Origin of the sequence: Chryseobacterium caseinilyticum (assembly GCF_014837145.1) — a bacterium.
Taxonomy (GTDB): domain Bacteria; phylum Bacteroidota; class Bacteroidia; order Flavobacteriales; family Weeksellaceae; genus Chryseobacterium; species Chryseobacterium caseinilyticum.
In genome coordinates, this window is record NZ_JACYFS010000002.1 from 283024 (window position 1) to 340530 (window position 57507).

General features: G+C 37.2%; 58 protein-coding genes and 1 other RNA gene (1 of these 59 only partly in view). 28 read left to right on the plus strand and 31 right to left on the minus strand.

The window, feature by feature from the left end; genetic code table 11:
* Positions 1-203 precede the first annotated feature (203 nt).
* From IC610_RS09365 to rimM, 3 genes are all read left to right on the plus strand, one after another.
* Positions 204-716, plus strand: coding sequence for a nitroreductase family protein (locus tag IC610_RS09365; protein ID WP_191736828.1), 513 nt, complete (start codon positions 204-206; stop codon positions 714-716).
* 374 nt (positions 717-1090) lie between these two features.
* Positions 1091-1654, plus strand: a complete 564-nt coding sequence (locus IC610_RS09370; RefSeq protein ID WP_056076991.1) for a 30S ribosomal protein S16 — start codon at positions 1091-1093, stop codon at positions 1652-1654.
* Between the two features lie 106 nt (positions 1655-1760).
* On the plus strand, positions 1761-2303 hold the full coding sequence (rimM, locus tag IC610_RS09375) for a ribosome maturation factor RimM (RefSeq protein WP_191736621.1): 543 nt from the start codon (positions 1761-1763) through the stop codon (positions 2301-2303).
* A 64-nt stretch (positions 2304-2367) separates the two neighbouring features.
* Here rimM and IC610_RS09380 read toward each other — a convergent pair whose 3' ends face one another.
* Together IC610_RS09380 and IC610_RS09385 are read right to left on the minus strand one after the other, a co-directional pair.
* Positions 2368-2769, minus strand: coding sequence for a GlcG/HbpS family heme-binding protein (locus tag IC610_RS09380; protein WP_191736622.1), 402 nt, complete (start codon positions 2767-2769; stop codon positions 2368-2370).
* Between the two features lie 81 nt (positions 2770-2850).
* Positions 2851-3783 carry a helix-turn-helix domain-containing protein gene (locus IC610_RS09385; protein WP_191736623.1) on the minus strand — a complete coding sequence of 311 codons (933 nt, stop codon included), beginning with the start codon at positions 3781-3783 and terminating at the stop codon, positions 2851-2853.
* A 105-nt stretch (positions 3784-3888) separates the two neighbouring features.
* On the opposite strand from IC610_RS09385, the gene IC610_RS09390 reads away from it, so the two are divergent.
* From IC610_RS09390 to asnS, 4 genes are all read left to right on the plus strand, one after another.
* On the plus strand, positions 3889-4443 hold the full coding sequence (locus IC610_RS09390) for a hypothetical protein (protein WP_191736624.1): 555 nt from the start codon (positions 3889-3891) through the stop codon (positions 4441-4443).
* The gene (locus IC610_RS09395; RefSeq protein WP_191736625.1) at positions 4440-4907 is read left to right on the plus strand and encodes a hypothetical protein; all 468 of its coding nucleotides are present in this window, start codon (positions 4440-4442) and stop codon (positions 4905-4907) included. Before IC610_RS09390 ends, IC610_RS09395 begins: the two co-directional genes overlap by 4 nt.
* 16 nt (positions 4908-4923) lie before the next feature.
* Positions 4924-5523, plus strand: coding sequence for a CDP-alcohol phosphatidyltransferase family protein (locus IC610_RS09400; protein ID WP_191736626.1), 600 nt, complete (start codon positions 4924-4926; stop codon positions 5521-5523).
* A 122-nt stretch (positions 5524-5645) separates the two neighbouring features.
* Positions 5646-7094 (plus strand): asparagine--tRNA ligase, encoded by a 1449-nt coding sequence (gene asnS, locus IC610_RS09405; RefSeq protein WP_191736627.1) that lies wholly within the window; start codon positions 5646-5648, stop codon positions 7092-7094.
* A gap of 54 nt (positions 7095-7148) precedes the next feature.
* Here asnS and IC610_RS09410 read toward each other — a convergent pair whose 3' ends face one another.
* Complete coding sequence (locus tag IC610_RS09410) at positions 7149-7499, minus strand: hypothetical protein (RefSeq protein WP_191736628.1); 351 nt, start codon at positions 7497-7499, stop codon at positions 7149-7151.
* A gap of 236 nt (positions 7500-7735) precedes the next feature.
* On the opposite strand from IC610_RS09410, the gene rpoN reads away from it, so the two are divergent.
* Positions 7736-9199, plus strand: a complete 1464-nt coding sequence (rpoN, locus tag IC610_RS09415; RefSeq protein ID WP_056077011.1) for an RNA polymerase factor sigma-54 — start codon at positions 7736-7738, stop codon at positions 9197-9199.
* A gap of 63 nt (positions 9200-9262) precedes the next feature.
* On the opposite strand, the gene IC610_RS09420 is transcribed toward rpoN, so the two are convergent.
* Together IC610_RS09420 and IC610_RS09425 are read right to left on the minus strand one after the other, a co-directional pair.
* Entirely contained in the window at positions 9263-9937 is a 675-nt protein-coding gene (locus tag IC610_RS09420) for a hypothetical protein (protein ID WP_056077013.1), read from the minus strand.
* Positions 9930-10421 carry an RNA polymerase sigma factor gene (locus IC610_RS09425; protein ID WP_056077017.1) on the minus strand — a complete coding sequence of 164 codons (492 nt, stop codon included), beginning with the start codon at positions 10419-10421 and terminating at the stop codon, positions 9930-9932. The genes IC610_RS09420 and IC610_RS09425 overlap by 8 nt, the downstream gene beginning before the upstream one ends.
* A gap of 361 nt (positions 10422-10782) precedes the next feature.
* Here IC610_RS09425 and rnpB point away from each other — a divergent pair.
* Positions 10783-11110: RNase P RNA component class A (gene rnpB, locus IC610_RS09430), an RNA gene on the plus strand.
* Between the two features lie 162 nt (positions 11111-11272).
* Here rnpB and IC610_RS09435 read toward each other — a convergent pair.
* The gene (locus IC610_RS09435) at positions 11273-12142 is read right to left on the minus strand and encodes a PPK2 family polyphosphate kinase (RefSeq protein ID WP_056077019.1); all 870 of its coding nucleotides are present in this window, start codon (positions 12140-12142) and stop codon (positions 11273-11275) included.
* A gap of 79 nt (positions 12143-12221) precedes the next feature.
* Complete coding sequence (locus IC610_RS09440) at positions 12222-12758, minus strand: DUF1573 domain-containing protein (protein WP_191736629.1); 537 nt, start codon at positions 12756-12758, stop codon at positions 12222-12224.
* Positions 12759-12884: 126 nt separating this feature from the next.
* Between IC610_RS09440 and IC610_RS09445 the strand changes: the two genes are divergently transcribed.
* The 6 genes from IC610_RS09445 to IC610_RS09470 all read left to right on the plus strand — a co-directional run bounded on the left by IC610_RS09445 (position 12885) and on the right by IC610_RS09470 (position 19539).
* Entirely contained in the window at positions 12885-15587 is a 2703-nt protein-coding gene (locus IC610_RS09445) for a valine--tRNA ligase (RefSeq protein ID WP_191736630.1), read from the plus strand.
* Positions 15588-15659: 72 nt separating this feature from the next.
* The gene (locus tag IC610_RS09450) at positions 15660-16295 is read left to right on the plus strand and encodes a DUF4241 domain-containing protein (protein WP_191736631.1); all 636 of its coding nucleotides are present in this window, start codon (positions 15660-15662) and stop codon (positions 16293-16295) included.
* A gap of 45 nt (positions 16296-16340) precedes the next feature.
* The gene (locus IC610_RS09455) at positions 16341-17228 is read left to right on the plus strand and encodes a PfkB family carbohydrate kinase (RefSeq protein ID WP_191736632.1); all 888 of its coding nucleotides are present in this window, start codon (positions 16341-16343) and stop codon (positions 17226-17228) included.
* Positions 17229-17312: 84 nt separating this feature from the next.
* On the plus strand, positions 17313-18158 hold the full coding sequence (locus tag IC610_RS09460; RefSeq protein WP_191736633.1) for an alpha/beta hydrolase family protein: 846 nt from the start codon (positions 17313-17315) through the stop codon (positions 18156-18158).
* Positions 18159-18263: 105 nt separating this feature from the next.
* Positions 18264-18908: an HD domain-containing protein gene (locus tag IC610_RS09465; RefSeq protein WP_191736634.1), complete on the plus strand. Its 645-nt coding sequence runs from the start codon at positions 18264-18266 to the stop codon at positions 18906-18908.
* Positions 18909-18945: 37 nt separating this feature from the next.
* On the plus strand, positions 18946-19539 hold the full coding sequence (locus IC610_RS09470) for a hypothetical protein (protein WP_191736635.1): 594 nt from the start codon (positions 18946-18948) through the stop codon (positions 19537-19539).
* On the opposite strand, the gene IC610_RS09475 is transcribed toward IC610_RS09470, so the two are convergent.
* From IC610_RS09475 to IC610_RS09515, 9 genes are all read right to left on the minus strand, one after another.
* The gene (locus tag IC610_RS09475) at positions 19536-20426 is read right to left on the minus strand and encodes a DUF72 domain-containing protein (protein WP_191736636.1); all 891 of its coding nucleotides are present in this window, start codon (positions 20424-20426) and stop codon (positions 19536-19538) included. The two genes, IC610_RS09470 and IC610_RS09475, sit on opposite strands and share 4 nt — an antisense overlap.
* A 184-nt stretch (positions 20427-20610) precedes the next feature.
* A complete protein-coding gene (locus IC610_RS09480) occupies positions 20611-20973 on the minus strand; it encodes a DUF2147 domain-containing protein (protein WP_191736637.1) in 363 nt (120 codons plus the stop codon).
* The gene (locus IC610_RS09485; protein WP_191736638.1) at positions 20970-21896 is read right to left on the minus strand and encodes a sterol desaturase family protein; all 927 of its coding nucleotides are present in this window, start codon (positions 21894-21896) and stop codon (positions 20970-20972) included. The genes IC610_RS09480 and IC610_RS09485 overlap by 4 nt, the downstream gene beginning before the upstream one ends.
* A 143-nt stretch (positions 21897-22039) precedes the next feature.
* A complete protein-coding gene (locus tag IC610_RS09490; RefSeq protein WP_191736639.1) occupies positions 22040-22240 on the minus strand; it encodes a helix-turn-helix transcriptional regulator in 201 nt (66 codons plus the stop codon).
* Positions 22237-22686 (minus strand): hypothetical protein, encoded by a 450-nt coding sequence (locus tag IC610_RS09495; RefSeq protein WP_191736640.1) that lies wholly within the window; start codon positions 22684-22686, stop codon positions 22237-22239. The genes IC610_RS09490 and IC610_RS09495 overlap by 4 nt, the downstream gene beginning before the upstream one ends.
* Before the next feature lie 355 nt (positions 22687-23041).
* Positions 23042-24700 (minus strand): ribonucleoside-diphosphate reductase subunit alpha, encoded by a 1659-nt coding sequence (locus IC610_RS09500; RefSeq protein ID WP_191736641.1) that lies wholly within the window; start codon positions 24698-24700, stop codon positions 23042-23044.
* 327 nt (positions 24701-25027) lie between these two features.
* Positions 25028-25315 carry a hypothetical protein gene (locus IC610_RS09505; RefSeq protein WP_191736642.1) on the minus strand — a complete coding sequence of 96 codons (288 nt, stop codon included), beginning with the start codon at positions 25313-25315 and terminating at the stop codon, positions 25028-25030.
* A gap of 200 nt (positions 25316-25515) precedes the next feature.
* A complete protein-coding gene (locus tag IC610_RS09510; protein WP_191736643.1) occupies positions 25516-25890 on the minus strand; it encodes a hypothetical protein in 375 nt (124 codons plus the stop codon).
* Between the two features lie 11 nt (positions 25891-25901).
* Positions 25902-26876: a ribonucleotide-diphosphate reductase subunit beta gene (locus IC610_RS09515; RefSeq protein ID WP_056077054.1), complete on the minus strand. Its 975-nt coding sequence runs from the start codon at positions 26874-26876 to the stop codon at positions 25902-25904.
* A 432-nt stretch (positions 26877-27308) separates the two neighbouring features.
* Here IC610_RS09515 and IC610_RS09520 point away from each other — a divergent pair, with 432 nt between their 5' ends.
* The 4 genes from IC610_RS09520 to IC610_RS09535 all read left to right on the plus strand — a co-directional run bounded on the left by IC610_RS09520 (position 27309) and on the right by IC610_RS09535 (position 32318).
* Complete coding sequence (locus tag IC610_RS09520; RefSeq protein WP_191736644.1) at positions 27309-27998, plus strand: ABC transporter ATP-binding protein; 690 nt, start codon at positions 27309-27311, stop codon at positions 27996-27998.
* Between the two features lie 179 nt (positions 27999-28177).
* Positions 28178-29407 (plus strand): ABC transporter permease, encoded by a 1230-nt coding sequence (locus IC610_RS09525; protein WP_056077059.1) that lies wholly within the window; start codon positions 28178-28180, stop codon positions 29405-29407.
* Between the two features lie 148 nt (positions 29408-29555).
* Positions 29556-30824: an ABC transporter permease gene (locus IC610_RS09530; RefSeq protein ID WP_191736645.1), complete on the plus strand. Its 1269-nt coding sequence runs from the start codon at positions 29556-29558 to the stop codon at positions 30822-30824.
* Positions 30825-31121: 297 nt separating this feature from the next.
* Entirely contained in the window at positions 31122-32318 is a 1197-nt protein-coding gene (locus tag IC610_RS09535) for an efflux RND transporter periplasmic adaptor subunit (protein WP_191736646.1), read from the plus strand.
* Positions 32319-32410: 92 nt separating this feature from the next.
* Here the strand turns inward: IC610_RS09535 and IC610_RS09540 are convergent, their stop codons facing one another.
* A complete protein-coding gene (locus IC610_RS09540; RefSeq protein ID WP_056077064.1) occupies positions 32411-32704 on the minus strand; it encodes a hypothetical protein in 294 nt (97 codons plus the stop codon).
* Between the two features lie 411 nt (positions 32705-33115).
* Between IC610_RS09540 and msrB the strand changes: the two genes are divergently transcribed.
* The gene (gene msrB / locus IC610_RS09545) at positions 33116-34213 is read left to right on the plus strand and encodes a peptide-methionine (R)-S-oxide reductase MsrB (protein WP_191736647.1); all 1098 of its coding nucleotides are present in this window, start codon (positions 33116-33118) and stop codon (positions 34211-34213) included.
* Positions 34214-34302: 89 nt separating this feature from the next.
* On the opposite strand, the gene IC610_RS09550 is transcribed toward msrB, so the two are convergent.
* The 4 genes from IC610_RS09550 to IC610_RS09565 form a co-directional block, all read right to left on the minus strand.
* A complete protein-coding gene (locus IC610_RS09550; protein ID WP_191736648.1) occupies positions 34303-34935 on the minus strand; it encodes a murein L,D-transpeptidase catalytic domain-containing protein in 633 nt (210 codons plus the stop codon).
* Between the two features lie 39 nt (positions 34936-34974).
* Positions 34975-35613, minus strand: a complete 639-nt coding sequence (locus IC610_RS09555; RefSeq protein ID WP_191736649.1) for a hypothetical protein — start codon at positions 35611-35613, stop codon at positions 34975-34977.
* A 129-nt stretch (positions 35614-35742) separates the two neighbouring features.
* The gene (locus IC610_RS09560; RefSeq protein WP_191736650.1) at positions 35743-36588 is read right to left on the minus strand and encodes an ABC transporter permease; all 846 of its coding nucleotides are present in this window, start codon (positions 36586-36588) and stop codon (positions 35743-35745) included.
* A 2-nt stretch (positions 36589-36590) separates the two neighbouring features.
* On the minus strand, positions 36591-37493 hold the full coding sequence (locus tag IC610_RS09565) for an ABC transporter ATP-binding protein (RefSeq protein ID WP_056077072.1): 903 nt from the start codon (positions 37491-37493) through the stop codon (positions 36591-36593).
* A 313-nt stretch (positions 37494-37806) separates the two neighbouring features.
* On the opposite strand from IC610_RS09565, the gene IC610_RS09570 reads away from it, so the two are divergent.
* The 4 genes from IC610_RS09570 to IC610_RS09585 all read left to right on the plus strand — a co-directional run bounded on the left by IC610_RS09570 (position 37807) and on the right by IC610_RS09585 (position 42761).
* Positions 37807-39162 (plus strand): AAA family ATPase, encoded by a 1356-nt coding sequence (locus IC610_RS09570; protein WP_191736651.1) that lies wholly within the window; start codon positions 37807-37809, stop codon positions 39160-39162.
* Positions 39163-39732: 570 nt separating this feature from the next.
* Positions 39733-40692, plus strand: a complete 960-nt coding sequence (locus IC610_RS09575; protein WP_191736652.1) for a T9SS type A sorting domain-containing protein — start codon at positions 39733-39735, stop codon at positions 40690-40692.
* A 137-nt stretch (positions 40693-40829) separates the two neighbouring features.
* Positions 40830-41942, plus strand: a complete 1113-nt coding sequence (gene prfB / locus IC610_RS09580; protein WP_056077080.1) for a peptide chain release factor 2 — start codon at positions 40830-40832, stop codon at positions 41940-41942.
* 87 nt (positions 41943-42029) lie between these two features.
* Entirely contained in the window at positions 42030-42761 is a 732-nt protein-coding gene (locus IC610_RS09585; RefSeq protein WP_191736653.1) for a DedA family protein, read from the plus strand.
* A gap of 186 nt (positions 42762-42947) precedes the next feature.
* On the opposite strand, the gene IC610_RS09590 is transcribed toward IC610_RS09585, so the two are convergent.
* Positions 42948-43808, minus strand: coding sequence for an alpha/beta hydrolase (locus tag IC610_RS09590; RefSeq protein WP_191736654.1), 861 nt, complete (start codon positions 43806-43808; stop codon positions 42948-42950).
* A 285-nt stretch (positions 43809-44093) separates the two neighbouring features.
* Between IC610_RS09590 and IC610_RS09595 the strand changes: the two genes are divergently transcribed.
* Positions 44094-44978: a DUF808 domain-containing protein gene (locus IC610_RS09595; RefSeq protein ID WP_191736655.1), complete on the plus strand. Its 885-nt coding sequence runs from the start codon at positions 44094-44096 to the stop codon at positions 44976-44978.
* A gap of 74 nt (positions 44979-45052) precedes the next feature.
* The gene (locus tag IC610_RS09600; protein ID WP_191736656.1) at positions 45053-45979 is read left to right on the plus strand and encodes an acyltransferase family protein; all 927 of its coding nucleotides are present in this window, start codon (positions 45053-45055) and stop codon (positions 45977-45979) included.
* A 2-nt stretch (positions 45980-45981) separates the two neighbouring features.
* Here the strand turns inward: IC610_RS09600 and IC610_RS09605 are convergent, their stop codons facing one another.
* The 9 genes from IC610_RS09605 to proS form a co-directional block, all read right to left on the minus strand.
* On the minus strand, positions 45982-46986 hold the full coding sequence (locus IC610_RS09605; RefSeq protein ID WP_191736657.1) for a YncE family protein: 1005 nt from the start codon (positions 46984-46986) through the stop codon (positions 45982-45984).
* Positions 46987-47064: 78 nt separating this feature from the next.
* A complete protein-coding gene (locus tag IC610_RS09610; RefSeq protein WP_191736658.1) occupies positions 47065-48078 on the minus strand; it encodes a glycoside hydrolase family 43 protein in 1014 nt (337 codons plus the stop codon).
* A 16-nt stretch (positions 48079-48094) separates the two neighbouring features.
* Positions 48095-48775, minus strand: a complete 681-nt coding sequence (locus tag IC610_RS09615) for a hypothetical protein (RefSeq protein ID WP_191736659.1) — start codon at positions 48773-48775, stop codon at positions 48095-48097.
* Between the two features lie 89 nt (positions 48776-48864).
* Positions 48865-49986: a molecular chaperone DnaJ gene (gene dnaJ, locus IC610_RS09620; RefSeq protein ID WP_056077097.1), complete on the minus strand. Its 1122-nt coding sequence runs from the start codon at positions 49984-49986 to the stop codon at positions 48865-48867.
* A 98-nt stretch (positions 49987-50084) separates the two neighbouring features.
* Positions 50085-50621, minus strand: a complete 537-nt coding sequence (locus IC610_RS09625) for a nucleotide exchange factor GrpE (protein ID WP_191736660.1) — start codon at positions 50619-50621, stop codon at positions 50085-50087.
* A gap of 495 nt (positions 50622-51116) precedes the next feature.
* Positions 51117-52448, minus strand: a complete 1332-nt coding sequence (locus IC610_RS09630; RefSeq protein ID WP_191736661.1) for an Nramp family divalent metal transporter — start codon at positions 52446-52448, stop codon at positions 51117-51119.
* Positions 52449-52562: 114 nt separating this feature from the next.
* Complete coding sequence (locus IC610_RS09635; protein WP_191736662.1) at positions 52563-53861, minus strand: OmpA family protein; 1299 nt, start codon at positions 53859-53861, stop codon at positions 52563-52565.
* A 266-nt stretch (positions 53862-54127) separates the two neighbouring features.
* Positions 54128-54505 (minus strand): DoxX family protein, encoded by a 378-nt coding sequence (locus IC610_RS09640; protein WP_191736663.1) that lies wholly within the window; start codon positions 54503-54505, stop codon positions 54128-54130.
* A gap of 112 nt (positions 54506-54617) precedes the next feature.
* On the minus strand, positions 54618-56093 hold the full coding sequence (proS, locus tag IC610_RS09645) for a proline--tRNA ligase (protein ID WP_191736664.1): 1476 nt from the start codon (positions 56091-56093) through the stop codon (positions 54618-54620).
* Between the two features lie 144 nt (positions 56094-56237).
* On the opposite strand from proS, the gene IC610_RS09650 reads away from it, so the two are divergent.
* Positions 56238-57362 (plus strand): prolyl-tRNA synthetase, encoded by a 1125-nt coding sequence (locus tag IC610_RS09650; RefSeq protein WP_191736665.1) that lies wholly within the window; start codon positions 56238-56240, stop codon positions 57360-57362.
* A gap of 56 nt (positions 57363-57418) precedes the next feature.
* On the plus strand, positions 57419-57507 hold the beginning of the coding sequence (locus tag IC610_RS09655; protein ID WP_228462896.1) for an OmpP1/FadL family transporter. It continues 1303 nt past the right edge of the window; 89 of the gene's 1392 nt are visible here — the first part of the coding sequence; it begins with the start codon at positions 57419-57421; its stop codon lies off the right edge, out of view.

Genomic DNA, 57507 nt, shown 5'->3' on the forward strand with positions numbered 1-57507 from the left:
CCGCATCCCGCATCCCGCATCCCGCATCCCGCATCCCGCATCCCGCATCCCGCATCCCGCATCCCGCATCCCGCATCCCGCATCCCGCATCCCGCATCCCGCATCCCGCATCCCGCATCCCGCATCCCGCATCCTGCATCCCGCATCACGAAAACATTCGTCACCCGCTTCTATCTTCCCGCTTTTTCCGTAAATTTGTCTTCATGAATAAAGCAGAAGTTTTAAAAGAAATCATAGAGCAGAGAAAAAGCATTTTTCCTAAAGATTATGCTGAAACAGAAATCTCACAGGAAATTATTGAAGAAATTCTAAATTCGGGGACGTTTGCTCCCAATCACAAGCGCACAAAACCGTGGCGTTTTAAAATTTTTCAGAGTGAAGAAAAAGCAAAGCTGGCTTTGGAAATGCAGGAAATTTATAAGTCCACGCAGGCTCCGCAGACTTTTCTCGAAAAAAAATATCAGGATATAGGTTTTAAAATCAATAAAGCAGACGCTGTGGTTTCCATCGTTGTCAATTTCAGCGGAATGGTTCCTGAATGGGAAGAAATCGCTGCGGTTTCTATGGCTGTACAGAATATGTATCTTACCTGCACGGCGAATGGAGTAGGCTGCTACTGGAGTTCACCGAAAATTGTTGATCATTTGAAAGAGTCTTTGACCATTGAGGAAAACCAGAAATGTTTAGGGCTTTTTTATATGGGCAATTTGGATTAATTTAACAGTGTAGCAATGTAACAATGTAACAGTGTAGCAATAAATAAGGGCGGAAATTTAGCGGTTTACCAATTTAACAGATTGGGAAATTTTGTGTAGAAGTAAATACTTTTGAATTTAAGCGGGGTAGTGTCATAGCCCTGATGGCAGCGACATCCTTTTGTGTGGCGGACGGAACGGAGAGGAGACCGCCATACAAAAGATACAGCGGACAGCAGGTTCCCGGCTCCTGATGATTTGAAATGGACGATCTGAAATTTGAGATTATATATGTTTTATTATTTTGAATATTAAATCCTGAATATTGAACTTTTTTCCTATCTTTGCACACTTAAATATTTAATCGGGACGAGTTCCCATAAAATTCAAACATTATGTCAGTAAAAATCAGATTACAAAGACACGGATCTAAAGGGAAACCTTTCTTTCACATCGTAGTTGCAGATTCAAGATCAAGAAGAGATGGTAGATTCATCGAAAAGATCGGAACTTACAACCCAATTACTAACCCTGCTACCATTGATTTGAACGTTGATTCTGCTGTAAAGTGGTTAAACAACGGTGCTCAGCCAACTGATACGGCAAGAGCAATCCTTTCTTACAAAGGTGCACTTTACAAAAAACACTTACAAGGTGGTGTTGCTAAAGGAGCTTTTGACGAGGCTGAAGCTGAGAAGAGATTCAATGCTTGGTTGTCTGAAAAAGATGCTAAAGTACAGGGGAAAGTAGAAGGTTTATCTACAGCTAAAGCTGATGCTAAGAAAGCTGCTTTGGAAGCTGAGCAAAAAGTAAACGATGCAAGAGTAGCTGCTGCTGCACAGGCTGAGGCTGATGCCAAAGCTGCTGAAGAGGCTGCAAACGCTCCTGCAGAAGAAGTTACTGAAGCTACTGAAGAACCAACTGCTGAGGCAGAAGGAACTGAAGAAACTCAGGCTTAAGTCTTTTAAAAGATACAAACTAAAGGCACGATTTTTTCGTGTCTTTTTTTTTAAATTTAAACCGTCATGGTTTTTTAAAACTTTGAAGGTTTCTTATATTTGCACTATGAAAAAAGAAGATTGTTACTTACTAGGAAAGATCACACGCAGACACGGTCTTGCCGGAAATGTAATTCTTAAATTAGATACAGACCAGCCTGAACTTTACAAAAAACTGGATTCTATTTTTGTGGAAATCAACGGTTTGCTGGTTCCTTTTTTTGTGGAAAAAACTTCATTCAGTAAGCTTGATGCACTGAATATTGCTTTTAAAAATTCTTCTGAAGCCTTAGTGGATCAGTCTTTAGGAAAGAATGTTTATCTTCCTCTGACGACTTTGCCGAAGCTTACCGGAAAACAGTTTTACTACCACGAAATTATCGGCTACGAAATTTTTGATGAGCATGATAAAAGCTGTGGTATCATCCGTTCTGTGAATGATCAGACGGCGCAAAATTATTTTGTGACCAATCTTGAGGGTAAAGAAGTGGTGATTCCATTAATCAAAGACTGGATTCTTGAGGTTGACCGTGAGGAAAGAACGATCAAAATGCAGCTTCCTGAGGGATTGATTGATGTGTTTTTGGTGCCTTCGAAAAAGGATGAGTAGTTTATCTCATAAAAATTTATACAGAAAAAGTTGGCCTTGGTGCCAACTTTTCTAATTTTATTTTCTAAGAAACAGCTTCTGCTCCTGCAGTTGCAACCTCGTGATCATCATCCACTGTGCTTCCGCTTACACCGATGGCTCCGATGATTTTTCCTGATGCGTCTTTGATTAAAACTCCGCCGGGAAAACTGATCAATCCGTTATTCGAATGTTCGATGTTGTACAGAGGCTGTCCGGGTTGAGATAATTTTCCGATTTCACCGCTGTTCATATTAAAATATCTTGCGGTTTTGGCTTTCTTTTGCGCAATATCGATGGAGCCTAGCCACGCATCATCCATTTTTGCGAATGCTACAAGATTTACACCGCTGTCTACGACGGCGATATTCATTTTTACTCCTAATTCTTTCGATTTTTCAAGGGCGGCTTCAATGGCTTTTTGAGCCTGTTCTAATGTAATGTTCATATAATTTGGATTTGATAGTTTTGTAAATCTACACAAAATCGTGCCGATTAATGAGAATATTATCAATTACTATATTAAATTTCAGATTTTTAGTTTTTCAACCAAATCATCAATCTGCTGATACATTTTATTAAAGAATATTTTACGGTCACGGTTTCCGGAAGTGCTCAGGGATTTTGAGTTTTTGATCTGATGCTCAAAATAATTGTACGTTTCACTGCAGGTTTTTATGTCATTAATCAGAATATATCCGAAAGTATTTAAAGGCATTGCGAGAAGTGAGTTTTTAGGATGGCAGAAAAAAATATCGTTGGAAAGCTGCATCAGTTCATTTTCGTAAATCTGATATTTTGGGTTGGTATCGGTTTTCTTTTCAATGTATTCAATGACTTCCTTTACTTCATTCAGGATAATTCCGGCTTCATTTTTAAGTAAAAGTCTCGTGTCGAAGTAAAAAGAAATTTGCTGAAGGATGCTGGAAATCGTCGTGTCATTCCAAATCTCAATGACGTTTTGCTCTTCGTATTTTCTGCGAAGTTCTTTTGTATTTAAATTAAAGTTGGGTGGCGAAAATTCTAAGAAGGGAACGAAAAACTGTTTTGCATTCAAAAGATTCATCCATACATAAATTTTAAATCTTGAAAGTAAAGTATCTGAAAGCGTGTAGAAAAACGGAATATCTTTCGCCGAATAGTAAATTTTCATCTCATCTGAAAGCGGAAGCCTGTCAAAAACATTCAGATTATTTTGGAAAAATGACTGTAAATCATCTGTTGAAATGACAGGAGTCGTTTTTTGCACCACTAGTTGATTTTCTGAATTGAGAAATTCATTAAGTGAAATCTGATAGTATTTTGCCAGTTCCAAAGCTTCTTCAAAACTGAATTTTGCTTTGAGCGAAGTTCTTCTATGCGCCGCATCGTAGCTGATGTTGAGGATATTGGCAATTTCATCATTCAGAGATTTGTCCCCGATTTTCTTTCTGATCTGTGTCAGCAAAACTTCCTGATGCATATTTTTGCGATTTTCACAAATGTAGAGATTTATTTTAATTTTTTTTCGCATTCGGGTGAGATTGTTCTGTGGGTAGCTTTGAATTATAATTTTAAAAGAACAGTCATGAAAAATCTAATTTTTTATTTAAGCTTATCGCTCCTGTCAGTGAGCTGTGCAGGTTTTAAAAATATTCATCCTGCGGAATCTGTTATCGGAAAAAATGTTGTTGATAACATTGATGGAACGTATCGAAATCTGCCTTCTTCAGGAAATGGTTTTTACGTACAAGCGCTCACTGATGTTTTTGACCGGAATACTAATATGTTCAGTTGGAAAGAGAAATATGTAGGAGAACACACAAAAGTTAAACTGCAAATGATAAATAATAAAAGACTTAATGTTATGATTTTTCAGGATGAAAAAATATTATTCAATAAAAATCTGAGGGTAAAGTTGAAAAACGACGGATACTTGCATTTAAAAGAAAAAAGATTAATGATTGACGGAATTCCTCTGGTTTTGGGAGGTTGGAATATTCAAAAATCCAGATTAAGAATTGATGAGAGTAACAATTTGATTGTGGAAAGTAAATATTTCTTTTGCAACGGTTTTGCGGTTGTAATGAGCGATTGGAAAACACTTCATTATACTTTAACTTTTGAAAAGCAGAAACCATGAAAAGTCTGATAGTATGCATTGCTGTTTTCTTTTCAATATCACTCAAATCCCAGTTGGGAAATGAAAAAGACTGGAAGATCATAGGAATAATTATGTGCACAAGACTGGAGGCTACCTCAATTGATAACAAAGCTTTTTTATCGTTTGGTCCTAAAATCCCGATTAATGAGAATAATTATGTGAGTTTGCGGGGGCATTTTAATTGGTGGGATGTTCCCGGAAAGAAATTCATAGTAATTCCCGAACTGGACTATTTCCGGAAAATAGGTTCGTTTTCGGACGATTCAATCACAAACTTGTACCTGGGTGCAGGGATTACTCCAAATGCAGTGTCTCCAAAAGTCGGCATTAATTTCATCCATCTTTTTTCAGCTGAATTCGGTTACAATTTCGAATACAACACATATAAACATTTTGCTAGCGCAGGTTTTAGATTTTCAATCGGAATCAATCTCGTGCTTTAATTTTTAAAATTTTATTATGAAAACAATACCTTATTTACTAATCGCCACACGGTTTCTATTCTCTCCAATTATTTTTAGTTTGGCTTATTTTAACGGAGAAAAATCCCAATTTGTAATTTTAGCTTTGATGTTTATAGGATTACTGACAGACATTTTCGACGGAATCATTGCCAGAAAAGTTGGTGTTTCATCAGAAAAATTAAGACGGCTCGACAGTCAGGTAGATTTAGTATTCTGGCTTTCCATAGGTTTTGCAGCGTATTATCTAAATTCTGATTTAATTAAATCTGAATGGAAAAGTGTTTTGCTTATTCTGATTATGGAAACACTTTGCTATATCGTCAGCTGGATCAAATTTGGAAAGGAAACCTGCACGCACGCCTGGCTCTCAAAATTGTGGGGACTGAGTTTACTGCTGGCTTTCACTTATCTCATCGGTTTTCAGAAGGCAGGTTGGGCATTTGATCTGACGGTAATTCTCGGTTTTATTTCTCATCTGGATGTTATTCTGATTATTTTTATCCTTCCAAAATGGCAGTACGATATTCCGAGTTCATTCCATGCCTGGAGAATCCGTAAGGGAAAACAACGCAAAAAATCAGTATTTTTAAACTGAATCTGATTTAAATTTAAATAATTGATATTCTTTTTAAATAAACGGCGTAAACTTTAATTTGCGCTGTTTTTTTGTAACTTTGCAAACATTAAATTTTCAGACAAAAATTTTATCATCAACAAATGAAAAAGCAAACGATTAAAGAAGTCCTACAAGACTACAAAAAAGTATTACATCATGACATTACAGTTTACGGTTGGGTAAGAGCCTTCCGTTCAAACCGCTTCATTGCACTTAATGATGGTTCTACGATTAATAATTTGCAAATTGTTGTTGATTTCGAAAATTTTGACGAAGAGATCATTAATAAAATCAGCACTGCTTCTTCACTAAAAGTTGTGGGAGAGGTGGTTGAAAGCCAGGGAGCCGGACAGACCGTGGAAATCATTGCTAAAAAGATTATTATTCTTGGAGATAACTTTACTGAGGAGAGAGATAAAACAATCCTGCAGCCGAAGAAACATTCACTTGAAGTGTTGAGAGAGCAGGCTCATTTGAGATTCAGAACTAATCTCTTTGGGGCGGTTTTCAGAGTTCGTCACGCCGTGAGTTTTGCAATTCACTCATTTTTCAATAAAAACCAGTTTTTCTACATCAATACGCCGATCGTTACCGGAGCTGATGCAGAGGGAGCTGGCGAAATGTTCGGCGTAACCAACTTTGATTTAAATAACATTCCGAGAGACGAGCAGGGTGATATCGATTTTGCACAGGATTTCTTTGGGAAGAAAACCAACTTAACGGTTTCTGGACAACTTGAAGGCGAAACTGCAGCAATGGGATTGGGAAGAATTTATACGTTCGGACCGACTTTCCGTGCAGAAAATTCAAATACAACCCGTCACTTAGCAGAATTCTGGATGATTGAGCCGGAAGTTGCTTTCAATAATCTCGAAGACAACATTGACCTGGCAGAAGATTTCCTGAAATATGTGATTCAGTATGTTTTAGATAACTGCAAAGACGATCTTGAATTCTTAGACAAGCGTTTTGAAGAAGAGCAAAAAACAAAACCTGAAAAAGAAAGAGCTAAAGAAGGTCTTATCGAAAAGCTGGAAAATGTAATCGCAAAACGTTTCAAAAGAGTTTCTTACACCGAAGCGATTGAGATTTTATTAAACTCAAAAGAAAATAAAAAAGGAAAATTTGCATTCCCAATCGAAGAGTGGGGTGCAGATCTGCAGTCTGAGCACGAAAGATTCTTGGTAGAAAAACATTTTGAATGTCCGGTAGTATTGTTTGATTATCCGAAAGAAATCAAGGCATTTTACATGAAACTGAATGATGACAACAAAACCGTAGCTGCAATGGATGTACTTTTCCCTGGAATCGGCGAAATTATTGGTGGTTCTGAAAGAGAAGCGAGATTAGACGTTCTAAAAACCAAAATGGCAGATATGCACGTAGACGAGCACGAACTTTGGTGGTACTTGGATACCAGAAGATTCGGGTCTGTTCCGCACGCAGGTTTCGGTCTTGGACTGGAAAGGCTGGTGCTTTTCGTGACAGGAATGACCAACATCAGAGACGTAATTCCTTTCCCGAGAACTCCGAAGAATGCAGAGTTTTAAATTCAAATAAAATTATATTTAGAACCGCTGAAGATCATTGATTTTCGGCGGTTTTTAATTTTCTCCCAAATTTTCAATTTCAGAATTTTTAAACTGATGAGTATGTTGAAATTTAATTTTCAGATATCTGTAGTAAATAAATGCTGATGAAAACCCCGCAAAAAATGACGCAATATGGATGATGAAAATGTTTTCTATAATGATTTCTCTTGGATCAAATGAATCGCTGAAATTCATTGTGAGATATGAAATTAAGAAAGTTGCCAAAAATTTCAGACCGAAAAAAAGCAGCAACGCAATAAAGATAGGAAGTCCTCTTTTTTCCTGATACCGGTCGCAGAGATTTCCGAAAACTACAAAGATTATAATAAAAGGTATGAGATAAAAAATGCCCAATAGTAACATAATATTTTTTATTAAATATAAATAAATTATTTCCGCAAAATTTATTTTACCGACTTAAACTCAAAAATACAATGAATTTTTTACAGAAAAAAGCCCTAACGACGTATCGTTAAAGCTTTTAAAGTTCCTAATAGTTTATTATGCTGTCTTTACATCAAAAATCGTGCTAAAATTATTTTTTGTCGAATTTTTTTTATAAATTCGTAGAATAACATTTACATACACCAGATAATAATATGCTAAAACAACATTTACAACTTAGACTTGGTCAGAAACTGGCTCCACAACAAATTCAGTTGATGAAGTTGATTCAGCTCCACACTCTGGAATTTGAAGAAGAACTGGAGCGTGAGCTTGAAGAAAATCCTGCTCTCGAAATTGCCAAGGAAGATAATACAGAAGATGAATATTCGGCTCCTGATGAAACGTACGAAAGTGAAGGCAGCGAGAGCATAGAAACCGATTTTGATGTTGATCAGTACTTATACGATGATGAGCCGGGATATAAAACTGCCTCAAGCAACTATTCTGCAGACGATGAAGATTTTGACAACGAAAGTCTGCTTACAGAAGGGCAGTCTCTGTATGATTATCTTAATGAGCAGGTGCATTTGAGCAATATTGCTGAAGACGATCTTAAAATAGCAGAATACATTATTGGAAATTTAGATACCGACGGTTATCTCAGAAGAGAAATAAAAGCAATTGTTGACGATCTCGCATTTTCTCAGGGCGTTTACACTACAAAGGAAAAGGTAGAAGACGTGCTTGAAAATTACGTTCAGAAGCTGGATCCGCCGGGAGTAGGTGCCAGAAGCCTTCAGGAATGTCTTCTTTTACAGATTGAAAAGAAAGTAAGCTCAGACAAAGCCGTTTCTCTGGCAGCGAATATTCTCCGAAATCAGTTTGATGCGCTTACCAACAAACATTACAATAAGATCATTCAGAAATACGATATTGAAGAATCGGATCTGAAAAAAGCTTTGGAGGAAATTGCAAAATTGTCACCGAAAGTAGGAGGGAATTTTGATACTCAGACCATTACCATCAATCAGGAAATTATTCCGGATTTTGTGATTCAAGTGAAGGACGGAATGGTAATTCCAATGCTGAACAGCAAAAATGCACCAACTTTGAGGGTAAGCGAAGAGTATAAGGATATTCTTTCTACGTATTCTCACGATAAAAAATCTTCGGAACATAAGCAGGCAGCTTTATTTATCAAACAAAAACTGGATGCTGCAAAATGGTATATCGACGCGATTAACCAGCGCCAGAATACTTTATTACAGACGATTAATGCAATTGTAAAGTTTCAGAAAGCTTATTTCCTAACGGGAGATGAGAAGTCTCTAAGACCAATGATCTTAAAAGATATTGCTGATATCACCGGTTTCGATATTTCAACCATTTCAAGAGTTGTAAAAAGTAAATACGCCGATACACCTAACGGAATTCTCTATCTTAAAGATTTATTCTCAGATTCGTTAACAAATGATGATGGCGAGGAAGTTTCAACAAAAGAAATCAAAAATCATCTTCAGGAAGTCATCAGCAAAGAAAACAAACGGAAGCCTCTTACAGACGATGCTTTGGTGGTAATGCTGAAAGAACAGGGTTACAATATTGCCAGAAGAACTATCGCTAAATACCGTGAACAGCTCAATATTCCGGTAGCGAGACTGAGAAAAGAATTATAAAAAACGAAAAAGCATTTCAGAACGAAATGCTTTTTTTTTATGCTGAAAATTATCCTTAAAAAATTAATTTTCCTGAGAATCAATATCTTTTAACTGTTTTAAACTTTTATCCAATCTTCCCATAATGATGCCGTAAACCAATCGGTAGTAAAGCCAGATCAGAATTACGCAGAGAACAGTACTAATGATAATTCCTGCAATGAAGCCTGTTTTTTCGGAAGATTCCAGATGAACGTTCTGGTGATTGATCACATAAAAAACAAAACAGGTAAAAACACTTGTAAATGTGATGAAAAGAATAATATTAATTAAAATAAAGGCATTAACGGTCTTTTTAAAATTAATAATTCTAGTTATAAAAGCCTTAAGATCTTCCTCGATTCTTATTTTACGGTAATTCTGATAAAATTTAATCACAAAATAACCTGTGACCAAAAGGGTAATCGTTTTAATAACCAGATAAATATTTTCAAGATTACTTTTGAGCTCGGCATTTTTTTCCACACCCAATTTCTGAAGGGAAGACATAAAAGAACTCGATTCCTGATCCTGAATAATGTAATAAAATCCGAATAAAGTAAAGAAGAAAAACTCTGCTGCGCTGATCCAGAAAATATATTTCATGTAGTTGCGCGATTTTTTGTTGAGCATCTTCAGGATCTCACTGTCGTTATATTTATCTTCAACGGGTTGCTTTTGCCAGGTCGTTTTAAAGCTGTCTAAATCAAAATCAGGCATATTTTTCCATCTTTTCTTTAAGAATTTTTTTCAGTCTGTTCATTTTTACACGGGCATTCACTTCAGTGATACCAAGGTTTTCTGCAATATCTCTGTACGGAAGATCGTCGAGATACATCATCACAATCGCTCTTTCCACATTGGGCAGCGTTTTGATCACCTGATAAAGTAGTGAAATCTGTTGCTGCTTGTCGTCATTATCATCCTCATAATCTCTGAGGTTGATGTCGAGCTCATTGGTCTGTAAAGATTTGCTTTTTTTTCTGAATAACGTAATGGCAGTATTTAGAGCCACACGGTACATCCAGGTAGAAATTTTAGAATTTCCTTTAAAGGAATCATAGCTTTTCCAGAGTTGAAGAACAATTTCCTGGAAGAGATCTTCTTCATCCTCAAGGGAATTGGTGTAAAGACGCGACACTTTGATAATCAATCCCTGATTATTTTTGATCAGCTGCGCAAATTCTTTTTCTTTGGTCACCAATTTAGTTTTTCAACTGCACGAAGATATGATATAATTTGAAAGTTTGAAAATTTTACTAATTTGAAAATGCTGCTGCTGCTTATTTTTTAAAGGAAAAAAAGTATCGATTCATTATCGAGGGAACATTCGATAATCATTTCTATCATTAATGCGATTAAAAAAATCTGCATAAGATTGCAAGGTTGGAGAAAATTATATGTTGTGGAGAATACGGGATCTAACCCATAACCTTTAGACTGCCAGTCTAACACTAAATGACGTGTGAACTGAAAATCTGTAAATAATGTGTGAATTTCCACGTATAATAAATTTTACAAATTATCTCATTACTAAATTTTCAAATTAGCTATCTTTGCACCCACGAGAAAACCGGCCTGTTGATTCTCATTTTTTTGAGGGTAGGAAAGTCCGGACACCACAGGGCAGCAAAGCGGATAACATCCGTCATCCGCGAGGATAGGACAAGTGCAACAGAAAGCAGGTACAGTTCGGCTGTAGTGAAACCAGGTAAACTCTTTGCGGTGCAATGGTAAGTATATCGGTTCTTTTCAGAAATGAAAATAGGGGCGGCCCGTCCTGAAAACCGAGGGGTAATCAGCTCAAGTTGTGCAGCAATGTACAACGCAGATAAATAACAGGCGTCCTGATTTTTTGGGATACAGAATCCGGCTTACAGGTTTTCTCGTGGTTTTTGTTGGGTGTGGGATGTCTAAACACCGCAAATCTCGTTTACTTCTTGGGTTTTTACCTGACTTTTTTGAAATTTTTTAGAAATTTATAGTGTTATAAACAACATTTCTGAGTTAGCGATGTTATCACCTGTCTCTTTTTACTTTTGCCCTAGCTCATCCTTACTCACTTTCCAGCTGTTTTTTAGCTTCATCCAAACCTTTTTTGTCTTCTTTCGAAAGTTGTGGGAATTGTAAATCCATTTTCTCAAGAGTTTCAATAATAATCTGAATCGCTGCCAACCTCGCAAACCATTTGTTATCCGCAGGAATTACGTACCAGGGTGCATAGTCTTTTGATGTTTCATTGATGGCGGTTTCGTAGCAATCCATGTATTTGTCAAACAACGCTCTTTCCGGAAGGTCTGCAGACGAGAATTTCCAGTTTTTTTCCTGTTCGTTGATGCGGTCCAGGAGTCTTTCCTTTTGCTCGTCTTTGGAAACATTTAGAAAAATTTTGATGATGGTTGTTCCGTTATTAGCAAGATGTTTTTCAAAATTGCTGATGCTTTCGTAACGGTTTTTCCAGAATTTACCGTCGAAATCTTTTACGTCTTTCCAGGTTTTTTCACTTAAATTATACTCAGGATGCACCTTACAGACCAAAACGCTTTCATAGTGTGAACGGTTGAAAATTCCGATCATTCCTTTCTGCGGAACGGCTAAATAATGTCTCCACAGGAAGTCATGTGCATATTCTTTTGAGCTTGGTGTTTTGAAACTCATCACATTGCATCCCTGCGGATTTACACCTCCAAAAACATGCTCAATTAACGAATCCTTTCCTGCTGCATCCATTGCCTGAAGTACAACCAGCAAAGATTGACTTCCGTCAGCATACAGTTTTTCCTGCAGGTCACGAAGTTTTTCTTTTTCCTTCATGATCATTTCTAAACCTTCCTCTTTTGTAAGTTTTCCCTTGTATGAAGTTTCTGTTTTTTTAATTGAAAATTTACCGTTTACTTTAAATTCTTCTGAAAAATCGCTGTTCATTTTTTAATATTTTATCTAAAATAGCAAAAAAAAACCATCTCCGGTGAGAGATGGTTTATATAATATTTTATTTCTAAAATTAGTTTGCCGCTTTAGCTTCATTTGCCGCTTTTCTGGCTGCCTTTTCTGCTTTCTTAGCTTCTTTTGCTGCAATTTTAGCTGCTTTTTTATCAGCTTTTTCTTTAGCTTTTAATTCTTCTGGTGTTAAAACTATTGGCTCAGGCGCTGGTTCAGGTGCTGCTTCTACAGCGTTAGCATCTACATTTCCTTTGATGTAGATAATACTTCTGCTGTTAACCGGGTCATTAGAAAATACTTCAATCATTTTAGTGAAAGGTCCTGCCAAAGCAGTGTTGTATCCTACCTTAATTTTTGAAGATTTTCCTGGTAAAATAGGATCCTGGCTCCACTCAGGGGTTGTACATCCGCAAGATGGCTTTACGTTTGAAAGTACCAAAGGCTTGTCTCCGGTGTTTGTAACAGTAAAAAATCTTGTGCCGTCTGATCCGGGTTTGATTGTTCCGTATTCAAAAGTTGTATTGTCAAATGTGATGGTCTGCGCAGATGCAAAAGCAACTGTTCCCAATAAAGCAATTCCAGCTAGTAAGTTTTTCATATACTTAAAGTTAATATGTATGTTAGATAATTTTGAGGAACAAAGTTAAAAATTATTTTAATTAGTGCTTACATTTTTTTACTTTAAACTATTTTTGCAGATTGTAAGATATAGAAATTAGAATTTATGCAGATTTCAGAAAAATATAATCCTCAGGAAACAGAACAGAAATGGTACAAATACTGGCTGGAAAACAAATATTTCCACTCAGAACCCAACGAAAAGCCGCCTTACACAATTGTAATTCCACCGCCGAACGTCACGGGGATTCTACACATGGGTCACATGTTGAATAACACCATTCAGGATATTCTGGTTCGCCGTGCAAGAATGCAGGGCTTCAATGCCTGCTGGGTTCCGGGAACAGATCACGCTTCTATTGCTACAGAAGCGAAAGTTGTTGCCAAACTGAAGTCTGAAGGAATCAATAAATCTGACCTTACCCGTGAAGAATTTTTGAAACACGCATGGGAATGGACTGACAAATACGGCGGAACTATACTTGAACAGCTGAAAAAACTGGGTTGCTCGTGCGACTGGGACAGAACGAGTTTCACCATGGAACCGAAACTTTCGAGTCAGGTGATTAAGGCTTTTGTTGATTTGTATAATAAAGGTTTGATTTACAGAGGTTACCGTATGGTAAACTGGGATCCGGAAGCAAAAACCAATATCTCTGATGAAGAAGTAATTTTTAAAGAACAGAACGGAAAATTATATTTTCTTAAATATAAAATTGAAGGAACTGAAGAATTTCTTTCGGTAGCAACTACACGTCCGGAGACTATTTTTGGAGACACCGCAGTTTGTATCAATCCAAATGACGAAAGATATGCTCATCTGAAAGGTAAAAACGTTATTGTTCCCATCGTTAACAGAGCTATTCCAATTATCGAAGACGAATATGTTGATATTGAATTCGGGACTGGAGCACTTAAAATTACTCCGGCTCATGATCTTAATGACTACGAAATCGGAAAGAAACACAATCTCCCAATGATTGATTCTCTGGATGACGACGCCAATCTGAATGAGCACGGACTGCATTACGCAGGAAAAAACAGATTTGATGTAAGGAAACAGATCGCAAAAGAACTTGAAGAAAACAATCTGCTGCTGAAAGCGGAAGATTACGCCAATAAAGTAGGAACTTCTGAAAGAACAGGCGCTGTAATCGAGCCTAAAGTTTCTGTTCAGTGGTTTTTAAAAATGTCTGAAATCGGAAAACCTGCTTTGGATGTTGTGATGGATGATGAAGTAAAATTCTATCCTGAAAAATTCAAAAATACCTACAAACACTGGATGGAAAACATCCGCGACTGGAATATTTCCCGCCAGCTCTGGTGGGGACAGCAGATTCCTGCGTATTATTATGGTGAAGGTGAAAATGATTTTGTAGTTGCTGAAAATATTGAAGAAGCGCTGGAAATTGCGAAGGAAAAATCTCAAATTTCAAACCTTCAAATTTCAAATCTCCGTCAGGACGGAGACGCCCTCGATACATGGTTCTCTTCATGGTTGTGGCCAATGTCGGTTTTTGACGGACTGAATAATCCTGACAATAAAGACATCAATTATTATTATCCAACTGCAGATTTGGTAACTGGTCCGGATATCATCTTCTTCTGGGTTGCCAGGATGATTATGGCAGGGTTGGAATACAGGAAAGAAATTCCTTTCAAAAATGTTTATTTTACAGGTATTGTGAGAGACAGACTGGGCAGAAAAATGTCTAAATCTCTCGGGAATTCACCGGATCCGTTGGATTTGATCGAGCGTTACGGAGCTGATGCAGTAAGAGTAGGAATTATGATGAGCTCTGCAGCCGGAAATGATTTAAAATTTGATTCAGAACAGATTGATGAAGAAGGAAATGTTCTGACTGAAAAGCAGATCAAACAGAGAATGGAAGAGGGTAAAGATGCAGTTTACACTTCTCCGTTATGTGATCTTGGAAGAAATTTCGGGACTAAAATCTGGAACGCTTTCCGTTTGATCAACATGTGGAAGCATGAAGAAAAACCTGCAAATTCCACAGAGATTCAGACTATCGAATGGTTTGAAAATCAACTCAATAAATCTATCGCAGAAATCAATGATCAGTTTGATAAATTCAGGATTTCGGATGCTTTAAATTTAATTCAGAAATTAATCAAAGATGACTTCTGTGGCTGGTATCTTGAAGCTGTAAAACCAAATTTCGGGGAAGGAATTTCAAAAGAAGTCTACACGAAAACCATTGAGTTATTCGAAGAACTGATGAAGCTGCTTCATCCGTTTATGCCTTTCCTTACAGAAGAATTGTGGCAGACGATTGCAGAAAGAAAGACGGAAGATGCTCTGATGATTGCTCAGCAGAAGAAATCAGAAACATTTGACGAAACAGTCATTAGGAATTTTGAAACAGCATCTGAAGTGATTTCAGGAGTAAGAAACTACCGTCAGACCAAAGGAATTTCTCCGAAAGAGAATGTGGAAGTTTACACGAATGCCGCAGAATTTGCCAATGAATCTGTCATTAAAAAACTGGCGAATATTTCAGAAATTCATTTCGCAACAAAAACAGATAAGCCAAGCTTCACATTCCTTGTCGGTTCTACAGAAATTTCAATTCCTTTAAGTGAAAACTTAGATTTAGGAGAAGAAAAAGAGAAAACCGAAGAAGAACTGAAATATTTAAAAGGCTTCCTGATTTCTGTAGATAAAAAGCTTTCCAACGAAAAATTTGTTGCCAACGCAAAACCGGAAGTTGTAGAAGTGGAGCGCAAAAAACAGAAAGATGCACAGGATAAAATTGCAATTCTGGAAGAGAAACTGAAGAGTTTATAAATAAGTTTTGGGCTGAGATTAAGTTTCAGATTGATCTTTAATCTCAGCCTCAGCCTTAACCTTAAAATTATAATGCAACATATAGAAAATATAAAAAAACTGTTCTCAAAAAACTTCGTGGAAAGTCCACTCATAGAAAGTTTTGAGGTTGGGAAAATCTATCTTTCAAGCGGAAAACTGGTGGCTTGCGATCCGGTTCTGACCAATGATATGAAACCGTTTACCACAGATTTCCCGACAGGCGAATTTCAGGTACTGCTTCATAAAGAAAGAGAAAGCAACTGCGTGGCATACGGCGAAATTGTTTTTGCCAAAAACGAGATTTTGAATTGGGAAATGGCTACAACACAAGGTCAGAATATTAAGGATCTCGCTAACGAAGAAGTCTTTGGTTATCCGGTAGAAAGCGGAATGGGCTGTTTTATGGACCTCGAAAGTCAGAACAGTCTCAATGACCTTGAGCAGAAGCTTTTCCAGAGAAAAGGAGATGATTTCATGGGAATTTATGAAGAATTTTTTCACGAACATTTTTTCGATGAAAACGGAGCCATCGATCAGTACGCATTTTTGAAACCTGATGAAGAGCAGCCCAGAAATATTTTCGCTTTTGAAACCGGATATGGTGAAGGATTTTATGCAAGTTACATCGGATTTGACTCAAATAATAACCCTGTGAAGATAGTTACGGAATTTATTGAAATTCAGTAAAACATATAGTTTTTTAAGTTAAATTAGACTTCTGAAAACTGTAAGATGAATTTTTCTAAATCCCAGCCCAAAATTGTGGTCATCGGAAGCTGCTCCATTGATCATTTTGTAACTACCGACAGACTTCCGGCTTCACATGAATTTGTGACTGCACAGAAGTACGAGTATTTTTTTGGTGGAAAAGGCGCTAATCAGGCGGTGGGAATGTCCCGTTTGGGAGCTCACGTTTATTTTATCGGCTGTGTGGGGATGGATCCTGCTGGGCAGCAGATTATGAGAAATCTTGTTCAGGAAAATGTAAATGTAGGTTTTGTAGCTGAAACAGATCTTGAAACTACCGGCAGTGCCTTTATTACAAAAACAGATACAGATTATTCTGTTGTAGTAATTCCTGCAGCAAATCAATATCTTACAACGCAAAACATCGATGCCGCAGATAAATACATCCGCGAAAGTGATATGCTTCTCCTACAACTCGAAATTTCTGATGCACTTTTGAAACACGCTGTTCTAAAAGGCAAATTATACCGTAAAACAGTAGGGCTTTACGCATCACCGGCCAGAAAAGTTGATCAGATCATTTTAGATCAGGCTGACTTTATTGTGGCAAAAAGCAACGAACTTTCTCTGGTTTTTGGCAGTGAAAATCTTGAATCACTTTTAGAAAAGTATTCCAATAAACTTTTTGTGCGTGATGAAACCAATTCTACCGTATATCAGAACGGAACTAATATGAAATATCAGCGGGAGGAAAATGAAAATATGAAATATCAGATTGGAATGGGAGATGGCTTCACATGCGGATTTGCATACGCTTTGGCCCATGGAAATCAACTTGAAGACTGTGTACACCTCGGAAATAGAGTTTCGGCAGAAGTTTCTCTGAAAACAGGCGCTCAGACCGGGCTTCCATACCTGAAGGATCTTCTTTAAAAGTTATTTACAGCATATTTAAAAAGCGTTTCCAAGCTTTTTTAATCACATTATTTTTCCACCTTTGAGGTGGAATTTTTCTTTATGGAAAGAATATATCTTACCAATTTGAGTGGTGCTAAAATCTGTCTTCATATCTTCAGTGCTGACATTGAAAGTGACAGCAAAAAAGTTCTGCTCATCAACTCTGCAACCGGCGTTCGGCAGCAGATTTATTTTTCCTTTGCGGCATTTGCCAAAAGAAACAATATCACTGTAATTACCTATGATTACGAAGGAATCGGACTTTCAAAGCCTGCAAATCTAAAAAAATCGAAAGCTTCCATGCGGTCGTGGGGAAATTCTGATTTTAAAACGGTCACTGATTTTATAGTTAAAACTTTTCCGAAGCATACGAAATTTTGCCTCGGACATTCAGTTGGAGCATTGATTTTAGGGATGAATAAAGATTCTGCAATATTTGAAAAATTTTTCTTTGTCGCCACGCAAAATGCCTTCATCGGAAACTTAAAATGGAAAACAAAAATTGAAGCTTTTTTCGGTTTTGGATTTGTTCAGCCATTTTTTACAGAGTTATTCGGTTATTTTCCAGCGCATTGGTTTGGACTTGGAGAAAGTCTTCCAAAAAATTGCGCTTATGACTGGAGAACCTTAATTTTGAACCGGAAATCCACCAATAAATTACTGAGTAAAACGAGTGATTATTCTAAAGATTTAAATCAGAAAGTTTTAGTTCTGTATGCTGAAGATGATACGTGGCTGACGGAAAAAGGAGTGAAGTCTTTACTGAATGAAACTTATTCAAATTTAAAACCTCAATACAAAATTCTAAAAATTTCGGAATCTGAACAAGGAAAAATAGGTCACATTAATTTTTTCAGAAGCTATAATGAAAATCTTTGGGATATTATTCTGACTGAAATTGTATAGTTGGTTGAGACACGAATACACGAATTTTTTCTTTATTGAAAACTGAAAAATATTCGGCTAAATAATTTTCGTGCGTTGGTGGCAAAAATAATTAAAACTTAAAAAATGAACAGCACAATCCAAAAAACAATAGAATTCGTAAAGCAAAAACTGGAAGGCGCAGAAGCCGGTCACGACTGGTTTCACATCGAAAGGGTCTGGAAACTTTCAAAAAAAATTGCTGAGACCGAAAACTGTAATCTTGAAGTAGTGGAATTATCTGCCTTGCTTCACGATATCGCCGATCCGAAATTTCATGATGGTGACGAAACTTTAGCTCTAAAAATTTCAAGAGAATTACTTGAAAAATTAGAGGTCGATGAAAGTGTGATCACGCAGGTTTTATTTGTGATTCAAAATATTTCATTTAAAAACAGGGGAGAAGCTCCGAAAGATTCACTAATTGAACTGAAAATCGTACAGGATGCCGACAGAATCGATGCTATCGGTGCTATTGGTGTTGCAAGAACATTTAATTTCGGTGGTTTTAAAAATAATCTGATGTATCATCCTGATATTCAACCAAAATTGAATATGTCGAAAGATGAATACAAAAAATCAGACGGAACTACAATCAACCATTTTTACGAAAAACTGTTGCTTCTGAAAGATTTGATGAATACTGATGAGGGCAAAAAAATAGCCGGAGAAAGACATCAGTTCATGATTTCGTTTCTGGATCAGTTTTATAAAGAATGGAATGTTGATTAATGTTTTAGGCTAAAAAATCAATTCATATCTTTGTTTCATGGGATTTATTCTTTCTTTGGTTTTTGTAATTCTGGTACTCTCGCTTTTTCTTTCAAAAGTCAGAAAAGGACGGGCTGGCGAACTGGCCAGACTGTTTAGGATTTTAAGTCTCGTTTTTGCCATTTCACTTTTTACCTATTGGTTCATCAAAAAAAGTACAATCAGGATTGTTGATCATTCTGTTTCGCTTCAGCTGATCAATAAACTTCCGCAGGCGCTCGATTTTTATCTTATTAAAGTTAACAGAAGTGCGACGGAACAGGCCTTGGAAACCAGCCACATCGGAAAAATCCGCCCCGAATATTACCGTGTGGAGTATCTTTCCATGAAAAACTCAGATGAATACTGGATTGCTGGTTATCTTGGCAAAAAAAATCTGGTTTATTTCTCACAGCATTCTGTACCCAATAAAAATATGGATCAGATGATTGAAGTTCAGAATTACATCAATCAAAGTGAAAAACTGTCAGCGATTGCAAAAAAGGAGATTGAGGAAGACAATTACCAGAATATGTTTTCTGGAATTTGGGTTACCCTCAATTTGCTTCTTATTTTTCTGAATCTTGTTTTGATATTGCGGAAGAAAAATTAAAACAAACTCGGCGGATTTTCCTGAGCAAGTTTAGGAATGTGCATATCTGTTTTCCATTCTTTATTCATCTCTTCAATCAAGTGAGCAGAAAGCAGAGGCGACGCTTTTTCAAGGTTTTGATGAACGAAAAAGTAGAGATTTTGCAGACCTTCTTTCTTCCATTTCGTTAAATGTTTCAACCAGTCATCCAATCGTTCGTAATCGCTTTCATGATTGGCTCCCACGTATCTGATGAACGCGTTTGGAGTCGTAAGTCTCATATGAAGCATATCTCTTCTTCCTGCTGTGTCAACGATGATGTTGGTAATGTCATTATCCTCAAAAAGCTGGCAGGTTTTATCAAAAATCTCTTCATCAGTAAACCATTCAGTATTTCGGAGTTCGATTGCTAAAGGCACTTCTTTGGGCCACTTCGTCACAAACTGTTCCAGCCTTTCGTAGTCTTTCGGCTTGAAATTATCGTGAAGCTGAAGGAAAACCATTCCTAATTTTTCATCAAAATTTAAAACGGCTGTTGCAAACTGAGTCACCACGTCATCAATATTCAAAAGTCTTCTGAAGTGAGAAACGGTATTGGTAATTTTTGGGAAAAATTTAAAGTCAGCCGGCGTTTTTTCCTTCCACGTTAAAACCTGTTCTGAAGTCGGCATTCCGTAGAAAGTTGCGTTCAATTCAATCGAATTAAACTGTGTCGAATAATATCCCAGTTCATCTTTCGTACCTTTTGGGTAGAAACCTTTCAAATCTGTTTTATTCCATTTTGCACAGCCTATGGAGATATTTTCAAGCCCCTTTTTATTTTGCTTTAAAATTTCTTTGGTTCTCGAATGGTCTTTTGGTAATGTGAAATCTATTTTTGAAGGGTCTTCTACTTGTCCGAATTTCATGAGGTTGGGTTATTTATATTACAAAGTTAAGAGAATTTATGTTTAGAAGTGCAGTTAAGATCCTTTCATAATTCATTTATTTTAGATTAGAGCCTGGTAATTTCAGTCCATTATAAATTTACTTTTTAACAAAGCTCAATTTCGGTAAAGAAAAGTGATTGAAATTATGCTGACTGTTAAATTATTATTCTTTCCAAACCGTAAATTTCCGAACTCTTTTTATCCCCAGTTTGCTGCCCGTAATGTATAAGATATTATCTTTAACTTCAGCTTCACATTTAATCCAGCCATATTTTTGCACAAAAGCACGGCCATTTTTATATTTTCCGTTGGTTTCCACTAACTCCTTTAAAATGATTTTGCCCTCCTTCAATTCTGGATCAGGTTTGCCAATCCAATGCATAATCCCAACATATTCGTTTTTCATTTTATAAATTTTTATTGCTCTGCTTTTTTCTTCATTAAGCCATATCCCTACAATTTTGTCTGTTTTTGCGGCATTTGAAGATAAAATAAGGATGAGCAGAAGTATTAATAAATTTTTCATTTTGTGTTATATTTATTGTTTTTAATTCTTTTCGCAAGTAATTTTTCTTTATATATTTTTGATGGATTTCCGAATAAAAAATAAATTTTTCTTCTGATTCCTTCTGCATTTCTCACATCATGAAACATTTCTGAATATTCGTGAAAGTTGATATAAAAAATATTGTACTTTTTTTTGAGCTTATAGCCAATTCCATATTTCGGTTTGATAGTTTCAGAGGCGTAAGTCCCAAAGATTCTGTCCCAAATAATAAATGTTGCTCCGAAATTCTTATCGATATACTCCGGTTGAGATCCATGGTGAACTCTGTGATTAGAGGGGGTGGCAAAGATAAATTCAATAAATGCCGGAAGTTTTTTTATATATTCGGTATGAACCCAAAACTGAAACAGTGTTGCAATCTGATTGGTTAAAAGGAAAATTAAAGGATGGAAACCGAAAAGCATTACAGGAAAAAAGAATATCAGTTTTAAACTTTGCATCCAGCTTAAGCGGAATGATACTGAAAAATTATAAGTATCACTGCTGTGGTGAACTACATGTGTTGCCCACCAAAATCTGCATTTATGGCTGACGAGATGTGAAAAATAGCTGGCAAGATCATATATAATGTAACAGGGAATTAACGTCCACCAGTTAAATGATAATCTCCATGGAACTGAATTGTAGATGAAGATTATAGGTAAGAAGAATATCGATTTAAAAATCAGGTTGATTCCCACACTACCTAATCCTACGAAAAAGCTGCTTACAGACTCTTTTCTATCGTAATTTCCATCATGATGATTCTGAGAAATTTTATATTCTAAAACAGTTAGGATTATCATAACGGGAACAGCAAATATTAGTAAATTGGGATGATCACGGGACAATGCAGTTATTTCATCAATAGTTACAGGTTTAGAATAAGTAATAGTTTCCATGTGATAGAGTTTAAATGATTATTGATCAAAATTGATATTACTGCATAAAAAATGCAATTACCCATTCGTGTGATATTTGAAAAACAATAAAAAAGCCGCAGAAATAATCTGCGACCCTGTAATTTAAAATCTGTTTTTAAAATTTATTCTTCTTCCTCCAGCTCAAAAATATCCTCCACCTTCTTCCCAAAATATCTCGCAATCTTCAAAGCCAAAACCGTCGACGGAACATATTTTCCAGCTTCCATAGCATTAATAGTTTGCCTCGAAACGCTTATTATTTTTGCTAAATCTTCCTGAGTAATACTTTTTAAAGCTCTCTCAATTTTTATCGTGTTTTTCATTTTTTAAGCAGTAAATAATTAAATCTGAAAACATATAAAACCAGCGGCAGAAACATAATGAGAATCATCACGGTAAGAAACAGGCTTCCGAAAACGGAAATGAATAAAATAAAAACGATAGAGTAGGAAACAATCAGACTCCAGAAAACGGATTTTAAACGCAGACTTGAAATATATTCATCCTCAATTTTTTCTTTGGAAAACCCCACCAGAATTCCACCGATGATAATTAAAAGACCAAATAAATTCGGAAATAAATCAATCTCAGCAGTTTTAAAAAAGCCCTTATTTTCATCGCTGAAAAATCCTGAATTGTAAATCACAGGCAAGGAGACTTCAAAATTCATCACTCCCGAAAGAGAAATCAATCCCAAAATTAAAGAAGGAAGAAAAATAAACCATCCGATCAATTTAAAACGGTTTGGGAAAAGTTGTAATGTATTCATTTTTGTAATTTTTTATTAAAACAAATGTAAAGAATGTTTTACAATATGTAAAGTTTATTTTACATTTATTCAATCAGAAAATATAAACTTTTTTGATGTGGATTTTTTAAAACCACAAAAGTCACAAAAGGTGGAGCGAAAATTATAGTTCTTTAAAGTGCAAATAAGTAGCATGTTGTAACCCAACACCTTTTTTGCTCTTTTCAATTTTTTTTGAACTTCTTCAATTAATCTTCTCTTTTGTGACTTTTGTGGTTGGAAATTTTTAGTTTGAAACCAAAAAACCGCAGAAAAAATTCCACGGTTAATATACACAGCCAACTTGGCTCTTTTTACTTTTTACTTGGCTCTTCCCTTAAGCTTCACAAGCCGAACAGCTCACAAAATTCACCATCATTTCCTTAGAAACAGACGAACTTCTTTGGTAATACAAAGTTTTCACACCTTTCTTCCATGCCTCAATGTAAAGATAATTCACATCTTTCACAGGCATCGTAGACGGAATCTGTAAATTCAGAGACTGCGCCTGATCAATGTACTGCTGTCTTTGTGCAGCCTGAGAAATAATCTCCATCGGAGAAATTTCTTTGAAGGTTTTGAATACTGCTTTTTCTTCGTCAGTCAGTTCAGTTAAGTGCTGTACAGAACCGTGGTTCAACATAATTGTTCTCCATGTTTCTTCGTTGTCAAGACCTTTATCTTCAAGCAATTTAGCCAAATATTTATTCTTACGCATAAAGTTTCCTTTCGCCAGACCCGCTTTGTAGTAATTTGACGCAAAAGGCTCGATTCCCGGAGAAGTCTGACCTAAAATCGCAGAACTTGAAGTTGTAGGAGCGATCGCCATTACCGTTGTATTTCTCATTCCGTAACCTTTCAGAAGTTCAGGCTCACCGTAGATGTTTGCCAGTTCTTTCGATGCAATATCTGCCTGAGCTCTGATGTGTTTGAAAGCTCTTGCATTAAACTGCGTTGCCTCAAAACTCTCAAAAGGAATCATGTTTTTCTGAAGGTAAGAGTGGTATCCCAAAACTCCCAAACCAAGCGCTCTGTGACGCATCGCGAAGTCTCTCGCTCCTTTCAGGTAATAATTTCCTTCCGTTTTTTCGATAAACTCAGACAAAACAGCGTCAAGAAAATAAATCGCCAACTGTACTGCGTTCGTATCTTTCCACTCGTCGTATAATTCTAAGTTCATAGAAGAAAGACAGCAGATAAATGATTCCTCTCTGGTAGAAGGAAGCATAATTTCCGAACAGAGATTACTCGCATTAACGGTTAATCCTAAGTCCTTATAAACTTGTGGCTTGTTTCTGTTCACGTTATCCGTAAAGAAAATATAAGGAAGACCTTTTTGCTGACGGCTTTCCAAAACTCTCGCCCAGATTTTACGTTTGTCGGCATCACCCTCAATCATATCCTGCATCCAGTAATCCGGTACACAAATTCCTGTAAACAGGTTCTGAATCGGACTACCAATGTCTTTAATTGATAAAAATTCTTCAATATCACCGTGGTCAACATCAAGATAAGCCGCAAAAGCACCTCTTCTCACACCGCCCTGAGAAACGACATCCATAGACGTGTCAAACAGTTTCATAAACGAAACCGCACCCGAAGATTTTCCGTTATCGGTCACTGCCGTTCCTCTGTTACGAAGTTCCCCGAAATATCCCGAAGTTCCGCCCCCGATTTTCGTCTGCATAATCACTTCACCCATTTTGTGGGTAATTCCTTCAATGCTGTCCGGAATATGCACGTTGAAACAAGAGATTGGAAGACCTCTCTGCGTTCCCATATTCGCCCACACCGGAGAAGAAAAACTGATCCATCCTTTCATGATCATCTCCTTAAAAGCCGGCTGCAGTTCAGGTTTGTATAATTTTTTTGCTGCGGCAGTCGTGATTCTGTCGATTGCACCGTCTACGGTTTCCCCTTTCAGAAGGTAACCTCTGTTCAGCATTTGCTCAGATTCTTCGTTGAGCCACCAGATATTGTTGTTTTGTTCTTCCATCTTTTATATTGTAAAATGTACCAGGTACACTGTTATGTTATTATTTTTTAGGAGCAGAAAATTTTGTCTGTCTCCTCACTGTTCTACCTGCTTTCCGCTATATCTTTTTTGTGATTGAGGACAACATTATTTTATCATTTTCACTTTTCTGCCACCGCAATCACAAAAAAGGATGCCGCTGCAATCAGGGCTAAGACGACGTTTTGTTTTCCCTCACCATTGAATCCCGTTTTTGCGAGGAACGAGGCAATCCATTAATAAGTTTTGGCTAAAGCCAAATGAACTTCCTCTTTTTGCAAACGGGCTAAAGCCCGTTCCTAGTGATATTTAAACAGGCTGTAAAAATTCTACTTTATGAGAATCATTCAATCCGCTTTCGTCTCTTAACCTCTGAAATTCTTTGAAAGACTGAATGTTTAAAACCTCATTCTGAACCTCCTCATTTTCATAATTTGAAAAATGAACAAACGTAACACCGTCTTCTTTCACAAAAACTTTATACTCAAATTTTGTCTGGTTTAAAGTTTTAAAGTCATTCAAAAACTTCTGAATATTGCTTTTGTTTTCAGAAACAAATTCAGGTTTTACGGTGTAAGTTACGATTACATTAATCATATTTTCTCCTTTTTGTCATTGTGAGGAACAGCCTTTTCCGAAATCCGTTAAATGCAATCCCAGCCAAACCTAACGGGTTTTGAAAACCCGTTAGGTTTTTATCCTCATTTATTTTGTTTTGTCATTGCAAGGAACAAAGCAATTTCATGTTTCCGCAGATGCTTTGACAGGCTCAGCATGACATCGCTAATACTATCTTTTCACCATTCAATAAAATTTTCTAAATCATCAAATCTCATAATTTGGTAGATGACCTCTTTAGCCAGTAATTTTGAACTAGATTTTACATCCATGGCTACATATGAAAATTCTTTGACTGGCTCAATCTCATTGAAAACATTTCTAGGATGAAATGTCAATTGTGGAATGTAACCAATTATTTTATCATTTTTATCTATCATTACTGAATTGACAAACCCCAGTCCTAATTTTGTAACAAATGCATCTAGAATAAGATAATAATTAGAAGAGTGCTTACTTGTCTTCCTTATTAACTCTATTGTTTGTGACACATTGCTTCCTTTGAGATTTTCTAACTCAGAAATTTTAGCGTTGAAAACTTGTTCATCAATCATAAGTCCAATCCCTAGAAAAGATCATTCGCCGTAATACTCTTATCGTGCTTCGTATAATCCACCGGTCTTTTTGCGAAGAAATCATCCATAGAATTAGCGAAAACTTCTTCTTCAAACCATTTCATCGGACTGTACTGTTCTGCAGTAGTATTATAACGTTTTTCCATGTTGATTTTGGTTAAACTTTCGTCAACACGGTATTTCATAAAGTTAATCAAATCCTGTTTAGAGAATTTATCCAGTTCGCCCATTTCAAAAATCCAGTCAAGAATTTCACCTTCCAGTTCGATCGATTGGTCTACCAAAGTATAAATATCTTCAATATCAGAATCAGTTAAAAGATCCGGCTGCTCTTCACGGATTTTGTTGATCAGGTAAATTCCGCCGTTTGCGTGAATCTGCTCGTCAATAGATGTCCACGCAATAATATTGGAAACATTTTTCATGAAACCTTTAAATCTTGTGAACGATAAAATAATCGCAAACTGCGAGAATAAAGACACATTCTCAATCAGAATACTGAACAGAAGCAAAGACGACACATACTCTTTCGGAGTTGCAGAATTGGCGTGTTTCAGCACATTAGATAAAAACTGAATTCTCTTTTTCAGGGCAGGAACTTCCACTACATGAAGAAACTCTTCATTGTAACCCAACACCTCAAGCAAACGTGAGTACGCTTCCGAATGACGGAATTCACATTCTGCAAACGTCGCTCCCAAACCGTTCAGTTCCGGCTTTGGAAGGTGGTTGTAAAGATTACCCCAAAACGACTTTACCGAAACTTCGATCTGAGCAATCGCCAAAAGTGCATTTTTTACCGCATTTTTCTCGTGCGGCTCCAGCTGCGACTGAAAATCCTGAACATCTGCCGTGAAATCCACTTCCGAGTGTACCCAGAAAGATTTGTTGATCGCTTCTGTAAACTGAAGAACTTCAGGATACTCAAATGGCTTGTAGCTTACTCTTTTATCAAAAATTCCCATATCGAATTGTAATGTCTTTAAATTTAAAAAAAAATGATCACTGTGTATAAAACTCAGGCGATGTATAACTTTCTGATTCGTTGACGTTTAAATCTTGAACTTGTCAACCGTCATGCTCATTCATCTCCTGTACCGTGCGAAGCACAAAGTTCGAAAAAAAGAACTGATTTAAAAAGGGGTAAAGACTAATTGGCTGTCTTTTAACCTTAAAAGTTTTCCACAATTACCTAAAACTCGCTCTGCTATTGGTTTAGAGTGCATTATGGCAATTAAAAACCGTCTCTGTGAAATCTGGAGTTAAACAGTTTTTTGTATTGGTCTGATTATTAAGTTATTTAATATTAAACACATCTTTTTTTCTAATTAATTGCGGTATTTGTAACAAATCTTTTCTGCCTACTACTTATAGAGTACAAAAACAAGGACCACTTCATGCTAATAATTCAGGATTTACACAAATCATACGATACAGGAAAAAGTAAACTTCACGTGCTGAAGGGCATTGATCTTACCATTTCGGCAGGAGAATTTGTCTCCATTATGGGAAGTTCCGGCTCCGGAAAATCTACGTTACTGAACATCATCGGAATTCTCGACGAGAAAGACAGCGGCGTTTACGACCTCGACGGAATTCCTATCGAGCACCTCAATGAAGTGAAAGCTGCGGAGTACCGCTCAAAATTTTTAGGTTTCGTTTTCCAGTCCTTCAACCTGATTGGTTATAAAACCGCTTTAGACAACGTCGCACTTCCTTTATATTACCAAAACGTTCCGAGAAAAGAGCGCAACCTCAAGGCAATGGAATATCTTGAAAAAGTAGGTCTTGCACAATGGGCAACGCATCTTCCCAACGAACTGTCGGGTGGACAGAAACAAAGAGTGGCAATCGCAAGAGCTTTGATCACTGACCCAAAAGTCGTTTTGGCAGATGAGCCAACCGGAGCATTAGACTCAAAAACAACCCACGATATCATGAAACTCCTTCAGGACATTAACAACGAAGGAAAAACAATCATCGTCGTAACCCACGAACCCGACGTAGCCGCCCAAACCAAAAGAAACGTCATTTTAAAAGACGGAGTTATTGAGAGTGATGAGTTTATTAAGCAGATTGTTTTGTAAAGAGCCAGGTAAAAAGGCTAAAGAATCAAGTTTAAAAAAGTGAAAAAACGAATGTTTTTTGATATAAATGATGTTTTAATAATAAAAATAAAATTGAGTAATCAGATGTAGTTATTGAGCAGACTTATTGTCTTTTATTTGGCTCTTTTATCTTTTTACTTGACTCTTAAATTTAAATTATGTTTGATTTAGACCGTTGGCAGGAAATATTCAGTTCAATCCGGAGCAATGTTTTGCGTACGGTGCTTTCGGGCTTTACCGTGGCATTGGGGCTTTTCATTTTTATTGTTCTTTTCGGAATTGGTAAAGGCCTGCAGAATGCTTTTACAGAAGGTTTTGCGAGAGATGCACAGAACCTGATTACGATTGCAACAGGAAAAACAACCATTGCCTACAAAGGTTTGCAAGCTGACCGTGAAGTGATAATGAATAATGATGATTACGATTTTCTGGTCAATGCAGATAAAGAAAAAGTAGGTTACGCAAGTCCGAGATACACAGCCAGTCTCTTGGTAAAATACGGAAAAGAAAGTGGAAATTATCAGATAAACGGCTCGGTTACCGATGAGAAATTTATTGAAAACAGAAAGCTTTTGGATGGAAGATATCTTTCTCCGAATGATTTGAAAAACAAGCAGAATGTAGCGGTAATCGGAAGGATGGTGCAGCGGGATTTAATTAAAAACGGAAATCCTGTAGGAAAAGATATCGACATCAACGGAACGATGTTCAAAGTTGTCGGCGTTTTCTCAGATGACGGTGGTGACTGGGATGAAAGACATATTTCGGTACCGATTTCCACGCTCCAGCAGATGAAAAAAGGTTCTGATACGGTGACTACCACTTTTATCGCGTACGATGAAAAACTGACACCCGATCAAGCGATCAAATACGGGGATGAACTGAAGGAGAAACTCAAATCGAGAAAAAACGTGTCACCTGATGATGAAAACGGTGTCCGCGTATGGAACAATGCCCAGAATATGAGTGATACCTTCGTGTTTATGGCTGTTCTTACTGCAATTGTCGGCTTTATTGGGTTAGGAACTCTACTTGCCGGAATTATCGGCATCAGCAACATCATGGTCTATATCGTAAAAGAGCGTACTAAGGAAATCGGAGTAAGAAAAGCAATCGGAGCAAAACCTTCAAGTATTGTCGGACTGATTGTGCAGGAGAGTGTTGTCATCACAGTAGTTTCAGGACTTGTAGGCGTCGGGATTGGAATTTTAACCCTGCATCTCATCGGTGACAGTCTGGAAGAATACTTCATCAAAAACCCGAGTGTCGGCACCACTGAAATTGTAATGGCTTTCGTAGCACTGGTGCTTTCAGGTTTGATTGCGGGATTTGTTCCGGCCTACAGAGCTTCGAAAATAAAACCGATTGAGGCATTGAGAACGGAGTAAAAAAGTGAATAGTGAATGGTCAATTTTACTTCGTAAGTGAATTTTTAAGGAATAAAATTCACGATTGATTTAAAGAAATTGACTTGTGAAGCAAACTTCACTGCAGAGCAAAATCACTTTTACAAAGTAAAAAATTGATATTAAAAAAATGAATATTCTATTTAGCAAAGATACATGGCAGGAAATTTATTATTCTTTGAGGAATAATAAGCTCCGTACCTTTCTTACCATGATTGGTGTGGGATGGGGAATGTTTCTCTATGTGAGTCTTCTCGGTGCTGCAAAGGGTATGGAAAATGGTTTTGATAAACTTTTCTCAGGATTTGCGACCAATACCATTTTTCTGTGGGCACAGAATACTTCTATACCTTACGAAGGTTTTCCAAAGGGCAGAGAGATGGATCTTCACCTTTCAGACATTGACCTTCTGGAGCGTAAAGTGCCGCAGGTAGACTATATCTCTCCGCAAAATTCGCGGGGTAATTTTGGAAGTGCCGGCGAACAGATGTCAAGAAACGGAAAATACGCCACCTACACGCTGACAGGAGATTCACCTATTGGAAATAAAATTTCAGAGAAAAAACTGATTTTCGGAAGATATCTGAATGATGCCGATTTATCACAAAATAAAAATGTAGCCGTCATCGGAGAAGAGATCTACAAAAACTTTTTTGATGCAAAGAAAAATGAAAATCCTCTTGGGAAATCTATTAATGTAAAAGGGGTCTTCTTTAATGTTATTGGGGTTTTCAGAGTGAAAAGAGGTGGCCCGATGGAAAATGACCGCACTGTCTATATTCCGCTTTCATCTTTCACAAGATTATTCAATAACGGAGATAAAATCGATGTGTTTTCAGTGGTAAGCAAGCCCGATGCTGAGGTGAGTGAGGTGGAAGTACAGATTAAAAACGTTTTAAAGAATAAAAACAAAGTTTCGCCTGAAGACACCAACGCGTTTGGAAGTTTCAATCTCGGAAAGGAATTTAAAAAACTGACGGGATTTTTAGATGGAATGCAGCTTTTAACCATCATCGTAGGAACTTTAACGATTCTTGCCGGAGTTATCGCCATATCAAATATTCTTTTGATTACTGTTAAAGAAAGAACCAAAGAAATCGGAATCCGGAGAGCTTTAGGGGCAAAGCCGTCAGAAGTCCGCAATCAGATACTGCTTGAAAGTGTTGTAATTACGCTGTCATCGGGGCTTTTAGGATTTATTTTCGGAATTCTTTTGCTCATGGGATTGGATCTGGCAACACAGGGACAGGAAGAATTTCCGTTCTATAATCCAACTGTGAACTACGGAAACGTTTTTTCAGCCATGTCTGTGATGGTCTTTTTAGGCCTGATTATCGGAATGATTCCTGCGCAGAGAGCTGTGAAAATACGGCCGATAGAGGCGTTGAGATCGGAGTAGGTTTTGAAGAGCCAGGGAAAAAGAGCCAGGTAAAAAGTAAAAAGAATCAAGGCAGGAGATAATGTAAATGTAAAAGATACATGTGTGATCTGATGTTTTTACGAAGTCTCTTCGAATAAGGATAAATCCTATAGGGACATCAGTCATCAGCACAGGGTGAAGCCCTGTGATTTGGAAGAAATTTTTAAAGAAAGCCCCAAGGGCGGCATCACAGTCGCGGGGAGAGCGCAAATATCAAATATAAATTGTATTCCTTCAAAATTCAATTTAAATAAAAATTAAAAAAATAAACTATATATGAAAAAGAAGTTCAGCTGGAAAAAAGCGATCTACATTGTCCTCGGAATAATTTTCGCAGGCATCCTCATCCTGGGAATCAGATATCTGGTAAAATCAAATTCCAAGGAAAGCGTAACCTTTTTAACGAGAAAACCTACCGTTCAGACTATGGATGACAAGGTCATGGCTACGGGAAAAATTATTCCAAAGGAAGAGATTGAAATTAAACCCAACATTGCCGGAATTATTGATAAAATATTGGTAGATGAGGGCGACAGAGTAGAGGCGGGACAGTTGATTGCTACCGTGAGAATTATTCCAAACATTGCGGAGGTTAATAATGCAACACAAAATGTTCAGAATTCACAGCTTCAGATCAGCAATGCTAAAATGAATCTTTCCAACGCGCAGACTCAGTTTGGAATGTCTGAAAAACTTTATAAACAAGGTGTAATTTCAAAACAGGAATATCTTACAGCTCAACAGCAACTGTATACACAGCAACAGGCTCTCAGAAATGCAAATCAGCAACTGGTAACGGCTCAGAAATCTTTACAGATCGTAAAAACCGGTGCTATTCCTGAATTACAAGGCTTAGCAACTACACAGATCCGTTCAAAAGCTGCAGGAACAGTTCTTGAAGTTCCTGTGAAAGTGGGAAGTCAGGTAATTGAAGCGAACTCCTTCAATGCGGGGACAACGATCTGTTCGATTGCAGATTTGAATTCACTGATTTTCCAGGGTGAAATTGATGAAGCTCAGGCAGGAAAACTGAAGCAGGGAATGGGCATGAACATTGTGATCGGTGCACTTCAGAACAAAACTTTTCCTGGAACGCTTACGATGATTGCTCCAAAAGGGAAAGACGAAAACGGAACCATTAAATTTCCTGTAGAAGGTGATGTGAAAAATCCAAATAATGAATACATCAGAGCCGGTTTTTCTGCCAACGGCGAAATCGTTTTAAAATCAGAAAAAAATGCTCTGCTTTTGGATGAATCTTTAATCCAGTACGATAAAAAGAACGGAAAAGATATTCCTTTCGTTGAAGTGAAACAGGCAGACGGAAAATTCAAAAAAGTGAATGTGAAGCTGGGTGCCAGCGACGGTATCAATGTTCAGATTCTCTCCGGTATCGATAAAAATGCTGAGGTGAAAGTCTGGAATCCGTCAGATAAAGACAAAGAAGAACTGAAAGAAAAATCGAAGAAGTAATTTCTACAAATCATTATATACAAAAAGTCCCGGTAATTCGGGACTTTTTTGCATTTGTACTTGACAGTTGATGAAATTTGATCTGTAAGAAATTAGCTTAAAAACTTGATTTCCTTGTCTTTAAACTTATTTTTAACGACAATTTTGTTCATCGTTTTCATCATTTTTCTTCTGAGCTCTGCCAGTTTTCTGACGTTTTTATCTTCACTGTAATCAAAAATATTATCTTTAAAACTGAAAGTGTCACCGTCTTTAAATTCAATTTTGTTTTTCTTGAATTCTCCCAGAAGCATCAGATTAGTCATGCTTTCCAGAATGTAATGTTCCGTTGTACTCAGCGATTTCAGAGAATTCAGCAGTTGTTTTTTATATTTTTTCTTTCCCATAGTTCAGGCTTTTCAATTTTTAAGATTATGCAAATATATCATTTTCATTAAAACCAATTGTCGTGCCTTACAATTCATTATTTGTCAGTTTCGGTGGAAGTATTTCAGAAAACCTATAATTAATGTTCACATTCTTTCAGTTTTAAAATTTATTAAATTTTGACCTAACCTTTACCAAAATTTCTTATCTAAATTTAGGCTTGATTTCAATGATAAGTGTCTGATTTTAAATTAACATTTTATTAACTCAACAATACTTAGCTTTTAAAATCCACTGATGAAAAAATCTCGTAAATCATTATAAACCGGATAGAGATTATCTTTTGAGTTTACAGATTATTTGCCTGAAATTTGATCACATTTGATGGTTTTAAAAATGATAAATATTAAATAATGTTCAATAAAGATAAAATGAAAAATATACTGGTTTTGATAGCTTTCGTTTTCGGAATTACAGCTTTTGCCAATTCGTGTGAAAAGGCTGTAAAATCTAAAGAAAGTTTATCTGAACGTGAAAAAAAAGAAGAGATGGATAGCAAAAATCTGAAGGAGGTTTATTTTGCGGGAGGATGTTTCTGGGGAACTGAGCATTTCTTTCAGCAAATTAGGGGAGTGGTTGCAACGGAAGTTGGTTACGCCAACGGAAATAAGAAAAATCCAACTTATGAAGAAGTAATCAGTCACACAACAGGTTTTGTAGAGACGGTAAAAGTAAAATACGATCCGGAACAGGTAGATTTAAAATTACTCATTGATCTGTATTTTAAAACGATCGATCCCACCAGCAAAGACCAACAGGGAAATGACAGAGGGAATCAGTACAGAACGGGGATTTATTCAACAGATAAAGAAACAGAAGCAATCATAAAATCGGAGGTTGAAAAATTAGCTAAAAACTATAAAAAACCGGTGCTGGTAGAAACGATTCCTTTGAAAAATTTCTACAGTGCAGAAGCTTATCATCAGGATTATCTTGTAAAAAATCCGGGAGGTTACTGTCACATTGAACCGGGATTGTTTGAGATGGCAAAAAATGCAAATCCACTTCCTGCAAAATCTACAAAATATGAAAAGCAGGATAAAAGTACCTTAAAAAAGAACCTGACTTCCGAGCAATACAGAGTAACTCAGGAAAATGGAACTGAAATGCCGTTTGAAAATGAATACTGGGACGAAACACGTGAAGGAATTTATGTGGATATCACAACAGGCGAGCCGCTTTTCATCTCAACAGACAAATTTGAATCAGGTTGTGGATGGCCAAGTTTTTCTAAGCCGATTACGCAGAAACTGATCGACGAGAAAGTAGACCGCTCAGCCGGAATGGAAAGAACAGAAGTAAGAAGTAAAACTGGGAACGCCCATTTAGGTCACGTTTTCGACGACGGACCTAAAGATAAAGGCGGATTAAGATACTGCATCAATTCAGCATCGCTGAAGTTTGTTCCGAAAGCGGAAATGAAAGATAAAGGCTACGGAGATTATATTTCTCTTTTAGATAAAAAATAATACGTTTTCATAGTTTATTAGTGTTTGGTTAGAGATCGCCGCGAGGCGGTCTTTTTTTATTGATAAATCCACATCAGAACCGGTTTTGATCAACTTTTCAGAATTGGGTCGACCTGTAAAAATGCATTGTTGGACAGCGTGGGGCAACCCCAGCCTTCCGGCGATCCTTTTGGGAAGATTTCATCATCACTCATTCTTTCCCACGAGTGAAAAACGATAACTCTTTTTAAGGCGTTGCTGTTGGTATTTTCGAGGCCGTGCATCAGATATTTTGTTTTCACGCCCCATTCGCTTACACCTCTCGCCCCGATTTTATATTTACCCAAAGACGAAAGATAACTTCCATCTATATTGCTGAATTCCGGACTGTCTTTTGAATCATCCGAGCTCCAGCTGTTGTTTCCGCAGCCAAGACCGACAAGATGTTGCTGGGTTATTTTTTTAGTTTTAAAATCATATACAAAAAATCTTTTCAGACCTGAGTGCAGACTCATATCAATTAAAATTGCAAAATCTGTATTGAATTTATTTTTCTTGCAGAAATCCAAAGCTTCACTAGCTTTATTATGTGTTTTTACTGAATCTAAAACTGGTTTTTCGTAGGTCTTATTATTTTCGAAAGCGACAGACAACATAGTCTTATCCTGAGATTGTGAGCAGGAAATGATACCAGCAATCATTGCTGAATTAATTAAAGTTTTTATCCAAAATTTTTTCTGCATTACTTTATATGATTTTAATAGAATAGATGATCTGTAAGTTCAATATGTTTGAAATTTTTCTTTAATTGAAAACATTGAGAGGTTCAGAAATATTATGAAGGAAAATAATAAAACGAGTCCTTCCTTCGGCAGTTTTTGAAACTGACTTGAAGCCTCTTTATAAAAATTTGTTTGACCTTTTGATTCTTCAACAAAATAATCTGTTCCACACATCAAAAAATCATTTATTTTTTCAGCATCTGGGTCGATATAGCGATGAGGTGCAAAAATATGATACGATGTCTCTGCATCAATTCCGTACATTTCTTGTTCTGACATTTCCAAAGCATCTAAAACAGTGACAAAATCCTGCAGGTTGTTTTGATCACCGAGAGAAAATTCAATTCCGGTTTCCTTCTGGTTGTTTTGTTGAAGTTTTTTTAGTTCTGAAATATAATAATTCTGGTTTTCCAATGCTCTTCCGGGAGAAACTATAATCTTTTTGTAATTCCAGTCTCTGAAAGGTTCAAAAGTCATTGAAAAATTACTTGAGTCTTTTTTAACATCTGCACCTAACCGAATGGGCTTTTCAAACAGGTTTATTTCATTAAATTTTCTGTTTCCGAAATACCAAAATAAAATGGGAATTATTGCAGCACTTATAAGTCCCGGGAAATAATAAATTTTCTTCCTTTTCATTGTTTAAAGTTAAGAAAATCAGCAGATTTTATGTAAAAAAAAGTGATCCATAAAGAATCACTTTCTTTTAATAGTAATATTTCAATTTTATTCAAATTTCAAATTTCAAACGTCAAATTTCAAATCAACTTACCAATCTCTCTTCTTCAAAATCAAATAAGATCCTCCGATAAATATTGCACACCAAACGATGCAGGCAATTAAACTTTCTGTAGGATAGGTAAATTCGTATTTTAAATTCATCATTTTTGCCATATTTGTCCTTACCATCGGATTGGGAATTAAACTGGACATACTTTCCAAAGGAAAAAGTTTACTGATGAAAAAGTCGTTCTGTAAAATTTTCGTGCGTTCTGCGGCTTGCGTTCCGGCAACTTTGGTGTAGGTTTCAATTCCGGCAAGAATAGATTCTCCCACCCAGATCCCGAAAAAAGCTAAGAAAACGAAGATGGATTTTCTAAGTAATATAGATAAAAACATCATAAAGCAGAAGAATGTAAACAGTTTAAGGAAATAATTTCCAATGAAAAATATTTCCTGATAAACAAGAGCTGAATCTGTTGTGTTTGAATACTGATATCCCAAAAACAGAGTGATCACAAACACAAGAATTGTAGAAATCAATGTGAAAATACCGATAGTCAAAAGTTTTGAGCCAATAAATTCTTCTCGGCTTAAACCGTCAATTGTATTTTGTTTAAACATTCTGTTGCTGAATTCCTGACAGATTGAAAAAACAATAATCAGCCCCAAAAATATTTTCAGCAATGCAACTGTCCAGGTTGTAAAATTCCACACGCCCGGGAAGTTGTACATTCCCTGTTCTTTCAGATTGATGGTGCTTCCAAAAACTTTCACGTCAATCAAACCGATACACAGAAAAATAACCAGTATCGCAAAATACATAATGGTAAAAATCTTAAATGGTGTATAATTCAGATTTTTATAGTATTCTAATTTTAATAGTTTAATCATGATTATTTAGTGTTTTTTACAAGTTCAAGGAATTGAGTTTCAAGAGAAAGTTTTTTCTTATTCAGATGAGAAAGATAAATGCCTTTTTCTGCCAGATTTTGATTCAGCATAGATGCTGAAATTGAAGCATCATCACGGATATGAGCTTTTACAAACTCACCTTCAGAAGTTACAGAACTGAACCAGTTCAGACTCTCTAAAGTTTGCAGAAGTACAGCATTATTATCAGCTTTCAGTTCAAAAAATCCTTTATTGCTGGTCATTTCATCCACTCTTCCGCCGTAAATGGCCGTTCCTTGTTTTAAAACGATCACGTGGCTGCAGATTTTTTCAATTTCATCCAGAAGGTGACTGGCGATAATGATGGTAATTCCCTGTTTTGCGATCGTTGAAATGATTTCTCTGATCTGAATTATTCCTTCAGGATCGAGTCCGTTCGTAGGCTCATCCAAAATTAAAACTTCAGGATTATTGAGCAGGGAAGATGCAATCGAAAGACGCTGTTTCATCCCGAGTGAAAATGTTTTGAAGGCATCTTTTTTTCTTTCAAGAAGTCCAACGGTAGCCAAAACTTCGTCGATTCTGCTGTGGGGAGTTCCCTTAATTTCAGCTACGATTTTCAGATTTTTCTCTGCACTCAGATAAGGATAGAAATTGGGTTGCTCGATGATAGCACCGATTCTTTTCAGGGTTTCCGGATCTGTACCTTTTTTCCCAAACCAATACCACTCGCCTGAAGTAGGATTGATAGTAGAAAGAAGCATTCCGAAAGTGGTAGATTTTCCGCTTCCGTTCGGACCGAGAAGTCCGTAAACGTTGCCTCTTTCAACATCAAAAGAAATTCCGTTCACCACGACTCTTTTGAATTTTTTTGTCAGATTTTTTACTGATAAAACTTTTTCCATGTTTATTTTGCTTTACGTTTAAATAGTAGGAAAACTCACAGGTTTGTTACAAAGTAAAAGAAAGAATTTGATCAAGAGCAGGAGGAGAGACTCTTCGGCAGGCTCAGAGTGACACAGTGGAAGCTATAAAATGATAAGTCTTTCAATATACCGAACTTCAAATCTCGAATCCCGAATCTCGAATCTCAAATCTCGAATCTTGAATCTCAAATCTTGAATTTTTGAATTTTGAATTTTGAATTTCGAATCTCAAATCTCAAATCTCAAATCTCAAATCTCAATTTTGCAAAAGCAAAATTTAGTATATTTGAATATGAAGCTTACAGAACTCGCACACGAACTCAGCATAACTCCCGAAGCCATTAAAAGATTTATTCAGGATTTTGATCTTGATCTCGGAGAGTGTATTTCCACCAATTTTGAGGTAAAAGATGATTTTGAAAAATTTGCCCGCGAAAATTCAGATTTTCTGCGTCAGTACGAGAAAGATCTGGATGAAAATAAATCGGCAAAAGAAATAGCCGAAACCATAAAACAACCTCAGGAAAAGGTTGAGAAAGTTATTAAGGAAAATCAGAATAATATTTTCGACAACGGTTTTTTCAGATCATCGGTTTCCAGTTTTGGGGTTGATCAGAAACTGGGCGGAAACTATCAGTTCGTTTACAATTATTTCGGAAATAAAACCAGCCTGCAAAAAAGAGATTTTATCGGTTACCGTGATCTGTTCTTTTATATTTCAGGAGTTTTGGAACCGTTTTTAAATCCTCAGCAGATCAAAGACTGGGGAATTCATAAGCCTGCAGGAATTATTTTATATGGGCCTCCCGGAAGCGGAAAAATTTTCTGGGCTCACAAAATTGCTGAAATCATCAGCTATGAATTTAAGGAAATCAAAAAACATTACCTCTCAACTTCTTTCGTAGATGGTACCCAGACGAGTTTCAACGATTTTCTGCTTACAATACTTAAAAACGGAAAGACGGCTCTCTTTCTGGAAGACTTTGATGAAATAATGATGGACAGAAATCCCGAGAACAGTATTGCCGCATGCAATCTGGAAACGCAGGAAGTTATTCTTCACCACATCAGCAGATTCACTTCGGAAAATATTCTGATGTTGGGTTCGGCCAATTCTGTCTCGGAAATTGATGAAGAAATCCTCGCTCCCGGCAGATTTGATGTTTTAGTTCCTGTTTTTCCTCCCAACGCCGCTGAGAGAGCGGAGATTATTCTGTATTCAATGCTGAAAGGTCTTGAAGAAGATTCTTTACTCTACAAAATTCTGAAACACAACAAAGCAGATAAAATTCCGTTCTGGCATACGGTTTCGGGGAGAATGAAAACGTTCAGCAACACGATGATAATCGATTTCAGCCAGAGTTTAAAGAAGAGAATTAAAAATCTCTATCAGAAAACGAGAAACGAAAAATTAATCATCGATCAGAATCTGATCAATTCTGCGCTTCGGGAAGCTGCCGCGAAACTTACTCCCGAATACCTCGATCAGGTGGCTCAGTTTCTTAACGATGCAGTGATTAATAATCTTGAAGATTTTCAGTCGAGAATAAAAGCATTAAAATCAGAACTGGAATCTTACAAAGCTGTGGAGCCGCCGCGGCGTGCGATAGGTTTTCAGCACAATGAAGGAGAAGATAAAAAAGGTTGATTGCGGATTACTGATAGATTTTAAAAAGACGCTGGTTCCTTGGATTAGTTCAAATCTAAATTTTCAATTCAGATAATTTTTACGGTCGCATCTTTTAACCCTGAACGGACTGAAAATAATTGTGATTTGTATTCAGCTACGCTTAAAATATTTTAAATCTACACGTAAATGATGGTCAGTTGGCCATCATTTATTTTGTTAAAGGATTTTTAAATTTTATTAAGAATCAAAAATATTAAAATTTCCCATTTGATTACGATTTTAGTTTTTGAATATAAATTTATACAGTGAAAGGCAGTTTTTATTGCTGAAAACTCAGTTTGAAAATCTTCAGAGTATGAAATGAGTATCCTGAGTACCACATTTATATACGTTTTCCACTACATTTGTTCGTCTTCTATTTCTTTTAAAAGTGAATACTTAATTTTCAGTAAAATGATTATTTCGGTATTTAGTTGATTTCATTATTAATCTTTTCAGTATTTAAATTAATATAAAATTTTAAATCACTAAAGTATTCGTAATTGGAAATAGTCAGACTTAAAAAAATTAAACCTAAAACAGTTAACTATGAAAAAACAATTCCTCTCTCTTGGATTGGTTTTGGCTTTTGCCGTTGCAAACGCTCAAACTTACCAGACCATTTCACTTTCAGGATTCAATGCTGATGTTATCGCAAACGGAATTGGTGCAGCATCGTCATCTACCAACGCAAGTCTGGATAAGCCGACAGATAACTTTGCTTATATGTCTAAAGACTACAAACTCACCTCCACATCTGCAACACTGACGTACGGTCTCCCTGAAAACGGATTGATCGCTTCTGCAGCAGCGGGAACCAGTGGTTTAACTTTTCAGCTGGCACCTTATTCTGCGAATAATTCCTTAAGGCTTCCCAATGCCAATGACACCGGAACACTCACATTTGCCATTCCCGGATCTGCAACCACACTTTACGTTTTAGCGGTAAGTGGCAGTGGTCCGTCTACCGGAGAAATTACAGTAAATTTTCAGGATGGGACGACGCAGGTTTTTGCCAACACCAGTTTTCAGGATTGGTATGACGGAACCAGTTTTGCAATTCAGGGAATTGGAAGAATCAACAGAAATTCAAATGGTTTGGAAAACGGCGGCGGTACAAATCCGAGAATTTACCAGATCCCTTTGACTCTTTCCACAGCGAATCAGTCTAAAATGATAACGTCTGTTACTGTAAAGAAAACATCCACTGATGTTACGGTCGTCAATGTTTTTGCAATCTCTGCCCAAGGGCTTGTTTTGTCTGTTTCAGATGCCAAGGCAGAAAAGAAATCAGCAGTTTATCCAAATCCATTTACAGATTCAATTTATTTTGATAACATTAAAGATTTGGCTTCTGTAAGTATTGTTGATTTTACGGGGCGCACTTTAATGAAAGACATTCAGCCTCAGACGCAGTTAGATCTTTCTTCTCTGGAAAGCGGTAACTACACTGTTGTTCTTAAATTTAAAAACGGTACACAGACTTCAAAGAAAGTCATTAAAAAGTAAATTTTTTCATAGAATTATTTTTTGTTAGAAACAGTAAATGTTTGTTTGGAATCAGACCTCATCATCTTTTTGAGGTCTGTTTTTTATGCTGAATCTTCGTGATTTATCCGTAAATTTGCAGTTCAAATTTTTATGTTTTGATCAACAACGACCAGATAAAAGAAACACAGTCCCGAATAGAAGATCTTCAGAAATATCTTCAGATTGATAAAAAGAAAATCGAAATCGCCAATGACGACGAGAAAACCGCTTCTCCGGAATTTTGGGATAATCCTAAAACCGCTGAAGTGTTCCTGAAACAGCTTCGCTCCAAGAAAAAATGGGTGGAAGATTATGAAGATATCCATACACAGTTTGAAGACCTCCAAGTGTTACTGGAATTTGCCAGAGAAGATCCTGATTCTGAAAAAGAACTCGACGAAACTTTTCCTCTTTTACTGGAAAAAATAGAAAACATAGAGTTTAAAAATATGTTGTCTAATGAAGGCGACGAGCTTTCTGCTGTGCTTCAGATCACTGCGGGAGCGGGTGGAACAGAAAGTTGCGACTGGGCTGCGATGCTGATGAGAATGTACAATATGTGGGCAGAGAAACAGGGCTATAAAATTCGTGAACTCAATTATCAGGAAGGGGAAGTTGCCGGTGTAAAAACGGTAACCATGGAAATTGACGGTGAGTTTGCCTTCGGATATCTTCGTGGCGAAAACGGGGTGCACCGTCTGGTAAGAATTTCACCTTTTGATTCCAATGCGAAAAGACATACAAGTTTTGTTTCGGTTTATGTTTATCCTTTGGTGGATGATACGATTGAAATTAACATTAATCCTGCTGATATTTCATTTGAAACCATGCGAAGTTCAGGTGCTGGTGGACAGAACGTAAACAAGGTTGAGACCGCTGTCCGTCTTCGCCACGCCCCGACAGGAATTATCATCGAAAACTCAGAGTCGCGTTCCCAGCTTCAGAATAAGGAAAAAGCAATGCAGCTTTTGAAGTCCAGATTATATGAAATGGAACTGGAAGAAAGATTAAAGGCAAGAAACGAAATTGAAGCCGGCAAAATGAAAATCGAGTGGGGAAGTCAGATCAGAAATTACGTAATGCATCCATACAAACTCGTCAAAGATGTACGTTCAGGACATGAAACTTCGGACGTTGACGGTGTGATGAACGGTAATCTTACGCCCTTCCTCAAAGCCTTTTTAATGGCTGACGGAACGGCAGTTTCAGACGACGATCTCGACCTATAAAATATCATCTTTATATTTAAGTTAAAATATGCTAATATATTTTCAGCATAATTTTATTAAGCTTATTTTTGTTCATCATCATTATATATGGAATACAATAGCTGGAGAGATTTATTAAATCCCGAATTTTACATCAACATGGGTGGATTTTGGGTAATCTTGTTCATTATTTTTGCCGAAACAGGCTTGTTTGTAGGTTTTTTCCTTCCCGGAGATTCACTGCTTTTCGTTTCCGGAATTTATGCCGTAGACATTATCTCAAAAACATTCGGTTCTACAGGAAGTGACTTTCTGGATACTACTTTACTTGCCACCGCTGTTGCATTTGCTGCAGTCGTTGGAAATCAGGTAGGATATTGGTTCGGAAGCAAAACAGGACCGGCTTTGTATAAAAAACAGGATACTTTTCTTTTCAAGAAGAAATACCTTTATCAGGCGCATGATTTCTTTGAAAAAAACGGAGCTTTAGCTGTAATTATGGCGAGATTTTTACCTGTGGTGAGAACTTTTATGCCGATTGTTGCAGGTATTGTCAACATGGATAAGAAAGCTTTCCTTCGGGACAATATCATCGGTGGTGTACTGTGGTCATTCAGTTTGATTTTTGCGGGGCACTATCTGGATAAACTGTTCATGGATCAGTTTGGAATTAATCTGAAAGAAAAACTGGAGTTCATTATTATTATTATCGTTTTGGTAACAACGGTTCCTGTAATTCTGAAATTCGCTTTCGGAGCACCAAAAGAAAATCCAATTGTGGAAGATGAGGTTCTTGACGAACTGATTGATAAAGAACAAGAAAACGACAAAGAAAAATAAAATACCAACCTGCTCCGGCAGGTTTTTTTGTTTTGAACTGAGGTTAAGGATGAGGTTAAGGTTAAGGTTAAGGTTAAGGTTAAGGTTAAGGTTGCAAACTTGCAATTTTTTTTTAAAAAGGATTTAATATTTCTTAAATATCATCCATCACTCATCACTCATCATTCATTACTCATTACCCATTACTCATTTTTTAATCCACTCCAAAATATTTGGATAAATAATACTGTCTCTTTTTGTCTTATTAAAAAAGCGTGGCGCATGCCCCGTATTTTCCATAAAAACCAATTTATGGGGAATATTCATCCTGGTTAAAACTGAATCCAACGCCAGTCCCTGTTTCTGATTCACCAGAAAATCTGTATTTCCCTGAAATAAAAGCGTTGGTACGGATGAAACATTTGCTACCGGACTTGCTGTTTTAAATTCTTCGGAAAGATTTTTTCTTTTAAATTTTGTCCCCACCATTTTCTGGATCGTTCCGGAAGTATATTTTGAGTAAAAAGATTTCAGATATTCTTCAGAATAAAAGTCGGTTGGTCCGCTCAGTGAAATTATTTTTTTGATTCTGTCAGGATTTTTGTAGCCGTAGAGCAGAGCCAGATGTCCACCGGCACTTTCGCCCAGAAGAATATAATTATCAGGTAACAATTCTGATTTTTCGGAAAGAGAATTGAACTTTTCAATAGCCAGATCAATATCCTCAAGCTGTTCGCGGTAGGTAATTCCTTTTTTTACCAAACGGTAATTCATATTGACACTCGGAATATTATTGTCGAAAAGCATTTTCTGAATCTTAATCATGTGCTCCTTTCTGCCGTATTTCCATGCGCCACCGTGGATGATTAAGACGACAGGAGATTCTCTGGGGTAATCCGCAGGAAGAAAAACATCCATCTTTTGGCGTTTGTCGTCACCATATTTCAGGTTGTAAACTTTTTGAGCATCATTTCCTACCCAAACTCTGAATTTTGAATTGCAGGAATTTAAAGCAAAACCCGCTAATCCTAAAACGAAGTAATGGTAATTGAGAATCAGCTTTTTCATAGAGTAAAGGTAAGGAGAATTTTTTTTTGATGATCAATTTTACACTCTGTTTAAATTTTTAAAACCAATTTTTAATCTATTGTTGGGACGCAGATATGATGAAGCGATGACGAAGGAACTTCAGACAGAAATTTGCTTTAAAAAATGAAAATTTTTCAGACTGTTTAGTTTTTTAATATGAACAATTCATAATAAAATGAAATTTAAAAATCTATCAAAACCAAATTAAAACATTATTTTTGCGCAGGCTTTATTTTAACAAACCTTAAAAATAAATTAAATTTTATGGCTTCAGGCTTTTTTGCACTTCTTGATGATGTTGCAGCTTTAATGGACGATGTGGCGGTAACCACTAAAATAGCTACAAAAAAAACAGCAGGAATTTTAGGTGATGATCTTGCCGTGAATGCCGAGAAAGCTACAGGGTTTATGTCTTCAAGAGAAATTCCTGTGCTGTGGGCAATTACCAAAGGTTCGTTTTTAAACAAACTGATTATTCTACCCATTGTATTTTTACTGAACTGGCTGTATCAGCCGGCTATCAACTATATTTTAATTGTCGGAGCAATGTATCTGGCTTTTGAAGGCGTCGAAAAAATTATTGAGTTTCTTTTTCACCGGAAAAAGGAAGGGCACGAGGTCATAGAAGAGCGGGAAGCTGATACACAGACCGCCGAGGAAATCGAAAAAGCAAAAGTGAAATCTGCAGTGACCACAGATTTTATTCTTTCTCTGGAAATTGTAATTATCGCATTGGGAACTGTGCTTGAAGAAAGCCATCCTTTCATTACCCAAATTCTTGTAACAAGCCTTGTTGCCATAGTAGCAACAGTTGGTGTATATGGAATTGTAGCATTAATTGTGAGAATGGATGATGCCGGTTTCAAATTAATCAAAAAAAGTAACGGTAAAGGTTTTGCATCAAAATTAGGTCAGTTCTTGGTAGATGCGTTGCCGTGGGTAATTAAATCGTTAGGTGTGATTGGAACAATTGCTTTGATCATGGTTGCAGGAGAAATTTTCGCCCACAGGATTGAATATCTGCATCACATTTTACCTGACTGGAACGCCACTTTAAAACAGGTAGTCTTCGGTCTTGCAGGTGGATTGATCGGTGTAGCTTTGTTCACTGTTGGAAAAAAAGCATACAGCCTTGTTTCCGGAAAATAGAAACTGATTAATAAAAAAATATAAAGGTTTACGAAGATGTTTTTGAACGGTTTTCGTAAACTTTTTCGTTTAAAATGAGAAGCTTAGCAATAGATCTTTTGAAAATTGTTCTCGCCATGTTTGTGGTCGGGCTTCATATTCATTTTCTCAGAGATTCGTATCCAACAGTCAGCTATCTGCTTGTTAATGGGCTTTTCCGCTTGGGAGTTCCCGTTTTTCTGATTATTACCGGCTATTATTTTTCCTTTGTTAATGATTTTTCGAAACTTAAAAAGTGGCTTTTCAGAATCTCTATTTTATACGCAATCTGGACGGTCGTCTACATTCCGCTTTGGAAAGAAGGTGATGCAGTTACGAATATCGTTTTCGGTTACCATCATTTATGGTATCTCAACGGAACTTTATTTGCCGGAATTCTTCTGTTTTATCTCAGAAATAAAAGCCCGAAACTCCTGATTTTATTGACTTTTCTGTCTTTCATTTGTGGTTATACAATTCAATATTTAGGAAACTCTCATTTTTTTGAAGGCGAAACGAATGAGCTCTTCAACCGCTACCCGATGTACCGGAACTTTCTTTTCGACTGCTTCCCGTTTCTAACCATTGGTTTTCTGATTAAAAAATACGAATGGGATGTGAAAAGAAATCCTTCACTCTGGCTGGTTTTATTATCAGTTACAGCTGTCATCGCGGAAGCCTTTGTCAATATTCAGATTCTTAAACTTTCGAAAAAGGAAAGTGTCGATCTCTTATTTTCCCTGTTGATAGCTTGTCCGCTCCTGTTTATTTACTTTAAAAATTTAAAATATAAAACCGATTCAAAAATTCTGGCGAGCATTTCCACGGCCATCTATTTTATTCATCCGCTGCTGATGTTTTATGTTTACAAATCTGAAAATCTTTTTGTACTGCAGCATGCAGATTTCTTTTTTGTAAGTTCTCTTATTTTGTCAAGTTTAGTTTTGGTGTTTTTAAACCGAAAGCTAAAGTATCTTCTTTAATTTTATTTTGAAATCGCCATTCCATCCGGTCGCCCACCAATTTCCAGTTTTTTGATGACTTCTTGAGTTGCTAAATCAACAACTGAAATGTAATTATTGGGTGTACACGACACAAAAAGTCTGTTTCTTTCATGGTCAACAAACAATCCCGCGCCTTGTCCCGCATTAATTCTTTTAAGTTCTTTTCTGCTCTTGAAATCTATAAACAGCAGGTCGCCGGTTTTTACGCTGACTGCGTAAACAGTTTTACCATCAAAACTGAATTTTAATCTGTGCAGTCCCAAAACTTTGGTGTCTAAATCTTGCTTAATGATCTTCTTTTCGGGATCAATGATGATGATATGCCCATCTGGTCTCACTGCCCAAAGTTCTTTTCCATTGGGCGATACATCAAAACCTTCCACACCTTTTCCTGCAGGTATTAAAGTCTGAATCCAGTCCAGGCGTGGTTTTACGTTCGGAGGTAAAACTCCCGTGGGCGGAACAGTTGGCTGCAACAAAACATGATCAAAAATACTTACCGTTCCGGATTCTATATTTGTGGTGTAAAAGTGTTCAGAGTCGGAAGTCACATGGATCAAATGTGTAACATTTTGCCCTGTTCCCACAGACCATTCAAGCTTTTCTGAGCTTACATCATATCTTCCTACAGATTTTGAACCCTGTGCAGTGAACCAAAGTTTGTTATCATTTAATGCCAAACCATGAGCGCCGTACAAAGGACGGATATCAATGTTTTGTTTCGGAACTAAATTCTTTAGATCTATAACATTTATTTCATGAGCAGCTCCATTAGATGTATTGGCTACATAAGCTTTTTCTCCGTTTTCCGATACGATAAGTTCATGTGGATCTTCTCCTACCGGAATTTTTTTAATGATACTTAAATTATCATAATCTAAAACCACCATTTGATGATCTGATTTTGAAAGTGCAAGAATGTATTTGTTTTGTGCGAAGGAAAATTGAATACTGCAAAAAAGAAGTAGAAAATGTATAAACTTCATTAGTTAAGATTTAAAAATAAAAAAGAGACTTAAAAGCCTCTGTTATGATAAATTTTTATGCATTAAGTTAAATCAATATTAATCCTGTCCGTTCATCGGAATGATTTTTCCGTTATCATTGTATTTCAATTCTCTCACTTTCAAGCTTCTTAAGTAACTTTTTCCACCGGAATTTTTGCTGTCGTGATAGAATAAATACCATTTATTGTCGATTTCTACAATACTGTGGTGCGTTGTCCAGCCAACAACAGGTGTAAGGATTTCACCTTTAAAAGTAAACGGCCCATAAGGATTGTCGCCAATGGCATAAACCAGTTTGTGGGTTTCGCCGGTAGAGTAGGACAGGTAGTATTTGCTGTTATATTGATGAACCCAGACTCCTTCAAAGAATCTCCGGTGCTGGTCGCCGGCCTTCAGAAGATTGCCGTTCTCATCCAGAATCTGAATGTCTTTCGGTGCCTCCGCCAGTTCTTTCATATTGTTTTTCAGCATAGCCATCTTCGGAAGAAGTGCTTTTTCGTCTTTTCCTAATTCCGGATACTTTTCAGAATGAACATTATTTCTGTACTGCTGAAGCTGGCCGCCTTTCAAACCTCCAAAATAGATATAATATTTACCGTTGTCTTCCAAAACTTTAGGATCAATGCTGTAAGTTCCTTTGATAGGCTCTCTTTCTGCTTTAAAGGGTCCCTCAGGATTTTTAGAACTTGCCACGCCAATTCTAAAAATACCGTTTTTATCTTTCGCCGGGAAATAGAAATAATAGTTTTTGCCTTTCTTTGCAATGTCAGGCGCCCAAAGCTGTTTTTCGGCCCACGGAATATCTTCAAGTTTTAAAATCAGACCTTCATCTTTTGCTTTGTGAGAAGGAGATTCCAGACTCAAAACATGGTAGTCTTTCATATTAAAATGCCCTCCGTTATTGGCATCTGTCACTTCAGTCTGAATATCATGAGAAGGGTAAATGTAAATTTTATTATTAAAGACATGCACCGAAGGATCGGCAAAATACAAATCATTAAAAAGATACTTTGGAGCCTCCTGAGCATAAAAATTCTGTGAAAATATGATGAATGCAAAAATCTTCTTCATGGTTGGAAAGTTTTAATTATTTCAAAGAAAGGTTATTGATGAAAGCAAGTTTAATATGAGCAGCATCAACGAATTCAGAATGATTAAGGTCGATTTCTTTGTCGGTTTTTAATTTTTCAAAAAAGCTGATGATTTTATCTTTGTTAATACTGTTTTCAATATAATGATTAAAAAACAGCTCAGAAGTTTCGTGATCGGTATGGCAAAGTAGAAAAGCAAGTGGACCTAAAGAATCTTCGCAGTAAGGGTTGAATTTTGTTCCTTTGTTTTTTAGAAATTCAACAGCAGTTTCTTTAGCATCAAAGATTTCAAAAATGGGTAATACGAATTTTTGAATATTCTTCACAATTTCACTGATTGATTTTTCATGAGACAATCCTGCTAAATTCCATTTTTTCCAGGTTTGGAGTGGTGTAATATATCCGATGTGGTTGGCATAAATTAATCCCGTACAAAATTCACTTTTGATATTTTCAATCTGCCATTTCTTTAGACTTGTAGAATAAATAGCCATACTGGGATTGATCATAATATGAGAAGAATGATTGTTGAAACCAGTCTGAAAGGTGATTTCAAAGAAAATATCTTTATCCGATGCAACTTTTTTCAGCCGTCGCCCTTTTTCATAGATTTTAAAATCTCCAAGCTGATTGGCTATTTCATTACAGGAGTATAAAAAAACAATTTTGGAATCCATTAATTTTTGTAAATGTCGGGGTGTTCAAACAAATATAGATTAAAATTTGATGAATAAAAAAAGGAGGCTTAAAAAAGCCTCCCGTATATTTAATTGAATAGATCCTTCACTTTATCAAAGAAAGTTTTTTCTTTTCCAGATGGTTCGGCTTCCATTTCACCACTGCTCATCATCTTTTCAAAGAAATCTTTTTGCTCTTTATTTAATTTTTGCGGCGTCCAGACATTAATGTGAATAAACATATCGCCTTTTCCGTAGCTGTCGATGCTTGGCAGACCCTTTCCGGCAAGTCTGAGGATTTTCCCCGACTGAGTTCCTGCATCTACGGTTATTTTAACTTTTCCGCCAACTGTAGGTATTTCCTTTTTTGTTCCCAATGCAGCTTCTGCAAAAGAAACATAAAGCTCCTGATGAAGATTGTCGCCTTCTCTTTTGATCGTCTGATCAACCTCTTCTTCTACAATCACCAAAAGATCACCGGGAACTCCGCCAAATGGTGCATCGTTACCTTTTCCTCTTACATTCAGCTGGATGCCGTCTCTGGCTCCCGCAGGAATGTTGATTGAAATTTCTTCTTCATCTTTTATCAAACCCTGTGCATTGGCTCCAGCAGGAATTTTATCGGCAACTTTACCGATTCCCTGGCAGGTTCCACAAGTGGTTTGCGTCTGCATCTGTCCAAACATCGTGTTCATAACTTTCATCTGAACTCCGGCTCCGCCACAGGTAGGGCAGGTTTTAGACGTAGCACCTTCCGCCATCTTCATCTTTTTGACTTTGATAGTTTTCTGTGTTCCGTTCACCATTTCTTCAAGATTAAGCTTGATACGGATTCTGAGATTTGAACCTTTCACCTGCTGACGGCCACCACCGCCGCCGCCAAATCCGCCGAAACCACCACCGAAAATATCGCCAAACTGGCTGAAGATATCTTCCATATTCATTCCGCCGCCGCCGAAGCCGCCGCCTCCAAAACCACCGGCACCGCTCATTCCTGCATGACCATATTGGTCGTAGCGCGCTTTCTTGTTGTCGTCGCTCAACACTTCATAGGCCTCTGCAGCTTCTTTGAATTTTTCTTCAGCTTCCTTGTCACCCGGATTTTTATCAGGGTGATATTTGATCGCCATTTTGCGGTACGCTTTCTTAATTTCGTCGGCTGATGCAGATTTGCTGATCTCAAGAACCTCGTAATAATCTCTTTTTGACATCTTTTCTTATAATTGATTATTGATAAATGATAAAAGATATTTAAAATTAAAAGATGAGTATGTTATCAATTATCACTCATCATTTATCATTCATTAAATTAGTTTCCTGTTACTACTTTCGCGAATCTGATTACTTTTTCTCCCAAAGTATATCCTGTTTCGATAACGTCTACGATTTTTCCTTTCAGATCTTCAGACGGTGCAGGAATTTGTGTAATTGCTTCGTGATAATCTACATTGAAACTGTCTCCGGCTCTTACTTCCATGGCTTTTAGACCTTTCTCAGTTAATTTGTTCTTAAATTTCTGATAGATCAGTTCAACACCTTGCAGTTCAGCTGCGTTTTCGTTTTTCGCAATTTCCTTGATCGCTCTTTCAAAATCATCCAAAACACCAAGCATAGAAACCATCATTTCCTGATTAGCATACTGGAAGTACTCCATCTTTTCTTTTGATGTTCTCTTTTTATAATTTTCAAACTCAGCATAGAGACGAATGTAACGATCTTTTTCCTGTGCCAAAACTTCCTCTGCCGTCGGTTCTGCTGTCACATTTTCCTCAGAAACTGTTTCGTTCTGAACCTGTACTTCTTCCTGTTGATTGATGTTTTCTTCGTTGATATCCTGATTTTCCATATTTCAATAACTTTTACAAGGTGTTTTGACAAAGATTCTGCCAAAGAAAAAAAAGTGACAATTAGGCAGATGAGGAAGAGGCAAGGCAAAAGTAAAAAGAGCCGTAAAGAAAGAGCCAGATTAAAAGTATAAAGAATCAAGTTTAAAAATGCTGTTAAATCATAATTTTTTTTTTCTTATCTCAACCTCAACCCAAATCTCGCCGCGGGATCCCGAACTAAAATCTCAAATCTCATATCTCAAACCTAAAATTTCAAATCATTTAGGAGCTAATCCGGCTATCCGCTGTATCTTTTTTGCAGCGGTCTCCTCTTCGTTCCGTCCGCCACAAAAAAGGATGCCGCTTCTATCCGGGCTAGTTTTGAAAGAAACAAGATTGTAAGAGCTAAGTAAAAAATATAAATAACCTTATTGGAAGAGCCAGGTAAAAAGTAAAAAGAGCCAAATTTTGAAATAAGCTATTGAATAATGATATTTTTTTATCTCAACCTCAACCTAATCAGTAAAAGTCTGGTACAAAAGATAAATATTCAGCACAATAATAATCACCGCAATAATCCAGACACAGGTTTTCAGAAATGGTTTGTTGGCAAATTCTCCCATTTTTCCCTTGTCATTGGTAAACATAACCAAAGGAACAACAGCAAAACTCAACTGCATCGACAGAATTACCTGACTTAAAACCAAAAGATCAGTAGTTCCCTGTTCGCCATAGATTATTGCCACAATCAATGCCGGAATTACTGCAATCAATCTTGTGATCAGTCTTCTCAGCCAGGGTTTTAATCTGATATTCAGAAAGCCTTCCATTACGATTTGTCCGGCTAGGGTTCCCGTTAAAGTTGAATTCTGTCCCGATGCCAAAAGCGCAATGGCAAAAACAATACTCGCCATCGAAGCTCCAAGGATTGGGGTGAGCATTTTGTAAGCGTCATGAATGTCTGCGACGTCTTTATTTCCGCTGGTGTGAAAGGTTGCAGCCGCCAGAATTAGAATTGCAGCATTAATGAAAAACGCCAAAATCAATGAAACTGAAGAGTCTACAGTAGCAAATTTTATAGCTTCCTTCTTTCCTTCTTTAGTTCTGTCATAATCACGGGTCTGAACAATACTGCTGTGGAGATAAAGATTGTGAGGCATCACCGTTGCACCAAGAATTCCAATTGCAATGTACAGCATTGCCGGATTGCTGATGATTTCTTTTTTGGGAACAAGTCCTCCAAAAATTTCTTTTAACGCAGGTTCTGAAATCACGAGTTCATAAACAAAACATCCGAGAATAATAAAAATGAGTCCGCCAACTATACTTTCAATCCAGCGGAAACCTTTTGCCTGAAGTAAAAGAATAATCAAAACATCAATAGTAGTAATCACAATTCCCCAGGTTAGCGGAATTCCAAAAAGTAAATTTAATGCAATTGCAGATCCGATGACTTCTGCCAGATCGCACGCAGCAATGGCTATTTCACATAAAATCCAGAGTATAAAATTGGTTTTGGGACCATAGTGGTCACGGCATGCCTGTGCCAAGTCTCTTTCTGCAACAACACCCAGTTTTACTGAAAGATGCTGCAAAACCATCGCAAATATATTTGAAATCAGAATTACTGAGAGAAGGGTATAGCCAAACTGCGCACCACCGGCAATGTCTGTAGCCCAGTTTCCGGGATCCATATATCCCACAGCTACCATCAGACCAGGTCCGGCAAAGGCAAGATATTTTCGCCAAAAACTTCCATTTTTTGGGATCTTGACGGAAGAGTAAACTTCGGGAAGAGAATGCATGGTTTTTTCTTTACGCCAGGCACTTTTTAATTTCAGATTCATATTTGTTAGAAATGACTAACAAATGTAATTAAATCTGTACCAACTCAATCATATTTAAACAAAAAAATCCCAAAGATTTACTTCGGGATTTAATTTTTATTGATTCTAAAGAATTTATTTGGCGAATCTTACAGACATTTTTCTGTCAGTTGCTCTTTCAGAATCTGAAGCAGATGCATCTACTGTTGCAAATTTACTTCCGTATCCTTCGGCTCCTAAAACCTGCGTACCAACGCCGTTTTTACCAAGCCAGTCTTTTATGTAATTAGCTCTTGCTGTAGAAATTCTCACGTTGGTAGCTTCGTCACCGGTTTTGTCGGTATAACCTCCGATTTTAATTTTTGCATCAGGATATGCTTTGAGGATAGCTACAAGATTGTTCAGCTGACCTTCTGAGCCGGCCTCTAATTCAGATGAACTGTTCATTTTAAAATTTACATGGTCAAAATCATACCACTGATCTTTCAAAACAGCATCATCTGAGGCATTTTTATAGCCATCAGTTTTAAGAAAAGCAATCATCTGATCTTCCATTCCACCTTTGTAACCCATCAGCGTAACTCCGTTAAGATCGATGCTTTCGTCTGTACGTGCTTCAGCTGGGGAGTTTGCAGAATCTCCGGTATAGGCATCAACAGTATCAGACCTGTTAACTGCGATAGAATCATTTGCTGTTGTTGTAACTGTTGTTTCTTTTTTCTCACATTGTTTCCAGACAAAATATCCTGCAGCCAATAAAAGCAAAAGAGGAAGCAACCATTTCCAGATTGAGCCGCCTTCGCTGGTATTTCTGTCGGGAAAAGTGCCTCCGTCAGCTACACTTCTTGTTACTTCAACCTGAGGCTCAGCTTTGGGAGTTGTTGTTGCAGGATTTTCATTTCCGTCAAAACCGTAACCTTTTGCCCAGTTTCCAAGATTTAATGAAGCTAAAGATAATCCTGCAGGCAATAAACCTGAAACAAGACCTTTCTGTTCATTCAAAAGATGTGAAATTCCTGATATGTCGAGATTCTGATCCTGGGCATACTTTGCCACGGATCCTGCTGTAGCTCCGGTTACAAGATTTAAGAGAGATCCTGCGGAGTTAGAACTGATTCCTGCGTAGGTTGCTACAGAATTAATCAAAGTAGAAAGCTGTTCACCAAAAATACTTCTCAAAAGCGTGTTGATCCAGCTGTTTCCCTGTACGTTTGCACTCAGATTCGAAACAGAATCTCCCGAACCAGCTCCTGTAATGGCATCCAGCACTTCCGGTTTATCAGAATTGTTGGCCAGTCCACCCAAAACTGCCGGGAGAAGTCCGCCGACAGCTTTCGAAATTCCGGATTCACTTTCTCCCAGTTGCTGGGCTGTCTGCGATGTAAAAGCCGGTCCGAGCTGGCCTTTAATAAGATCAATTAGATTCAATGACATAATAATTTATTTTGTAGTTAATGTATTTTAAAATTAATAAAAAACTTTTCAATATTTTAAGTTTAATTGAAAAATTTTGATTTAAAATAGGTTTTTAATATAATTTAAAGCTTTTCGTTGTGAAGTTTTCATTTTAAAATTCATCAGAATTCCATTTACCTGAAAGCATTATCTATAAAGAAAGATATAAGATTTTTGAAGATTATTTTTTCTGTAGTATTTAAAAATTTCCGCACATCTATAATCCAAACTTTTTTTGTCCGGAATTATTTTTTACCTGAAAATAATGCCCATGCAATCAGAACAGGCTGCATAAAAAGTCGTGCAAAACGCCTGGAATCTGTATCTAAAACAAAAGCATCTTTTCTGTTGAGGTATTGAGAAATGTTACCGGGAAATACAGCGGCGAAGAATGTTCCTGCAATGATTCCTGCGGGTTTCTGATATTTTTTCGGTGCTAAGATTAAGCCGGTTCCCAAAGCTATTTCTGCAATTCCGGAGTAAACAACGGTATCATCTTTTTTGAGGGGAACCCAATCGGGAACCTGCGCCTGAAATTCTTTGCGGGCAAACGTTAAATGTGCAATGCCCGCTGCAACGAGCATTCCGCCTAGAGCGATCTGTGCTATTTTTTGCTTTTCCATAATATATTTTTGTGGGTTGTATGTAAAAAATCAACTTCAGTACCAAAAAGCAGATTGCTGTAAACAAAAAAAGACCGCCGCAGCGATCTTCTTTATATTTTGAAAGAATTTTTTAATAAGCTTTTGCAAATAAAACTCTTCTAGCTGAAGGTTTTCCTGTAACCAAAGAAACACCTTCTTCCACATCATTATCTGAGGGAATACATCGGATCGTAGCCTTAGTTTCATTTTTAATCTGCTCTTCTTCTTCTGCTGTACCGTCCCAGTGAGCGTAGATAAATCCGCCCTTTTCGTCTAAAACTTTTTTGAACTCTTCATAGGAATCAACCTTTGTAATATTTTCTTTTCTGAAGTTCAAAGCTTTCTCGTATAGATCAGTCTGGATGGTCTTTAAAAGATTTTCGATATGAGAATCCAAACCTTCGATAGAGACAGTTTCCTTTGTCAGATTATCGCGTCTTGCAATCTCTACAGATTTATTCTCAAGGTCTCTTGGTCCCATTGCAATTCTTACCGGAACTCCTTTCAGTTCGTATTCTGCAAATTTCCAGCCCGGTTTATTCTGAGTATCATTATCAAATTTTACCGAAATTCCTTTTGCCTTGAGTTTTGCCTGAATGTCTAAAGCGACCTCGCTGATTTGAGCCAGTTGTTCTTCACCTTTAAAAATAGGAACAATCACCACCTGAATCGGTGCCAGAGTCGGAGGTAAAACCAAACCTAAATCGTCAGAATGCGTCATGATTAAAGCACCCATCAAACGTGTCGATGTTCCCCATGAAGTTGCCCAGGCGTGCTCTATTTTTCCTTCCTTGTTGGTAAATTTTACGTCAAATGCTTTCGCGAAATTCTGTCCTAAAAAGTGAGATGTTCCAGCCTGAAGAGCCTTTCCATCCTGCATTAATGCCTCGATGCAGTAAGTATCATCTGCGCCTGCAAATCTTTCAGAAGGTGTTTTTACACCTTGAATAACCGGCATTGCCATAAATTTTTCGGCAAAATCAGCATATACTTTATTCATTTTTTCCGCTTCTTCTACAGCTTCATCTTTCGTTGCGTGAGCAGTATGGCCTTCCTGCCACAGGAATTCTGCTGTTCTCAGAAACAGTCTCGTTCTCATTTCCCAACGTACTACGTTTGCCCATTGGTTGATCAGAATCGGAAGATCTCTGTAAGACTGAATCCAGTTTTTGTAGGTGCTCCAGATGATGGCTTCAGAAGTTGGTCTTACGATAAGCTCTTCTTCAAGCTTGGCATCAGGGTCAACAATCAGTTTCCCCGGATTGTCCGGATCATTTTTAAGTCTGTAATGGGTAACTACTGCGCATTCTTTTGCAAATCCTTCAGCATTTTTTTCTTCAGCCTCGAATAAACTTTTGGGCACAAAAAGAGGGAAGTAAGCATTCACGTGACCGGTCTCCTTAAATTTTTTGTCCATTTCGTCACGCATCTTCTCCCAGATGGCGTATCCGTAGGGTTTTATCACCATACATCCACGAACTCCTGAGTTTTCTGCCAGATCAGCTTTTACAACAAGCTCATTATACCATTTGCTGTAATCATCGCTTCTTGAGGTAAGTTTTGCCATTATTTTATAGAATTTTTTTAACTTTTATTAATAATTGTAATCTAAAATAAAAAGTCTATTTTTGATTGAATTTTATACCGTTTATTTGGTATGTTTTTGGTACAGAATGCAAATATAATTTAAATAAAAAATTTTTACGTCATCATGAAAAGAAATATACATAAAAATTTGCTTGGGATTTTAAGGTCAAAGGGTATCCTGGCCATTTCCAGCGGATTACTTTTAGTTTCTTGCGGGGCTCAGATGGGTGGCTACAGCGAGACAGACGGGGTATACTATGATCCCAGCAAAGATACTTTACCTGAAGGTGTTATCGTAAATGAAGGTGGAAACAGAGTAGGAGAATATTACGATTATTATCAGCAGGATAATACTACTATCCAGAATGCTCAGGCAAATAATTATGAGCAAAGCAATCTTTACAATACCTGGAATACCAACTATGATCAGGGCGCTACAGATTCAGACTTTGGGAACTATGCAGGAAGCGAAACCAATTACTATGATAACTCATGGGGTTGGGGCGGCTGGGGCGGTCCCTGGGGTATGTATGGCGGCTACGGCGGTTGGGGCTGGGGCGGCGGCTGGGGCATGGGAATGTCTTTCGGCTGGGGCAACAGCTGGGGTTGGGGATACAGCCCGTGGGGTTGGAACAACGGCTGGGGCTGGGGTTCTGGCTGGGGAATGGGAATGTATAACCCCTACTGGGGCTGGGGTGGCTATCCTTACGGAGGATGGGGCGCCGGTTACTGGGGCGGAAACTATTACCAACCATACAACAGAAGAAGTGCAGCAAACGGTTATGGATTTACCAACAGAAATTCTAATATCGTAAGCAGAAATACTGCTCCGGGATACGGATTCAGAAATTCAAACAGTTCAGGCTTCAGAAATTCGAACAGTTCAGGTTTTAGAAACTCTAATAATTCCGGTTTTAGAAACCAGGGGAATTCAGGTTTCAGAAATCAGGGACAGGGTGGATTTAGAAATAATAATGGTGTAAGACCGCAATCCGGTTACAACAGACCTCAGGGTCAGGGTGGTTTCAGAAACAACAGTGGTACAAGACCTAATTATAATCAATCTCAACCCCGTTATAATAACCAGAATAACAATGGAGGATTCAGAAATGAGTCAGCACCAAGATCCAACGGCGGGTGGACATCACCAAGTAACGGTGGCGGCTTCAGAGGAGGCGGCGGTTCTACCGGAGGCGGCGGTGGCTTCAGAGGCGGCGGCGGTGGCGGCGGTTTCCGTGGAGGCAGATAGAAATTAAGTTTCAACATATTCTAAAAATAATAATGTTAAAAAAATCTTTAGTTATAATGAGCATTTCTGCGGCTTTCTTCGTACAGGCGCAGGATGTTTCATTGATCAGAAACACGTTGGACGTGTATTCGAATTCTCAGATTGG

Excerpts from the sequence above, each read along its gene's own strand:
- IC610_RS09520 (WP_191736644.1), top strand. The coding sequence starts at position 27,309 with ATGCTAATAATTCAGGATTTACACAAATCATACGATACAGGAAAAAGT.
- IC610_RS09500 (WP_191736641.1), bottom strand. The coding sequence starts at position 24,700 with ATGGAAGAACAAAACAACAATATCTGGTGGCTCAACGAAGAATCTGAG.
- IC610_RS09475 (WP_191736636.1), bottom strand. The coding sequence starts at position 20,426 with ATGAAATTCGGACAAGTAGAAGACCCTTCAAAAATAGATTTCACATTA.
- IC610_RS09535 (WP_191736646.1), top strand. The coding sequence starts at position 31,122 with ATGAAAAAGAAGTTCAGCTGGAAAAAAGCGATCTACATTGTCCTCGGA.
- IC610_RS09605 (WP_191736657.1), bottom strand. The coding sequence starts at position 46,986 with ATGAAGTTTATACATTTTCTACTTCTTTTTTGCAGTATTCAATTTTCC.
- IC610_RS09585 (WP_191736653.1), top strand. The coding sequence starts at position 42,030 with ATGGAATACAATAGCTGGAGAGATTTATTAAATCCCGAATTTTACATC.
- IC610_RS09570 (WP_191736651.1), top strand. The coding sequence starts at position 37,807 with ATGAAGCTTACAGAACTCGCACACGAACTCAGCATAACTCCCGAAGCC.
- IC610_RS09510 (WP_191736643.1), bottom strand. The coding sequence starts at position 25,890 with ATGATTGATGAACAAGTTTTCAACGCTAAAATTTCTGAGTTAGAAAAT.
- IC610_RS09465 (WP_191736634.1), top strand. The coding sequence starts at position 18,264 with ATGAACAGCACAATCCAAAAAACAATAGAATTCGTAAAGCAAAAACTG.
- IC610_RS09435 (WP_056077019.1), bottom strand. The coding sequence starts at position 12,142 with ATGAACAGCGATTTTTCAGAAGAATTTAAAGTAAACGGTAAATTTTCA.
- IC610_RS09400 (WP_191736626.1), top strand. The coding sequence starts at position 4,924 with ATGAAAACAATACCTTATTTACTAATCGCCACACGGTTTCTATTCTCT.
- IC610_RS09440 (WP_191736629.1), bottom strand. The coding sequence starts at position 12,758 with ATGAAAAACTTACTAGCTGGAATTGCTTTATTGGGAACAGTTGCTTTT.
- IC610_RS09635 (WP_191736662.1), bottom strand. The coding sequence starts at position 53,861 with ATGTCATTGAATCTAATTGATCTTATTAAAGGCCAGCTCGGACCGGCT.
- IC610_RS09610 (WP_191736658.1), bottom strand. The coding sequence starts at position 48,078 with ATGAAGAAGATTTTTGCATTCATCATATTTTCACAGAATTTTTATGCT.
- IC610_RS09595 (WP_191736655.1), top strand. The coding sequence starts at position 44,094 with ATGGCTTCAGGCTTTTTTGCACTTCTTGATGATGTTGCAGCTTTAATG.
- IC610_RS09385 (WP_191736623.1), bottom strand. The coding sequence starts at position 3,783 with ATGCATCAGGAAGTTTTGCTGACACAGATCAGAAAGAAAATCGGGGAC.
- IC610_RS09560 (WP_191736650.1), bottom strand. The coding sequence starts at position 36,588 with ATGATTAAACTATTAAAATTAGAATACTATAAAAATCTGAATTATACA.
- IC610_RS09630 (WP_191736661.1), bottom strand. The coding sequence starts at position 52,448 with ATGAATCTGAAATTAAAAAGTGCCTGGCGTAAAGAAAAAACCATGCAT.
- IC610_RS09575 (WP_191736652.1), top strand. The coding sequence starts at position 39,733 with ATGAAAAAACAATTCCTCTCTCTTGGATTGGTTTTGGCTTTTGCCGTT.
- IC610_RS09460 (WP_191736633.1), top strand. The coding sequence starts at position 17,313 with ATGGAAAGAATATATCTTACCAATTTGAGTGGTGCTAAAATCTGTCTT.
- msrB (WP_191736647.1), top strand. The coding sequence starts at position 33,116 with ATGAAAAATATACTGGTTTTGATAGCTTTCGTTTTCGGAATTACAGCT.
- IC610_RS09470 (WP_191736635.1), top strand. The coding sequence starts at position 18,946 with ATGGGATTTATTCTTTCTTTGGTTTTTGTAATTCTGGTACTCTCGCTT.
- IC610_RS09450 (WP_191736631.1), top strand. The coding sequence starts at position 15,660 with ATGCAACATATAGAAAATATAAAAAAACTGTTCTCAAAAAACTTCGTG.
- IC610_RS09565 (WP_056077072.1), bottom strand. The coding sequence starts at position 37,493 with ATGGAAAAAGTTTTATCAGTAAAAAATCTGACAAAAAAATTCAAAAGA.
- asnS (WP_191736627.1), top strand. The coding sequence starts at position 5,646 with ATGAAAAAGCAAACGATTAAAGAAGTCCTACAAGACTACAAAAAAGTA.
- IC610_RS09550 (WP_191736648.1), bottom strand. The coding sequence starts at position 34,935 with ATGCAGAAAAAATTTTGGATAAAAACTTTAATTAATTCAGCAATGATT.
- IC610_RS09410 (WP_191736628.1), bottom strand. The coding sequence starts at position 7,499 with ATGTTACTATTGGGCATTTTTTATCTCATACCTTTTATTATAATCTTT.
- IC610_RS09420 (WP_056077013.1), bottom strand. The coding sequence starts at position 9,937 with ATGCCTGATTTTGATTTAGACAGCTTTAAAACGACCTGGCAAAAGCAA.
- rpoN (WP_056077011.1), top strand. The coding sequence starts at position 7,736 with ATGCTAAAACAACATTTACAACTTAGACTTGGTCAGAAACTGGCTCCA.
- IC610_RS09445 (WP_191736630.1), top strand. The coding sequence starts at position 12,885 with ATGCAGATTTCAGAAAAATATAATCCTCAGGAAACAGAACAGAAATGG.
- IC610_RS09515 (WP_056077054.1), bottom strand. The coding sequence starts at position 26,876 with ATGGGAATTTTTGATAAAAGAGTAAGCTACAAGCCATTTGAGTATCCT.
- IC610_RS09650 (WP_191736665.1), top strand. The coding sequence starts at position 56,238 with ATGAAAAGAAATATACATAAAAATTTGCTTGGGATTTTAAGGTCAAAG.
- IC610_RS09540 (WP_056077064.1), bottom strand. The coding sequence starts at position 32,704 with ATGGGAAAGAAAAAATATAAAAAACAACTGCTGAATTCTCTGAAATCG.
- IC610_RS09390 (WP_191736624.1), top strand. The coding sequence starts at position 3,889 with ATGAAAAATCTAATTTTTTATTTAAGCTTATCGCTCCTGTCAGTGAGC.
- IC610_RS09395 (WP_191736625.1), top strand. The coding sequence starts at position 4,440 with ATGAAAAGTCTGATAGTATGCATTGCTGTTTTCTTTTCAATATCACTC.
- IC610_RS09590 (WP_191736654.1), bottom strand. The coding sequence starts at position 43,808 with ATGAAAAAGCTGATTCTCAATTACCATTACTTCGTTTTAGGATTAGCG.
- IC610_RS09525 (WP_056077059.1), top strand. The coding sequence starts at position 28,178 with ATGTTTGATTTAGACCGTTGGCAGGAAATATTCAGTTCAATCCGGAGC.
- IC610_RS09530 (WP_191736645.1), top strand. The coding sequence starts at position 29,556 with ATGAATATTCTATTTAGCAAAGATACATGGCAGGAAATTTATTATTCT.
- IC610_RS09490 (WP_191736639.1), bottom strand. The coding sequence starts at position 22,240 with ATGAAAAACACGATAAAAATTGAGAGAGCTTTAAAAAGTATTACTCAG.
- IC610_RS09480 (WP_191736637.1), bottom strand. The coding sequence starts at position 20,973 with ATGAAAAATTTATTAATACTTCTGCTCATCCTTATTTTATCTTCAAAT.
- IC610_RS09365 (WP_191736828.1), top strand. The coding sequence starts at position 204 with ATGAATAAAGCAGAAGTTTTAAAAGAAATCATAGAGCAGAGAAAAAGC.
- IC610_RS09455 (WP_191736632.1), top strand. The coding sequence starts at position 16,341 with ATGAATTTTTCTAAATCCCAGCCCAAAATTGTGGTCATCGGAAGCTGC.
- IC610_RS09495 (WP_191736640.1), bottom strand. The coding sequence starts at position 22,686 with ATGAATACATTACAACTTTTCCCAAACCGTTTTAAATTGATCGGATGG.
- IC610_RS09505 (WP_191736642.1), bottom strand. The coding sequence starts at position 25,315 with ATGATTAATGTAATCGTAACTTACACCGTAAAACCTGAATTTGTTTCT.
- proS (WP_191736664.1), bottom strand. The coding sequence starts at position 56,093 with ATGGCAAAACTTACCTCAAGAAGCGATGATTACAGCAAATGGTATAAT.
- IC610_RS09370 (WP_056076991.1), top strand. The coding sequence starts at position 1,091 with ATGTCAGTAAAAATCAGATTACAAAGACACGGATCTAAAGGGAAACCT.
- IC610_RS09615 (WP_191736659.1), bottom strand. The coding sequence starts at position 48,775 with ATGGATTCCAAAATTGTTTTTTTATACTCCTGTAATGAAATAGCCAAT.
- IC610_RS09600 (WP_191736656.1), top strand. The coding sequence starts at position 45,053 with ATGAGAAGCTTAGCAATAGATCTTTTGAAAATTGTTCTCGCCATGTTT.
- dnaJ (WP_056077097.1), bottom strand. The coding sequence starts at position 49,986 with ATGTCAAAAAGAGATTATTACGAGGTTCTTGAGATCAGCAAATCTGCA.
- IC610_RS09625 (WP_191736660.1), bottom strand. The coding sequence starts at position 50,621 with ATGGAAAATCAGGATATCAACGAAGAAAACATCAATCAACAGGAAGAA.
- IC610_RS09555 (WP_191736649.1), bottom strand. The coding sequence starts at position 35,613 with ATGAAAAGGAAGAAAATTTATTATTTCCCGGGACTTATAAGTGCTGCA.
- IC610_RS09640 (WP_191736663.1), bottom strand. The coding sequence starts at position 54,505 with ATGGAAAAGCAAAAAATAGCACAGATCGCTCTAGGCGGAATGCTCGTT.
- rimM (WP_191736621.1), top strand. The coding sequence starts at position 1,761 with ATGAAAAAAGAAGATTGTTACTTACTAGGAAAGATCACACGCAGACAC.
- IC610_RS09485 (WP_191736638.1), bottom strand. The coding sequence starts at position 21,896 with ATGGAAACTATTACTTATTCTAAACCTGTAACTATTGATGAAATAACT.
- IC610_RS09380 (WP_191736622.1), bottom strand. The coding sequence starts at position 2,769 with ATGAACATTACATTAGAACAGGCTCAAAAAGCCATTGAAGCCGCCCTT.